We start from the raw sequence: 57,671 nt of genomic DNA, 5'->3' as shown, positions 1-57,671 counted from the left end.
TGCGGCTTATGCGAACGCGCCTGCCGCGAAGTGCAGGGCAATGATGTCATTGGCCTGGCGCACCGTGGTGCGGCCTCCAAGGTAGTGTTTGATTTCGATGATCCCATGGGCGATAGCACTTGCGTTGCCTGTGGCGAATGCGTGCAGGCCTGCCCGACGGGCGCGCTCATGCCCGCTACCCTGATTGATGCCCAGGGCCGGGGAGACTCCGCTACGGCCGACCGCACTGTGAACTCCGTTTGCCCCTATTGCGGCGTGGGCTGCCAGCTGACCTATCACGTGAAAGACGAGCCCGCTCCTGCCGAATCAGAAACAGGCGAGCAGCGAGGACGTATTCTCTTTGTGGAGGGTAAAGACGGCCCCTCAAACCAGGGCCGACTATGCGTGAAAGGCCGTTTTGGCTTCGATTACCCCTCACATCCGGCGCGGCTCACCCGGCCGCTGATTCGCCGGGAGGGCGTACCCAAGGGGCTCGACCCGGACTTTGATCCGGCCAATCCGTTAACGCACTTTCGAGAGGCAAGCTGGGAAGAGGCATTGGATCTGGCGGCAGGCGGATTAACCCAACTTAAAGCACAACACGGACCGGATGCGCTCGCCGGATTCGGCAGCGCCAAGTGCTCCAACGAAGAAGCCTGGCTGTTCCAGAAGCTGGTGCGCACGGGTTTCGGCTCCAACCATGTTGATCACTGTACGCGGCTATGTCACGCCAGCTCCGTGGCCGCATTGATGGAGTGCCTGGGCTCTGGCGCCGTGACCGCCTCCTTCATGCAGGCGCTCGAGGCAGATGTGGTGATCCTTACAGGCTGCAACCCGGCCGTAAACCACCCGGTGGCCGCCACCTACTTCAAGCAGGCGGCACGAAACGGCACCAAGCTGATCATCATCGATCCGCGGGGCCAGGCGCTGGAGGCCTATGCCTGGCGCAGCCTGCGTTTTTCGCCGGGTGGCGATGTGTCCCTCTTCAACGCCATGCTCAATGTGATCATCAGCGAAAAACTCTTTGACCAGGCCTACGTTGATGCCCACACCGAAGGCTTCGAAGCATTGGCAGCCAGTGTTGAAGGTATGACCCCGGAGGTGATGAGTCCGGTGTGTGGCGTGGCGCCTGAGGTCATTCGTGAAGTTGCCCGAGCCTACGCCGAGGCTGATAGAGCGATGATTTTCTGGGGCATGGGCATCTCCCAACACGTGCACGGCACCGACAACGCCCGATGCCTGATTTCCCTGGCGCTCGCATGTGGCCAGACCGGCCGGCCCGGAACCGGCCTGCATCCATTACGGGGGCAGAACAATGTGCAGGGCGCCTCCGATGCCGGTTTGATACCCATGGTATTGCCTGACTACCAACCGGTGGGGGATGCCCAGCTGCGGGCCGCCTTCGAAGAACTCTGGAGTACCGAACTGGACCCGGAACCGGGGCTCACCGTGGTGGAGATTATGGACGCCATCAAGGCGGGCACCATCAAGGGCATGTACATCCTCGGCGAAAACCCCGCGATGTCCGACCCGGACCTGACCCACGCACGGGCCGCGCTTGCTGCCCTGGAACACCTGGTGGTGCAGGACCTGTTCGTTACAGAGACCGCCCAGTTTGCCGACGTAATCCTGCCTGCCGCCGCCTGGTCGGAAAAGTCCGGCACCGTCACCAACACCAACCGCCAGGTGCAAATGGGCCGTGCCGCACTGGCGCCCCCTGGGGAAGCAAAGCCCGACTGGTGGGTTGTTCAGGAAATCGCCCGGCGTTTCGGGCTGGCCTGGAACTATGCCGGCCCCGAGCAAGTGTTTGAAGAAATGAAGCAGGGCATGCACTCACTGGATCATATCTCCTGGTCTCGCCTGGAGCGCGAGGGATCGGTTACCTATCCATGCCCGGCGGATGACGCCCCGGGCCAGGACGTTGTCTTCTCCGATGCCTTCCCGCGCGCAGGAGGCCGTGCGAGATTCTCACCGGCCAGCCCACTGCCACCGGACGAACCAGTGGATGAGGCCTATCCCATCGTGTTAACCACCGGGCGATTGCTTGAGCACTGGCACACCGGCGCCATGACCCGTCGCAGCCGGGTGCTGGATGAGCGGGAGCCGGAAGCTGCAGCTTACCTGGCACCAGCGGAGCTGGATCGCATGGGCGTAACATCGGGCAATGACATTCAAATTGCCACCCGGCGCGGCACCATTACCCTGACGGCGCTGGCCGATCAGACCATGCCCGAAGGCATGGTGTTCGTCCCCTTCGCCTTTGTGGAGGCGGCAGCGAACGTGCTCACCAATCCGGCCCTGGACCCGTTCGGAAAGATCCCGGAGTTCAAGTATGCAGCCTGCAGGTTGAGCCCGGCGTAGCCTTCCAAGCAAACAGACTCCTCCAGAATGACGTTCTTTGTTGTGCCGCCTCTGTAAAGTTGTCGCGGGTAGTCTAGAATAACGCCAAAATTTCCAGATCTTTCAGGTAGATAAAATGCCAAAGTTTTTGCATACGGCAGACTGGCAGATGGGCCGGGCCTTTACCCGTTTCGAGACCGAAGACGGTGCAGCCCTGGTCGAGGCCCGGTTTGAGGCCATTGAAACGCTTGCTCAACTGGCCAACGAACATCAGTGCGATGCGGTCTTGGTGGCCGGTGACGTCTTTGATGCGCAAACAGTCTCCGATCGCACCATCCGGCGGGTATTCAACGCCACAAAGGGGTTTGCCGGTCCCTGGGTCATGCTGCCAGGCAATCACGACGCCGCCCTGGCAGAGAGCGTGTGGACCCGAGCTCAGCGCCTGGGCGCGGTGCCGGAGAACGTATATCTGGCGCTTCAGCCCGGGGTGATTGATCTTGAACCCCAAGGCCTCAGCATCCTCTGCGCGCCGCTGACGCAGCGCCATACCTACGGCGATCTGACCGAGCCGTTCAGTGGCTACGAAACACCTGAAGGTTTTCCCAGAGTCGGCCTGGCCCACGGTAGCGTCCAGGGCCTGTTGCCGGACGAGATTGATTCAACCAACCCCATCGCGCCAGACCGTGCGGGAGCCAGCAGGCTCGATTACCTCGCCCTGGGCGACTGGCACGGCACCAAACAGATCGATGAACGCACCTGGTACAGCGGGACGCTCGAGCCGGAACGGTTCCGGAACAACGAAGCGGGAAATGCCCTGATCGTTGAAGTTTCCGCGCCCGGCGCAACCCCGAAAGTAACCTCACTCCCAACGGGGCGGTATCAGTGGCACCAGTGGCGGGAAACCCTGGCGGTCCAGTCCGATCTTGAGCAACTACTGGAGCGTTTGAATGCCTTGCCCGAATCCGCCGTTGTTGATCTGCGCCTTGAAGGCTCGGTGACCCTGGCCGGTGAAGAAACCCTGCTAAAGGCTTTGTCGGTTGCCGAAGCGCGATTCCGCAGCCTTCGCTCTGAGCGGAGCGGGCTTCAGCTTGCACCCACGGATGAGGACATCGCGGCCCTGAAAGCGGATGGCTACGTGGGCGAGGTGGTCGAAAGCCTGCGGGAGCGGCAAGAAGGGGCGCAGGACGATGTCGCCCGGGATGCCCTGGCTATCCTGGCGGGTCTGCTCAGGGAGCGGGAACAGGAGGTGGGGCGATGAAGCTGCAGTGTATGCGCATTGAACAGCTGCGCCAGTTCCGCAAACCCTTCGTTCTGGACAACCTGCAACCCGGGCTCAACCTGATTCACGGTCCCAATGAGTCCGGCAAAAGCACGCTGGTACGTGCCATCCGTGCCGCATTTTTCGAACGCTACCGTTCCACGGCCGTAGACGACCTGCGCCCCTGGGGCGACTCCGCTGCGGCTCCCACCATTGAGCTGGAGTTTGAGCAGGACGACCGAACCTGGCACCTCACCAAAAGCTTTCTCCAGCGCAAACGGTGCGACCTGGTTGTCGGCACCGAAACCTACAGCGAAGACGACGCCGAAGAAAAACTGGCCGAATTGCTGGGCTACCAGTACCCGAAACGTGGCGCCAGCAAAGCTGAACACTGGGGCATACCGGGACTGCTGTGGGTGGAACAGGGCACCGGGCAGGACATCGAACAGGCCATAGAGCATGCCGGTGATCATCTGAAGTCTGCCCTGAATTCCATGGTCGGAGAGGTGGCCAGTTCCGGAGGCGACGACCTGATCGAGACAGTTCGCAGCCAGCGGGACACCCTGCTGACCGGAACCGGCAAGCCCCGGGGCGATTACCTGAAGCTGGAAAAAGACCGCGCTCAATATGAACTTGAAATTGAAGAGCTGAAGGAGCGGGTGCATAAATACCAGGAGCAGGTCGACCGGCTTGGAAAACTGGCCCAGGACTATGATCAGGCCGAGGCCGAGCGCCCATGGGAAGACGCCCAGCGCCAGCTAGAGGAAGCCCGGGTGCGCTATCAGCAGGTTGAGCGCCTGGAGCAGCAGCAGAACCAAGAGAAAGCCACGCTTAGCCAGCTGCAGCAAAACCACCGCCTGTTGCAGCAGAACAAGGAACATCTGGAAGGGCTCAGTCGCCAGCTTGAAGGCCGAAAGGCAGAACTGGATCGTGCCGAGCGAGACCTCTCCGTGGCAGAAGCACAAACGCCTGCGGTCACAGGCCGTTTAACCGAAGCCAGAACCACCTATGAGCAGGCGGAAAAGCAACGGAAACTGGCGGGTTTGCTGCAAACTCGGGAGCGGCTGGAGCAGGATGTACGCCGGCTTGAACAACAAAAACAGGCGCTGACCCAGAACCTTGCCAAAGCAAAGGAATACCACCAGCAGCTAGAGCAAGCGAGGCAACAGGCCAGGGAAAACCGCATCGATGCAGAGTTGGTCAAAAAACTGCGAGCAACTGGGAACCAGCTGAACGAAGAAACCATCCGTTCACGGACCATCGCCACCCGATTAAGCTGGCAGCTGGATGCTGGCGCATCACTGACGCTGAACGATGAATCGCTTACCGGACAAGGTGAGCAGCAGCTTCTGGACGAATCGACCCTGGTTATTCCGGGCGTGGGCATCCTGGGCATCACGCCGGGCGGGGAAGAGCTGGCCAGCACACGAAGGAAGCTTAAAGCCCTTGAGGAAGGTCTGGACGAACAGCTGAAGACTCTTGGTGTGGAATCAGTGCAACTGGCGGAGGATCGTCTTTCCGCCTTTGAAAGTGCTGGAAGAGCCGTCAAGCATGCCGACGAGCTGTTTAAATCTCTGGCGCCGGCAGGCCTTGAGCGACTTGTCTCCGACCAGAGCGAGGCGGAGGGGGAGCTGGAGAAAGCCAAAAAACAACTGGAAGCCACTCCCAAACCGAATCCGCAAGAGAATGTGCCGGCCCTGGAAGAAGCGGAGGCGGCGTTCACCCGGGCTGGCAGCGCATTGGACAAGGCCGAATCCGATGAGCGCGCGCATCAGTCCCGTCTGTCTGCCCTGAAACAGGCCCGGGACAACGCCAAAACCGAATGGCAGCGGCTGGCGGATGAAGAGAAGAGCCCGGAACGGCAACAGCAACTTCGCCAGATAACCACCGACTTGACGACCATCGAGAAACAGCAAGCTGAACTGGAAGCCAGCCTTGAGCGCCGGGAACGGGAAATCCGCGATGCCCGCCCGGAGTTTCTCCGGCAGGATATCGAGCGCTACCAGAATGCGGTCAACCAACTGCGCCAAACCCAGGAAAACCGGGGCCGCGAACTCCGAGATATCAAAGTCAGGTTGGAAGCCTGGGGCGCAGAAGGGCTGGAAGAACAGCTCAACGAGAAAGAGGCGGAGTACGATCAGTACAATCGCCGCTATCAAGAACTGCATCGCCGCGCCCAGGCGCTGGACCTGCTGCTGACCCTGCTCACCGAAAAGCGCCAGGCCCTGACACGTCGACTCCAGGCGCCGCTGCAGAAACACCTGAACCACTACCTTTCAGTGCTGTTTCCGGAAGCTTCGCTGGAAGTGGACGAACAGCTACGGCCGGGCACCTTCAGCCGTGGCACCGAGCTTGGACTGATCACCGAACTGAGCTTTGGTGCCCGGGAACAGATGGGACTGATCAGCCGTCTGGCCTACGCCGATCTGCTGAGGGAAGCCGGAAGGCCGACGCTGGTCATCCTGGACGACACCCTGGTGCACAGTGACAGCGACCGCCTGGAAGATATGAAGCGCATCCTGTTCGATGCGGCCAGCCGGCATCAGATATTGCTGTTTACCTGCCATCCAGGGAACTGGAACGACCTTGGTGTACCACCTATTGACCTCCAGAGCTTGAAGGTTCAGGCAGTTCCACAGGCATGAGTAGCGACGCCAAGCAGTGCTTTGCAAGTTACGGACGGCTGACCGGCAAGCTGGATATTCGGTTGTGGCTGTCCAGTGCGTCCACAATGTGGAAGTGCTCGATCTCTCTGGTGTATTGTAAGGCTACACAAAAACCGCTTGAGGCCTCTTCAGGCCAGAAAAGATCACGTTCGTGTCCAACACCGCAGTCCGTTACCTCACCATGCTCAGGATGGTTCCGCGTTTTCCAAAGTCGATCACAACCACTGAGCTTGCCTAAAGGCTTAAGGGCATGATTTTGCGGTGACTATGCGCTCAATCCAGCGGGATCTGGAGAAGCTGAGTACTGACGTCCCGCTGTTGGTGGATGAGACGACCCGGCCATTTCACTGGTCTTTGCAGCGGGATGCCACCATGGACATTATCCCCGCTCTGGACTTGCCAGCCGCGCTGACATTTGAGCTGGCCCGAGCCTACCTCAGCCCCATGCTACCGCCGCGGGCGCTGTCCTATCTAAAGCCTCATCTCGATGAAGCTCACCGCACCGTGCTACGGGAAAAAAATTCGCTGGGACAGTAGCTAGATCGGGTCCGGGTCATCAACCGCGGGCCGGGGGGGCCAGCGACCAGGAATCGATGCGGATGTTCTGGAAACAGTGACGGAAGCACTGTTGCGGGAATGCCAGTGCAAACTGAAGTACCAGGCCCGCAACTGGCGGGAGCCAGAAGAAATTGTAGTCCAGCCATTTGGTCGAATCTCCGCTGGGCTTCGATCAGCTGACAGAGGATATTGATGACAGCACTTTCGAAACGTCCGTAACCGTCGGTGACACCCAGGACCTGCGGTGGTAGTTGGTTGCTCAGGCTGTTCATTGCGATATTCTGGAACCAGTTTGTCTGAGGAGCGAGATCGAGGAAATCCTGTCGAAAGGTCTCAAGAGAACTCGTGGCCACTGTACCGGACGGGGACGTGCTGGTGGATGCGGGGGCTGATTTTTCTATCCTGGAGAGCAGGCGAGCCTGTAATCGATAGCAATGGCTCGATGGCCAGAAAAACCTGTCGGGAGGATCGCGGCTTTCATGGAAATCCGACATGTTAGGGGTTAACGTCATTCTACCGGATTTAGTTAGATTGCGAGATATAAGGAATGCCGGTGGCCACAGCGCCGTTCTTCTGGAAGTCATCAATGTGGGACGTACACGATGCAGCAGACCGGAATTTACGAGCAGCTTATTACCCGGCTCGTAGAAAACAGATTGGACCGGAAACAATTTTACGTAGGTGAGCGCCAGCTTAGCAGTGTGGAAGCATCTGTATGGTTGTCACGATTCCTGACTAACATTCTGGAGTTCGCTATTGGGTCGGTGCCTTCGGGCGATAACCGACTTCAGGAGCAAATCGAGTTATCGAATCAGTTGCTGATGTGGCTCAAGGGGAAGGTGCAGGATGATGGGTTTCTGGATGAGAACCTCCTCGATAGCCAAGGAAAGATCCTCACCGCGCTTTATGAGCTGGAAAACCCGGTTGCTTCGAACCTGAAGCAGTATGTTGAAGACGTTTTCCCGCTCACAGGACTCACACAGAGTGAGTTATTTTCAGGCAGTAATGCTGGCTTGTCACTGGAGTCAGAGCTAAAGCGCGAGATTTTGTCAGCGGACCGGATATACTGGTTGGTCTCATTCATCAAATGGGCCGGAATTCGGATATTCCGGAAAGAACTGGAAACCTTCACCACGAGTGGACGCGAACTCAAAATCATCACCACATCCTATATGGGAGCCACGGATGCCAAAGCCGTGGAGTACCTGGCCAGTCTGCCTAACACTGAGGTGAAGCTGAGCTACAACATCGAACGTGAAAGGCTGCACGCAAAAAGCTATTTGTTTTTACGGAATACGGGCTTTCATACCGGTTACATTGGTTCGTCGAATCTGTCTCGGTCGGCGCTGACCAACGGTCTTGAGTGGAACCTGAAGATCACCTCTCAGGAAATTCCGCACATTATCAACAAGTCCCTCAGTACCTTCGAGACCTATTGGGCATCGGATGAGTTCGAATGGTTTGATGGAGAGGCTGAGAGTACAGAAAAGCTAAATCGTGCGCTTAGGCAGCAAAAAGGATTGGACGATGCTGGTATCGCCCACTATTTCGAGATCACGCCGTTCGCGCATCAGAAGGATATTCTCGAGCAACTGTCTGTTGAGAGGGACATGCACCAGCGTTTCCGCAACCTGGTGGTGGCGGCCACAGGCACGGGAAAGACTCTGATCTCGGCCTTTGATTTTCACCGATTCCTCAAGGCGAAGCCAAATGCCCGCTTTCTTTTTGTGGCGCATCGAGAAGAAATTCTAAGGCAGGCCCGCGAAGCATACCGTGGAGTACTGCGTAACAATACATTCGGTGAGCTCTGGGTCGGCGGTCATTTGCCTGAGCACTACCGCCAATTGTTCGTCTCGATCCAGGCGCTTAACAACCAGCTGGCTCAGCTCAACCTGACCGAAGACTACTACGACTACATCGTTATTGATGAGGTGCATCATATCGCCGCATCCAGTTACCGAGCAGTACTTGGCCACTTCTCGCCTGAGATACTCATGGGGTTAACAGCGACACCTGAACGGCACGATGGGGGCGATATCCTGAGCGATTTTGGAGGTGTGATTGCCGCTGAACTCCGCTTGCCAGAGGCGATTAATCGCCGCCACCTTTGCCCCTTCCAATACTTTGGGATAGACGATGATACTGACCTGCGCACCATCCCGTGGAATCGCGGCCGCTACGATGTTGTTCAGCTAACCAACCTTTACACACACAACCAGAACCGCGTGGAAAAGATCCTGCGCAGCTTGCGGGAGATCGCCACTGATATCGATAGCATGAAAGCCTTGGCTTTCTGTGTGAGCCGCGCTCACGCCAACTTTATGGTGTCCCAGTTCCTGCTGAAGGGCATCAAAGCGGATGTGCTTACCAGCGACAACGCTCATGAACGCCACCAAAAACAGCAAGCCCTTCGATCAGGGCAAATCCACGTTCTGTGCGTGGTTGATATCTTCAACGAAGGCATCGACATCCCAGAAGTGGACACCCTGTTGTTCCTGCGCCCTACCGAGAGCCTGACCATCTTCTTGCAGCAGTTGGGTCGCGGCCTACGTTTGGCGGATGGCAAAGAGTGCTGCACGGTTTTGGACTTCGTGGGTAACTCCCGTCCTGAGTATGATTTTGCCAACAAGTTCAGAGCTTTGGTGGGCAAGTCTGAACGCTCAATTACTGATGAGTTGAAACAGGGCTTTCCCCGTGCGCCGTTGGGCTGCCGGATTGAGCTTACCAAGAAAACCCAGGAAATGGTGCTGAGCAACATACGCCAGGCCACTCTTACAATGAATCGGTTGGTATCCCTGGTACGTCAATTTCCGCAGCATTCTGCTCAACCTCTCACGCTGAAAAACTTTCTAACGCATCATCCTCACATCGACCTGAACGAGCTATATAGGCGCGGTAGTTGGGAAGAACTGGTCAGCAAAGCCAAAGACGAGAATGTTGCGGATGAGTCATTGTTTAAACTAGTGAAGAAGGCCATCTACAACCGGGTACTCATCTGTGATGATCACCAGTACCTGCTGTTCCTCAAAAGGCTCTGCCAGTCAGGGTTTCGCTGGGACAATACCGATAATCGCCAGGCTCTGATGTGCCATTACGATTTCTGGCAGAAAGCAGGACCGGAGTTGGAGTTTCAGTCGCTTGCCCAGAGCCTCGCTGAGCTCCGTAAGTCCCGAGTAGACCAGGAACTCGTGGACGTACTCGAGTGGAAAATGGCAAAAACCAGGCACGAGCAGCCGGCCATGCCGGAACTGCCGGACATACCGCTGCGACTTCACGCCCGTTATTCTCGGGAGCAAATTCTGGTTGGGTTTGGTGCTACGACATTCGAGCACCAGCCGCCCTCTCGGGAAGGTGTTTACGTCATTCAGGAGCAGAATATCGAGCTGCTTTTCGTCACCTTAGACAAGAATGAGAAACAGTTTTCCCCGACCACCATGTATAACGACTACGCCATAAATGAGCAGCTGTTCCACTGGCAGTCGCAAAATAGCGCACGGCCAGACAGGGGGAAGGGGAAGGAATACATCAAGCACCGAGCCCTCAATAAGCGCCTGTTCCTGTTTGTGAGAGAGCAATCGAAAGATGTGTACGGTCGCACGATGGGATTTGTGAATTATGGCGAGGTTGAGTACATGTCACACGCCGGCTCACAGCCCATGAGTATTACTTGGAAACTCAGGACGTCGATGCCGAGTTTTATGTGGCAGCAGGCAGCGAAGCTGGCAGTGGCATGAGCTACACCCCCTACAACCAAAACGCCCAAAAGTTCTTCAGCCAGTATCAGTCCCTGACCTTCGAACAGGTTCATCACGATTGGGTATCTTTCCTTGGTGATAAGTCAGGCCTTGGTCTGGATGTCGGCGCAGGCAGCGGTCGCGATTCCAGTGCCCTTGCAGTGCGGGGTTGGGATGTTGTCGCGGTAGAGCCCGCTGCTGGCTTACGGGAGTTGGGGCAGGGCGCTACTCGCAATCAGTGCATTCACTGGATAGACGATCAATTACCCGACCTTGGTAAGATCCGGAAGCTGAGCTATCGCTTCGATCTGATTCTTGTCTCCGCCGTTTGGATGCATATTCCTCCATCCGATCGTGAGCGTGCTTTTCGAATCCTGACTGAGCTTTTGGCACCCGGTGGAATGCTGGTGATTACGCTTCGTCATGGGCCCGGTGATGGCGAACGAATTTTTTACGATGTCAGCAGGGACGAGCTGGAGGGTTTTGCCAAACGCCGAGCACTGATCCCGCTGCCGTTGCCGGTCGGGCGCAAGAAGGATGAGCTCCAGCGGAACGCAGTTTCCTGGGAGACTCTGGCTTTTCGATTGGCGGACGACGGCACAGGCGCATTGCCGACAGTCCGCCACATCATCGTTAATGATAATAAGTCTTCGACTTACAAGCTGGGTTTGCTGCGAACCCTTGTCCGGATTGCTGACGGTGCGCCTGGCTTGGCGCTTAAACGTACCGATGACTGGGTGGATATTCCGCTCGGTGCGGTCGGGCTTTTCTGGATTATGCTTTATCATCCCCTGGTTCTTCGGCATCAACTGAGGCAAGCGCCAGGAATTCGTGGCTATGGCTTCGCCACGGACGATTTCTTCAACCTGCAGAGTTTCACGCCTCTGGATTTCAGAGTAGGTATGTCGCTGTCGGCGGATGTTGCTCCGGTAGTCCTGCGCGCTATCCGGGACGCTTGCTCGACCATTCTCAAGAACCCCGCACATTTTACGACCTGGCCTGGCAGCAACCGCCCGATATTCGAGGGCGGAGCGGCCAGGATGACCATCAAGAAGGCGCCCGTGCGTTTGGACAAAGCAACGCTTTCCCGGTTCGGTACCTTCCGGGTTCCTTCATTTCTCTGGGATGCATTTAGTCGCTATGCGTGCTGGATTGAGCCTGCGATCGTTAATGAATGGATCGATTTGATGGGTAGCTGGGATCTGCGTTATTCCATGGATGTCTATCATCGTGGTTTAAAGTGGGTTGAAGGTCGGCGCGATACGTCAACTGTTCGTCAAATGATCGACCAGCAGCTCGAGAATGGTAGGGTCGAGTGCGTATGGACGGCCCAAAATCTCAAAGCGAAGCGGTTTGACGTCGACCACTGTTTTCCGTGGTCACGATGGAACAACAACGATCTCTGGAATCTGATGCCAGCGACTCATACGGCTAATGCCTCGAAATCCGAAAAACTGCCTGGGGACTTGCTGCTCAAAGAGGCACGCCCTCGAGTAGTGAGCTGGTGGGAACAAGCCATAGTGGGAACGTCTCGTGAGGAGCAGTTCTTCTCCGAAGCTGAGGCCTCGCTACCATTGCTGGGGCAGGAACGAACAGTCGAAGGCGTTTTTGAGGGGATGCTTCAGCAGCGATTGCGGCTGAAAACTAATCTTCAGCTGGCAGAGTGGTTAGGCGCGTTATAACGCTCTATTCATGCCATGGTTTCTTAAACGGAACAAAGTGTTGATTCCCATAGAACCGGTGCAATGAGACCTTAGATCGTAATTTGAAAGCGGACGATTCTAAAACCATCAGGATGATGCCATGCCCCAATCGCCCCTCGTCCAACCCCTGAAGCTCCCCTGCGGAGCAGTTCTGCCCAACCGTATTACCAAGGCTGCCATGACCAAGGGGCTCGCAGACGATCAGCTACACGCCACCCACCGCCATGAAACCCTTTATCGACGCTGATCCGCGCCTGGGTATCCTCAAGGCTGTTGGGGCACATGTGAAGGATGAACTGAGCCGGGCCCAAAGGGTAAAGAAGGCTCGGCCTACCTCAAGATGATTCTCTGGATCGAGCGGGGAATAAACCGGGTGATAAATTCGGCAGCGTAGGTCTGTGGTGTAACCAGATACCGAGGCTTGGGGCGTGTCGCCTCAGCGGCGCTGTAAATCTTTTTCACGACGTCTGATGCGCTGGCTGTAAAGGGCTTGATTCTGGCGCCTGGCGCGAGCGCCACCTCCATTGCTTTGTACTTTTCCCGGTGCACGGCGCTTGCCCGGCCAAGCAAGGGCTGCAAAGCGGCCAGGGCATGCTCTCTGAACCGGGTCACCACGGGGCCGGGGAGTACAAGCGAGACGCTTTCCAGGCTGTTGCTGGCCTGTTCATCAAACCAGAAGCTTTCATGGGCCGTGTTCATCGCGGATTTGGCGGCACAGTAAGCGCCTTTCATTTTCTGGGGGGCGATGGATAGAACAGAGCTAACCGCGATGACCCGGAAGGGTGTGCCGTGTTGTTCGCCGAGTCTCAGGCAGACGGCAGCCAGCTTGATGGGGCCGAATACGTGGGTGCTGAACTGCTTTTGCCACATGGATTCGGACAGGTCGCGAAGCGCTCCGAACTGCCCGTAACCGGAGTTGTTGACTAGGATAACTCGCTCGGCGCCCGCGATTTCGGTGTCCAGAGCGCCCGCAAGCCCTTCAATCTGCTCAAAGGACTCGAGATCCAGCGCTAGCTCCAGATCGGCTGACTCGACGCCGGTTGGCTGTCGGGATAGGGCGATTACCCTGTAGCCTTTCCGGGCAAAGACGGCGCAGGCTTCACGGCCAATTCCTGCGCTGGCACCGGTTATCAGAGCGAGTTTGGTCATCGGATTAATCTCCAATCCTGCATCCACAGCAGAAATTCACCAGCCTGCTGCCTGGAAACGAAAAGGCTGACTGAAGCAAGGTCCTCAAGATCCAATGGCTCGCCCTTAGTGTCGAACGTCACCAGGATAGGGTTGCCACGGCTGATAGTGTACGTGTCTTTCATTGACTTACCTTCACTCGCTTTGCAAAGAGTCAGGTTAACATTCTGGATTAAAAATCCCCGATACAGTAGGCGCCTGATGGCGTTACACTAATTGTCAAACCTACGTTACAAAACACTGTTCAGAGTGATTGTGGTGAGCTGTTGAACGACTACCTCGAGAAAATCCTCCGTGGCCAGCCCATTAACTATGAAGCTTTCCTGAAGAAACTGCCGGAGGCGTTTCGGCGCCGCCATAGGAAGTTGTTTGCGACGGAAAAGGTGAAAACCAACCGTTGGCTTGTCACGATCCTGAATGAAACCGCTTTCACGGAGCTGCAGGATGTGACGCAAACGCCGGTAAGCCGGGTAGACGCCGCAAAAAAGGGTAACTCTCATCGCCATGGCACCGAGGTCAGTTTTCTTCTCGTTTACCATCAGGGGTTGGCGCACAGCCGGCCGGACGTAGTCGTTATTGGAACAGAATTCGTGGATATGGGGTTTCATCAAGCCCGGTCGGTGCTGGTGGTAGAGAACGAGCGGAATTTCTACCAGTATTCGCAGATGCTCGATTTTGCCAGCGAAACACTGGGTAGGCGCCTGGAACTTGCGAAGTGTGATGTGGTGTTGGGTGGTGGCAATCGGGTTACCCGGGGCGCGATTCTTGACTGGTTGCAGGGCTATGAAGAAGTATTCTGCGCATTCGATTATGATGCGGGTGGTCTGCAAATGTTCTCGACGATCGCAGCCTCTCTTGGTAACAAAGCCACATTTGTTCAGCCGCCCGACTGGCAGCCATGGCTGGCGCGGTTCCGCAATATACCGGACACCACCGAACGGTTCACCAGGGCGATATCGTTGGCAGAGGGGCTTGGTTTTGTGCCCCTGGCAGAGGCCTTCAGGGCAACCGGCAAATTCATGGAACAGGAGATGATTCTGGATGAGTGACTCCCAGGGGAGCCCAGGCAATTTCAATTTTGGTATTCGCCGTCTGGTATTGGTGGATTCTGCTGGCTTCTGTTACGTGGAAATTCCGGTGGACAACCACGGCCTGATCCTGGGCCCGGGCAATCTGGGTAAGTCCAGCCTGCTGAATTCGCTGCGGCTGTTTCTGTTGCCGGAAAATAACTTTAAAAACAGTCGCAAGAAATTCGCTTTCCGCAATGCCAGCGCCGGCAGTTTCTATTCCAACGAGGAAAGCTAACAGCATTACTTTCCCAGCCAGTTCAGTTTCCTGATCATGGAGGCCGAGAACCCGGCGGGAGTGCATTGCCAGATCCTGTATCGGGACAGCGCTAGTCAGCTCAGCTATGGACGCGCTTTCGTGCCGGTGGGTTATGACCAGTTGCGGCCGCTGTTCTGGAATGGGAATGATGAGGACGGAATCGGCCAGGCGGTGCCAGAGCTGACTTTTAGCCGCGTGTCAGAGACACTGAAAAAACACTCCAAAGAAACCCGGCTGGTGAATGACCCGGCCAAACTCAAACAGATGCTGTACAGCAGCGAGCTGATGAACGCTGATGCCGTACGCTATTCCGTGCTGCCTTTGGGTGAGTCCGACGAGCGCCGGGTGCAGTCTCTGCGCACGCTGATTCTGCTGTTGTTTGAAATGAAGGCGGACGATCAGGCCATGTCCAATGCGGTGGCCAGCATTATCGAGGCAGAGGGTTGGCAGACAAACGTGAAAAATAGCCCAAAAACACTCCCAACCTATTGAACTACCGTTTTTTTGGTCACCCGAACCCGAGTTCATGTCATTCTGACCGATAAAAGTAACTCAGCCTTGTTGTCGGCCCCGCAGACTCTACTCGACTGGGGACTGACCTTAGCGGATGCGGATTGGCTGGAAGACGCCGTGCCGAAGACCCGGCTGATGTCGAGTGAAGATGCTACGGTGTTGTGGGGCGCTCGGCACCAGCTTTTTAAAAGCCGGTCGCCGGTCACAACAGACAGCAAGGGTGTCTGCCAGGGCGACAATACGCTGAGGGCCTCCGGTCTCTGAAGAAGCGAGGAGTTACCTGTCTCAGTGAAAGGAGAAGTTCCTTAGCTGGCCTCGGAATCCGCGTGATGTTGCCTATTGATCTGGTGCAAACCTGGCTAATGTGTAACTGACGCTTGTCTATATGATTAGCTTGCGATTTACTGTTACTGAATCGTCAATAGCAGGACAGTGACATGGCCCCGCACTCCCCTCGAGATCAGTTTCCTCTCACCAATGCCCGGGTAGCAAGGCGCTGGCGTAAGTTGTTGGATGAGCGCCTGAAAGATTTGGGGGTTACCCAAGCTCGCTGGTTCACCATGGTCTGCCTGCAGCGTGGTGGTGGAGGATTGACCCAGCGGGAGTTAGCCCGCTTGATGACCATCGAGAATCCGACATTGGTCCGCCTGCTTGACAGCCTCGAGGAGCAGGGTCTGATTGAGCGCCGGCCCAGTGAGCGTGATCGGCGCGCCAGGCTGCTTTATCTTACCAATGCCGGTGAGCACTTTATGAGCGAACTGAATGAGCGGGCGAATGTCTTGCGAGAGGAGATGCTGAAAGGCATTGAAAATACCGACCTGGAAGTCGCCCTGCGTGTTTTTGAGCGGGTTATGGAAAATTCCGCCAACCTCAAAAATTCCTGAATCCGAGACATTTTTCAGGCAGCGAGCGAGAAGATTAGAACTGGAGCGTTCTGCACATTACACCGTTGCAGGACAATTCCATCACGGCTAGCTGTCAATCATTACTTGTGTTACGTTTAGTTTATACTGAACAGATTGAACAAGTTGTGCGGACAGCCGTCTCATCATTTCTGGCCGGCGACCAAAAAGTCGCCGTACGGAAGGTATGTCAGCATCCGGGAGCAAGTTCTTTTACATCCGGTTCAACCCAGCTTTGACAGAGGAATCTTCAGTGAAATCTGGATGTTGCAGAAAGCGTTACCGGAATTGGTGCTCAGGTCTGTTGCTGGGTTCTCTTGTGACATCAGCTTCCGCTGAAGGCCTGCTGTCCCTGAAAGTGGAAAACGATGCGTTTTCCGCCGGCGGCGATGGTCAATATACCAACGGCGTAGAGGTGATCTGGGCCTTTGAGCCCGCCGATCAACACTGGACCCGTCGTCTTGCGGATATTATTCCGGGCTGGTCTGGCAGTAGTCTTGCCGGCGCAACGTACCGGCTGGGGCAACAGATGTATACGCCGGAAGATATAGAGGTTGAAGCGCTTATTAAAGATGACCGTCCCTATGCCGGCCTTTTGTTTGGCGGGGTTTCGCTACTGAGCGAAAGGGAGCACGGTGGCTTGCGTTTGGCAGACAGCCTGCATATCGACGTGGGCATCGTAGGCCCGGCCTCCGGCGCTGAGGTGGGTCAACGAAATTTCCATGAACTTATTGCGGCAGACAAGCCGAGGGGTTGGGATAACCAGCTTGATAACGAGCCAGTTATCAATTTCGGTTATGAACGTGCCTGGTTTATGAAGCAAAACTTCTCTGGGCTGACCATTGAATATGGGCCGTCTGCCGGGTTTGCGCTCGGCAACCTGTATACCTACGCTTCCGGCGGCCTGGGGTTTCGTTTGGGAGAGGGGCTTGAGCGTAGTTTCGGCATTCCGTCAGTCGCTCCTGCACAAGGCGGGCAATCCTCTTTTCGGCGGGATCAGGGCTTTAGCTGGTACGTCTTCGCTGCCGTTGAAGGGCGCTATATGGCACACAACCTGCTGCTCGACGGCAACAGTTTCGAGGACAGCCACTCCGTTGATAGTCGCGAATGGGTTGGCGACGCCCAGGTGGGTGCGGCATTGACCTGGGATCGCTGGCAGATCGCTTACACCTACCTGTGGCGAAGCGAAGAATTCAAGGAAAAGGACGGCGTCGATCAGTTTGGATCGATCGTTCTGTCTACCTGGTTATAAACGAAGGCATGGATCGAACGGTTTTTGAGTCTTTGGCCCATTCAGAGGTTAGTTATATGGAAACAGAGAAGAGTTTGATGGTGCGTCTATTTGGGGCCCGCATGCTGCCCATGTGGTTGGCGGTTCTTTTGCTGGCTGGTTGTGACAACTCCTCCGGTCAGACAAAGGCTGAACGGTCTGCGCCGCCGCCTCCAGAAGTCGGCGTTGTTGAGGTGCAGCCGCAGCGTGTGAATCTTTCAATGGAACTGCCGGGCAGAACCGCCGCTTACCGTATCTCGGAAGTGAGGCCGCAAGTCACGGGCATTTTGCAGGAGCGCTTGTTTGAACAGGGCGCCCAGGTCAAAGCAGGTGAGGTCCTCTACCAGATCGACCCCAACCGATACCGTGCTGCCCATCAGCGGGCCCAGGCAGAACTGGAGCGCGCACAGGCCGAATTGCGACAGGCGCAGCGGGAGTGGGCACGTACGTCAGACTTGTTTGAGAAGAATGCGGTCAGCAAGCGTCAACGTGATGAAGCGCTATCGGCCTTGGAGGCAGCCCGGGCGGATGTCTCCCGATCCCAGGCGATGCTCGAAACGGCGGGTATCGAGCTGGCGTATACCGAGGTCAAGGCTCCCATCGCCGGGCGCATTGGCCCGACACTGTACACGGAGGGTGCGCTGGTGACCGCCAATCAACCCCAGATCCTGGCGCGCGTTGTGCAGCTTGATCCCATGTATGTCGATATTCAGCTACCGGTCGAAAAACTGGCTCGAATTCGGTCGTCTCTGAAGGAGGGCGCGGCTTCTGAGGCCGGCCCAAATGAAGCCGAGACTGTTTTGTTGCGCGAAGACGGCACCCCCTATCCGCATAAGGGACGCGTTGACGTTACGGATGTAACCGTCAACCAAAGCACCAGTTCTGTCACGGTGAGAGCCGTCTTCCCCAATCCGGACGAAGACCTTCTGCCTGGAATGTACGTGCGCGTTCGTCTGAGTGAGGGAGTTCGGGAGAACGCCATTCTGGCGCCGCAGCAGGGCGTGAGCCGTAATCCGCAAGGAGAGGCCACCGCGTTGCTGGTCAACCCGGAGGGTGAAGTTGTCGCCCGCCAGTTAGAGGCAGAGCGGGCCATTGGTGCATTCTGGCTGGTGGAGAAGGGGTTGGAACCGGGAGATCGTCTCATCGTCTCCGGTCTGCAGAAGGTTAGGCCAGGAGCCAAGGTGAAGCCGGTTGCCGCAGATATTCCATTACATCCCACCCAAAACCAGCAAGCCAGTGGCACGAATAGTCCGAAGAAGAACGCCTCCGACGAGGAGGGCCCCGCACAATGATCAATTTCTTCATTTCCAGGCCCGTTTTTTCCTGGGTTCTGGCCATTGTCGCCATGCTGGCGGGTATCATGGCGATCTTCGTTTTGCCGGTCCAGCGGTATCCGTCGGTGGCACCGCCGGCGGTGGAAATTCAGGCCGATTATCCTGGCGCCTCGGCGGACACCGTGTCCAATACGGTGGTTCAGGTCATTGAACAAGAGATGACCGGCCTCGACAATCTGCTCTATATGGGGTCGACAGCGGATTCCTCAGGCCACGCTACGGTTACTCTCACCTTTGCGGCGGGCACCGATCCGGACATTGCCCAGGTCCAGGTGCAGAACAAGCTCAAACTGGCGGAACCGCGACTCCCGGAAGTGGTGCGCCAGCAGGGGATCAGCGTCGAGAAATCCAGCACCAGCTTTCTGATGGTAATGGCATTCGTCTCTACCGACGGTCGTCTCAGCAAGCTGGATATCGCCGATTTTATCAGCTCCGAGTTAGCCGAACCCATCGGACGGGTAACCGGTATCGGCAGCGTGCAGGTTTTCGGCTCTGAATATGCGATGCGGATTTGGCTGGACCCTTCGGCGTTGACCAATTACGGCCTGACCGTCGCCGACGTGAGCGCCGCCATCGAGGCGCAAAACGCCCAGGTCACCGCCGGTCAGCTCGGCGGGCTGCCCGCAGTCGAGGGCCAGCAGCTCAATGCCACGGTCACCGCCCAGACCTTGCTCACCTCAACCGAAGAGTTCCGCAACATCCTGCTCAAGAGTATGCCCGACGGGTCCCGGGTGCGCCTGGGGGATGTTGCCCGCGTTGAGCTGGGCGGCGGTGCAGTCCAGATTGACACTTTCTACGATGGCGAGCCGGCTGCCGGCCTTGGCATCAATCTGGCGCCGGGTGCCAACTCGCTTGCGGTCACAGAGGCTGTTAAAGCGCGGCTCCAGGAGCTCGAGCCCTATTTTCCCGAAGGGGTGGAGATTCGGTACCCCTACCAGACGGCCCCTTTCGTGGAGGCCTCCATCGACGCGGTGGTCACAACCATCATCGAGGCAATCGCCCTGGTGGTCCTGGTCATGCTCGTATTTCTCCAGAGTTGGCGGGCTACCCTGATACCAGCGATCGCAATCCCGGTGGTGCTGCTGGGCACGTTTGCGATCATGGCGGCCTTCGGCTTTTCCATCAACATGCTCACTCTCTTCGGTCTCGTATTGGCGATCGGCCTTCTGGTGGATGACGCCATCGTGGTGGTGGAGAACGTCGAGCGGGTGATGCATGAGGACGGCCTGGGCCCGATGGAGGCGACGCGTAAGTCCATGGGGCAGATTGCCAGCGCGCTGATTGGCATCGGTGTGGTGCTGTCTGCTGTTTTTATTCCGATGGCCTTCTTTCCGGGCTCCACGGGGGCCATCTATCGACAGTTTTCTTTGAGTATTGCCGGTGCCATGGTGCTTTCGGTGCTGGTGGCTCTGATTCTGAGCCCCATGCTGTGTGGTCGGATACTCAAGCCCACGCACGAAAGAACCTTGCTGCAAAAGCTGTTCGGCTGGTTTGAAGCAGGCCTGGGGCGACTGACCCGGGGCTATGTCCGGCTGGTTGGCCATACGGCGCGCCACGCCTGGCTCTACACATTGGCGTTCCTGGGCATCGTTGTCCTGGTGGCCGTTCTCTTTGTGCGGTTGCCCGGCGGGTTCCTGCCCGCGGAGGACCAGGGGTTCGTCGTGTTGCAGTATCAGTTGCCCTCCGGTGCGACCCAGCAGCGCACAATCGATACCATTGAGGTTATCGAAGATTACCTTATGGAGCAGGATGAGGTGCAGGGCCTCTTCACAATCGCGGGTTTCAGCTTCGCTGGCCGGGCGCAGAACGCGGGACTGGCGTTCGTCAATCTCAAGCCATGGAGTGAGCGCGATCCCGAGACGCAAAGCGCCGGCGCCATCATTCAGCGGGCGAACCGGGCGCTTGCCGGGCTGGTGCGTGATGGGCGGGCTTTTGCTTTCAATTTGCCACCGATACCGGAATTGGGGCAGGCCCTGGGCTTTGAATTGCGCTTACAGGATCGGGGTGCCATCGGGCATGAAGCGCTCATGGCAGCGCAAGGTCAATTGCTGCAGTTGGCGGCCGAAAGCCCCGTGCTGGCGAGTGTGCGTCCCAACGGTTTGGCGGACAATCCCCGCTACAAAGTGGACATTGATCACGAAAAGGCACAGGCCCTTGGCATAGAGTTGTCCGAGATCAGTCGACTTCTGTCGGTGACCTGGGGCTCGCAATACGTTAACGATTTTCTCCATGAGGGGCGGGTCAAGCGGGTCTATGTTCAGGGTGATGCCCCTTTCCGGATGCTGCCTGAGGATTTTGAGGCGTGGTATCTGCGAGCCGCTAACGGAGAGATGACCCCGTTGAGCGAAGTGACGAACGGACGCTGGGAGTATGGCTCACCGCGCCTTGAGCGTTTCAACGGTGTTCCGTCCCGCCAGATTCAGGGTGAGCCGGCACCGGGGTACAGTACCGGTGAGGCCATGGCGGAGGTCGAACGTTTGATCGCTCAACTCCCGGACGGTGTGGCCGGAGCCTGGAGCGGCCTGTCCTATCAGGAGCGCCAGGCCGGTGCCCAGGCATCCCTGCTTTACGCGCTGTCGGCACTGGTGGTGTTTCTGGCGCTCGCCGCGCTCTACGAAAGTTGGACCATACCCATTTCCGTGATGCTGGCGGTGCCCTTGGGCGTACTCGGGGCGGTACTTGCAGCGATGGTTCGCGGGCTTCCTAACGACGTCTTCTTCCAGGTTGGCATTCTGACCACCGTTGGTGTGACTGCGCGCAACGCTATACTTCTGGTGGAGTTCGCCCGAACACTCGAGGAGCAGGGAATGAAGCTGATTGAGGCAACCAAGGAAGCGGCGCGAGTGCGCTTGAGGCCGATTCTGATGACATCGGTTGCTTTCGGCATGGGTGTGTTGCCGCTTGCTTTCGCCAGTGGAGCCGGTGCAACCACCCGTATTGCGATAGGAACGGCGGTTCTCGGCGGCATGATTTCGGCAACGATACTGGCGACGTTCTTTATTCCACTGTTCTATGTGGTGGTCCGCCGTATCACGGATTTTCTGAGTGGCTCCAGAGACCAGGATGACTCGGCTGCGGCCGCTCCCGGACGTGCAGACGGAGGTGTGGCTGATGACCGTTAAGGTATTGCTGGCCACTGTGATGGCGTTGTCACTTGGTGGCTGCTCACTCGCGCCGACTGTTGAGAAACCCGAGCCGTCGGTGCCGGAAAACTGGTCTTCCGCACGACTTTCGGCGAACGAGAAACTCCCCCTGGATTGGTGGCGTGGCTTTGGCGATCCGGCGCTTGTCACCCTTGTTGAAGAGGCGCTTGGTGCCAACAGCGACCTGCAACTTGCTGCTGCCAGGGTCGCCGAAGCACGGGCGCGCCTTACCGGGCAGCAGGCGGAACAATATCCGCTTCTGGAGGTAGAGGGCTCTGCGGTGCGCCAGGGGCCGAGTGAGGAGGTGGTCAACAGCGCTGGTGGTGGTCAACCCTTCAACGATATCCAGGTCGGTGGGGTGCTATCGTACGAGCTGGATCTTTGGGGGCGGCTTGCGAATGCCAGCGAAGCAGCCCGGGCGCGTCTCCTGGCCAGTGCAGCGAATCGCGAGGCCGTGCGACTAGCCGTGATTGGTGAGGTAGCCAATGGTTACTTCAATTTGCGTGCGCTTGATCGTCAGATCGACATCACCGAACGCACCGTGTCATCCCGCCGCGAATCGGTCGCCCTGCAACGGGCCCGGTCCGAAGGAGGCGAGGTTAACGAGTTGGTCCTGCGGCAGGCTGAAGCCGAGCTTGCAGCCGCTGAATCCGAACTTCCGAGGCTTCGCCAGCAGCACGCCCTTCAGCGAAACGCCTTGGCAGTGCTTCTGGGGCGAGATCCACAACAGATTGTACGGAGTGATATTTCCGTGGCGGATACCATTGGTGAGATGAATGTTCCGGGCAGCGTCCCTGCCGGCCGGCCGGCGGATCTGATGGTCCGCCGACCTGACATTGTGGCAGCCGAACAGGAGTTGATAGCGGCCAACGCCGAAATCGGTGTTGCCCGGGCGGCGTTCCTGCCCAGGATTTCGTTTGAGGGCCTGCTGGGCCTGCGAAGTGCCTCCGGTGGCGACTTGTTCCAGGGCTCCGCATCCACTTGGCAGTTGGGCGGCTCGTTAGTCGGCCCGTTGCTGGACTTTGGGCGTTCCGAGGCATTGGTCAATCAGGCGGAGGCGCGTCAACGCCAGGCTCTGATTGCCTATCGTCAGGCCATTCAGGTAGCGTTTCGGGAGGTGCTCGACGCCATGGCCGGGGTGCGTGGTGCCGAAGAGCGCCTGGAAGCGCAGGCCCGGCAGGTAGCAGCACTACGGAGCACCACTAAACTTGCGCGGTTGCGCTTTGAGGGTGGCGCCTCCAGTTATCTGGAGGTACTGGATGCTGAGCGGAGCCTGTTTACAACCGAACTTGATCTCGTGGAAACGCGGCGCGATCAATTGCAGTCGACGGTTAATTTGTATCGCGCGTTGGGAGGGGGTTGGCAGAGTTCATCGCAATCTTCAGATTATGAAAACACTGACTGAATCAGACAGACGGTTTATTGAACGCCTCGGTCTTCAGGCTCAATCCGAAGGCTTTTCCCGGATTGCCGGCCAAATTTGGGCGACACTTATCGTGTCAGATGAGCCGGTCAGCTCATCGCAGCTTGTAGATACGTTGCGTGTCAGTAAGGCGAGCGTCAGTACGAATACGTGCTTTCTCGAAAGACTGGGTATTGTTGAACGCCGAAGCATTCCGGGTGAGCGCCAGGATTTTTTCGCCATTCGTCCGCATCCTTACGCTGCTTTGGTCGAAGGGCAGATAAAACGGCTCGAGGCCCGAAAGGAGGTGATCGCGGAAGCCAAGGCAACCATTACCAATGAACAGACGCTTGCCAAGCTGGCTGATCTGGACCAGTTCTACACCCTGTATTACGAGAGCTCCAAAGACCTTCTGAAGCAGCTGAAATCTCAAGTCCGAGGTCATAAAACAAAATAAAACCAAAGGAGTAGGCTCGAGCTTCATCCGGGCCTGAATGAAACGCTGGCTATGTCAGAGCAACCCCCGTCGGTGTTACTGAAAGGAGGGCCTGGACCGTTCTCACCGTTTGGAATGCCTTGTCAACGGTTCTAAACAAAGCAGGCTCGTCAATTTGTCTCTTGCAAACCTACCTACTGATAGGTAAATTACGTGTCGTATGCTTAATGACCAACAGAGGTAATCAATGAAAATTTACGACACTGAAGGCTTTCCCAACCCGCTACGGGTTCGCATCGCCCTGGCAGAAAAAGGCGCAACGAATAAGGTGGAATTCGTCCCGGTCGATGTCATGGGTGGGGAGCACCGTTCCGATGCGTTCAAGACGAAAAACCCGGATGCCACCGTGCCCATGCTGGAACTTGACGACGGCACCTGCATCGCCCAGTGCAATGCCATCACTGAATATATCGACGGTGTCTTTGATGGTCCGTCCCTTATGGGTACAACCCCAGCGGAGCGTGCCCGTATCGCAATGATGAATCTGCGGGCAGAAAACGGTCTGATGAATGCCGTGGGTGCCTATTTCCATCACGCGACCCCGGGGCTTGGTCCGGATCTGGAAACCTGGCAGTGTGCTGAATGGGGTAATAAACAGAAAGAAATTGCCAGCGCAACCATGGCCTACCTTGACAGCGTTCTGGCGGACAATGAGTTTCTCGCAGGCGACAGCTTCTCGGTCGCAGACATCACCGCCTTTGCCGGCCTGGGGTTTGCGGATTTCGCGAAGGTTGACATTCCCGAGTCCCTGACCAATCTCCAGGCCTGGCGCGCAAAAGTCGCAGCCCGTCCTTCAATTGCCGGGTGATCCGATACCCTCGGGTTTCATGCAAGCGCGGAAAACATGAAGGCCAAAAAGGGAGGAATATCATGGAGATTAATGCAGATTTCTCCAAACCGGTGGTTATGCATTCCGACCAGATTGAATGGCAGCCCTCGCCCATGAAAGGCGTGGAGCGGCGCATGCTGGACCGGATCGGGGAGGAAGTTGCCCGCGCCACGACCATCGTTCGTTATGCGCCGGGGAGTCATTTCTCGGCACATACCCACACCGGTGGAGAAGAATTCATCGTACTCGATGGCGTGTTCCAGGACGAGCACGGTGACTTCCCAGCGGGCAGCTATGTGCGCAACCCCCCAACCACGTCACATATTCCGGGCTCTGAAACGGGCTGCACGATATTTGTGAAACTGTGGCAGTTCGACCTGGCCGACCGGACCCAGTTGAGCAAGAATATGGAGGCCGGGCTGGGGGTCCCGGTGGGCGGCGTTGCCACCACAAAGCTGCATGAGGACGATCGTGAGATCGTGACCTACAGCCAGCTCGATGCGGGGGCGACACTGACCTCTGAGGCGCCCGGCGGAATCGAGCTGCTGGTGATCGAAGGTTCGGTCACCAGGGATGGCGAGATGCTGGCCAGGCATGACTGGCTGCGCCTCCCTGAAGGACACAGGTTGTCCGTGGCGGCCGGGGACGGCGGCGCCAAGATCTGGATGAAAACGGGGCACCTGCGATTTGCCGGGGCGCCGAGGGTATAAGCCCGGCAATAGCGGGATTGCAAAGGCAGACAGGTGGATAACCATGAACCGTGATACCAGAACAGCCCTGATGGACCTTGCCGAGCACACCGTGCGGTCACGGGGCTTTGACGGGTTCAGCTATGCGGATCTGGCTGAGGCCATCGGCATTCGAAAGGCCTCGATCCATTACCATTTCCCCACCAAGGCGAAGCTCTCCGAAGCCTTGATCGAGCGCTATCAGACCAGTCTGCAGCAGGGTCTTGCCGAGATCGAGGCAGCCCATGCCAGCGCCGGCGAGCGCCTCAAGGCACTCATTGCCCTGTATCGCGGAGCGTTGCATGATGGACAAACCGTGTGTCTGTGTGTTGCCTTTTCGACCTGCCGCGAAAGCCTGTCCGACATCGTCATTGCCAGAGTCGGCGCCGTTCGCGCAATGGTTCTGCAGTGGATTGCAGAAACCTTTGAGCTGGGGCAAAGGGATGGATCCGTCTCGGCCATCGGTGATCCGAGTGATGAAGCACCGGCGACCCTGGCGATGCTGGAAGGGGCCCACCTTGCCGCGCGCACCGAAGAAGACCCCGCCGTGTTTGATGCTGCAACGCGACTGCTGCGCGCCCGCTGCCAGTAACGACGGGACAGGAATCGCGTTTAGAGCCAGCGATTACATTCGTATCCGCGCGCCCGGAGACCTCTCCCGGGAGCTTTGGTTGATGCCTATCCGTACATAACCACTACGCAAACCGGCTCATAACGAGCGAAAAGGAGCAAACAGATGATGAGCACCCTGAAAACAGCACTGGCAGCAGCCACGCTGTCACTCACTGTTGCAAGTACGCAGGTACTGGCAGAAACGCAAACCAGAACCATCGAGTATCAAGTCGGCGACGAGACCTTCACCGGCTACATGGCCTGGGATGATGAATTCGGGCAGAAGCGTCCGGGGGTTCTGGTGGTTCATGAATGGTGGGGGCACAATGAATTCGCGCGAAATCAGGCAGAACGGCTTGCTTCCGCCGGCTATACAGCGTTTGCACTGGATATGTATGGCTCTGGCAAACAAGCCGACCACCCTGATACTGCCCAGAAATTCATGCAGGAAGCCACCAGTGACATGGACCAGGTTAAGGCACGCTTCATGAAGGCAATGGACATCCTGAAGAACCACGAAAGTGTTGATGCGTCCCGAATTGCAGCGCAGGGTTACTGCTTTGGCGGTGCCGTTGTTCTCAACATGGCGCGCATGGGTGTTGATCTGGACGGCGTTGTCAGCTTCCACGGTGCGCTCGGCAGCCCTCTCCAGGCTGAACCCGGATCCGTGAAAGCCAGGATCCAGGTTTACACAGGCGGTGCCGACAAACTGGTCCCCTCGGATCAGGTGGCGAGCCTGGTCAAAGAGATGCAGGATGCCGAAGTCGATCTGACACTGGTGAGCTTCCCCGGAGTGCTGCACTCATTTACCAACCCGGGTGCTGACAAGATCGCCGAGGAGTTCGGCATGCCGGTGGGTTATGACGAAGCGGCTGCCGCCCGCTCCTGGGATGGCGCTATGCGTTTCTATAAGGCCATCTTCGCCGAGTAACACAAGCGAATGCAAAAAAACCGAAACCGGCAGTATTTACAGTGAATTCTGGAACACCAACCGAAAAGCATGAGGAGGTGCAACATGGCAACTGAGAGTTTACCGCGGTTCAATGATGACAATCGTCCAGGCTACAAGTCGCTGGGCAACTCGGGTCTGTTCGTCTCCGAGCTGTGCCTGGGCACCATGACCTTCGGCGGTGATGAGGACATCTGGGGGCTGATCGGCCAGTTGCAGCAGGAACAGGCCGACGAACTGGTGAAGATCGCCCTGGAAGCGGGGATTAACTTTATCGATACCGCCAACATCTATGGTTTCGGCGCCAGTGAGCGCATTGTTGGCCAGTCCCTGAAGAACCTCGGCGTTCGCAGGGAAGATGTGGTGCTGGCCACCAAGGTGCTCGGCCCGATGAGCGATGGCCCCAATGCCCGTGGAGCTTCCCGTGGCCACATTATGAGCGAATGCAAGGCAAGCCTGGCGCGCCTGCAAACGGATTATATCGACCTGTATCAGATCCACGGTTTTGACCCAGCCACCCCGATCGAGGAAACTCTGGAGGCGCTGAACACCCTGGTGCAACAAGGCCATGTGCGTTATGTGGGCCTGTCCAACTGGGCCGCCTGGCAGGTAATGAAAGCCATCGGCATCACCCGGGCCCGCAACCTGTGCCCGATTATCTCCCTGCAAGCGTACTACACCCTGGTGGGGCGCGATCTGGAGCGGGATATTATTCCGATGCTGGCGTCCGAGAAGGTCGGTCTGATGGTGTGGAGCCCACTGGCCGGTGGGTATCTGTCCGGTAAATACGAGGGCCCGGACGTCTCTGAGGAAAACCGGCGTGCCAAGTTTGACTTTCCGCCCGTCAATCGTGAGCGAGGCAGCGACGTCATCAAGGTCATGCGGGAGATTGCTGACGGCAAGCAGATCGATGGCGAGCCGGTCACGGTGGCACAGATTGCCCTGGCGTGGCTGCTACACCAGAAGCCTGTATCCAGCATTATCGTTGGCGCCAAGCGGCCGGAGCAGCTGAAAGCCAATATCCAGGCAGCGCAGATCCGGTTGTCTGGCGAAGAACTTAATGCTCTCGACGAGGTGAGCCGTATACCGGAGGAGTATCCGGGCTGGATGATGAAAATGATGGCCGGGTACCGGGACTCTACCGAGTCCTGATTCCGAAACCAATCCAATCTCCACAGCGTGCTGCGCCCCGGCGGCGCAGCCGCTCAACTTGAGAAGTGGCCTATGCTGTCAACACGTAAACGTCCGTGGCTACTTCAATCTTCTATCTGTAAGCGAAACCAGAGTGCATAAAGCGCCGGCACAAACAATAGCGTGATCAGGGTGCCGACCGCTACACCGCCGATAAGGACATAAGCCAGTGGCCCCCAGAACAGGTCAAAGGTCAGAGGTACAAACGCCAGAACGGCCGCCAGGGCAGTGAGTACCACGGGGCGAGCGCGTTGGACGGCTGCCTCGACCACGGCTTCCCGAGCAGCCATCCCAGTTGTGAAGTTGTCCTGCACCTGCTGCGTCAGAATCATGGTGTTTCGCATCAGGATACCGCCCAGGCCAATGAGCCCCAACAACGCGGTAAAGCCAAAAGGTTGATTAAACAACAGCAAAGCCAGCACAGCGCCAATGAGTCCCAATGGCGCGGTGGCCAGAACGGTCAAGGTGCCGATAAATGAACGCATCTGAAGCATGATGAAAATCAGCATCAACGCCAACATCACCGGTTGTAAAGTCTGAATGGAGGCGTTGGCTTTGGCGGATTGCTCCACCGTACCGCCAATTTCAATACGATAACCGTCCGGTAACCGTTCACGCAGGCCTGCCATCGTACTCCAGATCTCTTTGGTGACATCCGGTGGCTGGGCGCCTTCCACATCCGCCTGAACGGCCAGGAAGGGGGCGCGGTTGTAACGCTTTATAACCGGTTCCTCATAACGAACCTGCCACTGCCCCAGTTGTTTTACGGAGAGTTTGCGGCCGTCGCGGGTTTTGATTTCAAGATCTTCGGGCATCATGATTTCACCGCGGGCATTACGCGCCACCAGTTGAACGCTCCTTATGCCCTGGCGTAACTCGGTAACGGCCACGCCGCGAAGCTGGAACTGGAGTTGCCGTGCAACCTCTGCCGGGGTCAGGCCCATCCAGCCCAGGTTTTCCGGGTCCAACTCAAGATAGAGCGTGGGCACACGCTCATCCCATTCGAGGTGCGGCATGACGATGTTCGGATGCCCGGTCATGAGAGTCCGAATCTGGTGCGCGATCTCTCTGAGTTGATCGGGTTCCGGACCCAACACTCGAAAACTGACCGGCCAGGCCACCGGCGGGCCGTACAGCAAACGCGTTACACGCACTCTCGCCTCAGGAAACTCACCCGCCGCGATTTTGGCCTCCAGCGTCGAGATGATGTGATCGCGCCCTTCAACGTCCTGCCCGATGGCAATCAACTTGGCAAACGCCGGGTCCGGCTGCTCGGGGTTTGCCGATACGAAGAATCTGGGTGCACCGGCACCGATGTAAGCGGACAGGCTTTTAACCTCCGGCATGTCCATCAATATCGCTTCGAGGCGTCTGACGCTTTGATCCGTGGTGGCAATAGCGCTCCCCTGCGGAGCATAGACACTGATCAGAACCTCGGGGCGATCAGAACTGGGAAAAAACTGCTTCTGTACCTGGGCTGCCATACCGAAAGCACTGAGAGCCAGTAAACCCACTGTGAGAAAAACGACGGTTTTCCGGTACCTTACACACGCTGCAATCACCCCACGCAACCGCTGATAAAAAGCGCTTTGATAAAGGTCCTGGCCAGTATGCCCGATGTAATCGGGCAATAGCTTGACGCCCAGATAAGGCGTAAAGGTGACCGCCACCCCCCAGGAAATCAGCAACGCAAAAGCCAGCACCCAGAAGATGTTACCGGTGTATTCCCCGACACCCGACTGAGCAAAGCCGATGGGGACAAAACCGGCCACTGTTACTAGCGTTCCAGACAGCATGGGCGCGGCTGTGACGCTCCAGGCATGACTGGCTGCCCGTACCCGGTCCCAGCCACTCTCCATCTTCACAATCATCATTTCAATGGCGATGATCGCATCGTCCACTAACAGGCCCAGTGCGATAATCAACGCGCCCAGGGTGATGCGGTCCAGGTTAATGCCCGCTATTTTCATCAATAAAAAGGTCAGCCCGAGAGTAACGGGAATCGCAATGCCCACCACTAAACCCGCACGCAGGCCGATCGCCAGAATACTGACGCCCATTACGACGACCAATGCCACCAGAAACTTGACCTGAAAAAGATCAACGGCCTGAGTGATGGCCTCAGCCTGGTTGGTCAGGGTCTGTATTGACATCCCCAGGGGCAGCCTGGCCTGTTCAGTGCTGACAAACTTACTGAGCCGTTCACCAAACTCCAGGCCATTTTCGCCCGCCTCCATGACGACGCCCAGGAGGATCGCATCCTCACCGCTGGAACGGACGATGTAGTTCAACGGATCTTCATAGCCCAAACGCACCTCGGCCAGATCAGACACGGTGATAACTTGGTCTCCGATACGCAGAGGTACTGAGGCGAGGCGCTCAAGGTCAGACAGGTCAATGTTGCTGCGGACATAAACCCGCGGGCCGGCAAGATCAACAAAGCCCAGAGGCTCAAGGCGATTGTTGGCCTCTATCGCCTGCAACACTTCTTCTGCCGACAAGCCGAGATTGTTGAGCCGGTCCTGATCAAACTCGAGATACACCCGCTCAGGACGCTCGGCCAGGATCTGTGCCTTTTGCAAGCCGGGTAGCCGTTGCAGGCGATCTCGTATCGCTTCTGCCTCGCGGGTCAGTTCACGCATTGGCATTCCCGGTGCTGTGAGGGCCATCAGGGAGAAATACACGTCTGAGAAATCATCGTTAACGATGGGGCCGATGACACCACGGGGGAGATTGGGGCTTTCATCGGACATGCGCTTGCGAACTTGATAGAAGAGATCGGGCATTTTTTCACTAGGCGTATAATCCTGGAACCGGATAAGCATGGTGGCCTGTCCGGGCCGAATGGTGGTTTCAACAGTGTCGAAATACGCCACTTCCTGTATTCGTTTTTCCAGGCGGTCCACCACCTGATTCCGTAGCACCTCAGGGGTTGCTCCTGGCCAAACCACAGAAACCACCATTGCCCGGACAGTGAACGCAGGGTCTTCCGCCCGACCAAGGGATGAGAACGCGTAGAAGCCCGCAACAACGGACATCAAAAGAAAAAAGAGGGTGACCGAACGCTCGCGCACTGCCAGTGCGGAAAGATTAGGCAGGCTCATTGAGCCAGCTCCCGCACCGCCATGCCAGGCGTGAGCAGGTGTGTCCCTAATGCGACGATCGGCGTAGTCGCGTTGATGTTGGCCCGGATCTGCGCATACTCCTCACCCAAATCGATAACCTCGACCGCAAGGGGGGTCACCATGCCGTCGGAGACCAACCAGACCTGCGGCGTTTCTCCTCTCTCATCAAGGGCACCCAGCGGTACACGATGGCTGGCCGTGGTTTGTTTCTGCATCAGCCGGACACTCACCACTGAACCAAGCGTTAAAGACGAAGGGTAGGGCCCCTCCAGGCTGTATCGGGCACGCCAGCTCCGGCTTCTGGCGTCGGCAGCCCCGGCAATCTCTCTCAGATTCACCGCAAGCTGTTCGCCATTGGGTAAAGGAACATAACCTTGCCGGGGCGGGTTGCTGCCCTGAGGTAAAAAGACCTCGACTTCCAGGGATTGATCTTCAGCCAGAACGGCAAGGGTTTGACCGACACCCACAACCTGGCCGGGCTCAACGATGACCTCGGTGATCACGCCTGCATTGGCGGCTTTTAGTTCCGCATATCCCAGAGCATTCTGAGCCTGCTGATTTCGTGCAGAAGCCGTTTCCACCTGGCTGCGTGCTTCACGCTCCGCCAGTTCAAGGCGTTGCAGGGTTTGTTCGCTGACAAACTGACGTCCTACCAGTTCCTGCTGTCGCTGGAGCTCATTAGTGGCAATGGCCAGGGCCGCTTCTGCACGCCTCAGATCTGCGGCGGCCCCCTCCGCGGTTGCGATAAGGTCTCGTGAATCGAGTTTGAACAGTAAGTCGCCTTTTTCCACGCGCTGACCGGGATCGATGAAACGTTGTTGAATCCGGCCGGCGATCTGAAAGGCCTGGGGAACTTCGTGGCGGCCTCGCAGGGTTCCTGAAAACCTCTGAGATGTTGGACCTGCCTCCTTCAATTCCACTGTTTTTACCCAGGGAACAGGGGGGCGGGCCTCTGGAGGCGTTTCCGCGGACTGCTGACAACCTGACAGAATGAGCAGCGAGATAAACAGGGTCAGCAGAAAGCGCATGGCAGATGTCTCGATCGGCAAGATTAAGGTGTGGATATCAGTTCTCGCGGCATCCAGATAAAGCTAGTTGCAGGATAGCATCGCGAACGATGTCCTTCTGCTCCATAGGCAGAAAATGGGTCGTGCCCTCAAGAACCCTGACGTCAGCCGAAGGCAGCAGGGCCTTCAGGCGTTTTTGTGCCTTTGGTGAGAAGGTTGACCCGCGTTCCGCGGCCAGTGCTATAACCGGGCACCGCAACTGACGAATACCGGGCCAGGGGTTGTGTTCGGTATGGGCAAAGGTGGTGCTCTCCCATTCGGGCGCACACGCCAATTGAACTTGGTCACCCTGCGGCACGAAGGCGTGTTGGACGTAGGCGTTCAGCCATGCTTCGGGCCAGGTCTTGAAGCCACCGCGGCCACGATAGTTGTCCAGCGCAGCAGCGTGCGAATCAAATACCCTGCGCCGACGTGCCGCTCCGGCGGCCAGCGACAACCGATGTGACTGACGCAGCAGCTTGGCCAGCCCCAACTTCAGGCCCTGCACCGGATCCATGATCACCGGTTCCGCCAGAATCAGACCCAGCACTTTGTCAGGCCGCCGGGCAGCGGCCATGATGCTGGTGGTGGCACCGATGGAATGGCCGGCAAGCCAGACCGGTTCGTCCAGGCATTCCAGCAGAGCGATCAGGTCGCGATAATAGGTTTCCCAGCCCCGGAATGTCGACAGGTTGGCTGCACCAACGCTGGCCCCGTGTCCTCGCATGTCCCAGGCCAGGACATTGACGTCCGTGGCGAGCTCGTCAAGCAGTGGATGGTACAGGCGGCCATGGAAACCCGTGGCATGGGCCCAGTGCAGTGTGGGTCGCGCTTTGGATTGCGGCCAGCGCCACAGTGCGATATCGGCGCCATCCGTCGCCCGGAATTCGTCGCGTTCAGGTGTGTTGTGCTTAATGTCCATGACGGTCTTCTTGTTGGGCGGCCATTGTCGGGAGCAATAACTGAACCTGACCAGTGGCGATCGGTTTTTTATCATCGCCTTGCCAGCAGGTCACCTGGACCAGGCTGGTGCGCCTGCCTTGCCGAATAATGTCGGCCCTGGCGAACGTCGATCGGGCCTTCGCGGAGCGGAGGTAATTGATGTGGCTGTCGAGAATGCGCGGGCAACGTGTCTCTGCATCCTGGCTTTGCGCAGCCACCCGCGCGGTGAGTTCGATCAGGGCTCCAAGCACGCCGCCATGGAGGGCTGGTAGCATGAAGTTGCCAATCAGCGCTTCACGACACGGCAAATGAACCAATACGCCTACATCACCGCGCTGAACCTCAAGCCCGAGGTGCTGTGCATAGGGAATGCGCTCCAGAAGAGCCTGCCAGTCAGCACATTCTTTCGCACTTTCCGCAGTGCCTGAGATTTGTGGGGCCGAATCGCCAGTCGTGCTCATGCGCTCTCCTTTCCTGGTCCACCTGCATGCAATTGCTGTCCCTGGGTGTTACGCATGAAGGTGGCGTTTGCCGTCGCTAGTAACTCGCGATTTCCCTCGCTAAGGATGTCACAATGAATAAACGCGACATCGTCCGATAAATGACGACAGGTGGCCACCGCTGACAGGGCCCGGTCGCCGATGGCAGGCCGCAAATAATCCATGCGCAGATCCAGAGTGGCAATGGGCATCAACTCCAGGGCACCCGCGAATACCGCCAAGCCTCCGGCGGAGTCTGCCAGCGAGTAAAGTACGCTGGTGCAGATTTCTTTTGTATCCTTATGGGCGAACATCCATGACTGCGGGGTTAGCCGCATACAGACCTGGCCCTGGTCTACCGAGACAACTTGCATGCCCAGATCCCTGCCGTGAGGAACCTGTTCGGTGAACTGCCACGCCGTCGTCACAGCGTCACTGTGCTGAAGTTTGTTCAGATCGTTCATCAGATCCGCCCAGTCTGACATGCATTTCGCGCAGGGGCGGAAGTGTAGAGGACCAGTGGATTGTCATAGGTCATTGCCATGGCGTTCTCTTGTGAGTAGCATTGTTTCCAAAGTTTGGTTGGTCAACCAACCAAAAGTCAACACTTTGTTAATCCAAATGGCACGGCACCGGTGTAATGGCGTGCGATCAGTGAAACGAATCGAATGATGGCTGCTCTGATGATTAATAAACGGGATTGCTCAGGAGATGGTTAAGCCATGGTTGACAGACAGATTACCCCTGCAAGCAAATTAGGCGATCAGGGTAACGTTTTGTCTAACGCCGCCCGGCTCTTTCGAGAGAAAGGTTTTGAAAGGACGTCTCTAAAGGAGATTGCCGAAGCCTGCAATATGCTGCCCGGAAGTCTGTATTATCGTTACAGCAGCAAGGAAGCGCTGCTCGTTGAGCTGATGCGTCGGGGAGTAGACCTGGTTACAACAGAGGTTGAAACCGCGTACGCCAGCTCGGACGATCCCGTGGAACGATTGCGTCTTTGTATCAACGCACATTTGCACGCCCTGCTGGTTGATTCGGATACGGTTTACGTACTTTTGTTTGAGTGGCGTTCACTGAGCGCGGAGGCCCGCGGGGACATCATCGCTTTGCGTGACCAGTATGAATCCCTTTGGGCCGAGATCATCGAAACGATGATTGAGCAAGGCGTGATTCGGAAGGATGTCAATGCTCGCCTGCTTCGCCTAATCGGCCTCGGGGCGCTCAACTGGGTCGCAACCTGGTTTGATCCGAAAGGTGTCTATACACTCGACGGCATTGGTGATTTTGTCTGGAACGTCATCATGGATGGTGTAATCAGGAAAAGTGTACGAACATAGGCACTGGCTCCCCAAGCGTAATTAGCGCCGGTTTATGTTTGTTAATCACGTGTATAGATGGTGTGTGATCTGACGTTTAGCCTGAATTGCTCAGGTGGCTGGCCAAACCAGCGTTTGAAGGCGCGTCTGAAATTGGCACTGTCGTGATAATTCATCAACGCGGCAATGGCCTCGATTGACAGTTCGCTGTCACGCAGGTATAGCGCTGCCTGCTGAGACAGAATCTCGTCACGGATTTTTCGAAAACTGCTGCCTTCATGGTTGAGTTTACGCGCCAGGGTGCGTTTGCTGATGAACAGAGAAGCAGCCGCTTCCTCTTCACTGAGCGTTCCCGGCGGCCGGGACAACATCATCTTCTTCAGCCGGGTCTGGTAGCTTGGCTTATCGGACTGAAGTTGCGCAAGCATGGCTTCACACTGTCGCATGGCCAGATGATAGTTTTCATGATTGGCAGAGGCGTTTGGTTCCCGACACAAGGCCATCGGCAAGCTGAGTTTTAATTGGCTGCAATCAAAGTGAATCTGCCCGGACAAAAAGTCCGAATACGTTGCGTGATACTCGGGTTTCGGATGGGCAAAGCATACTTCAGCCTCGCGCAAAGGGCGGCCAACCATGAACTCGCCGAATTCGAAAAGTGCCTTGACCATCGCATCCGACAGGCAACGCTGTATGTCATCGTCTAATGGCCCCAGGTACTGCAGAATACATTCCAAACGCTCACCGACTTGCTGCAAGTGCAACTGGATGAAGCTCGCGCGCGTGGGCAGGAATGTCCGAATCGCGTGTAGAGCAGTGAGGAGGTCGGGGCTGCTGTAAGCCACGAACCCCATTGCTCCGTGGGTTGCCGGAGTCATTCGTTTACCCAGCCTTAACCCAAATTCTGGCTGGCCGGACAGATCCATTGCATTACGCAGGATCTGTATCTGCTGAGCCACAGTAAGCAGTCCGTCCTCGCTCAAAAATTGCGTCACCCCAAGTCCAGTGCCCCGCAGCAGACGCGGAAGTTGTCTGGCTGTCAGATTCAGCTCACGTGCAACTAGCCGTGAGTAATTCGATGGAATATCCGGACCGGGACTTTGCAACTCCTCCATTTTCTTCCGCGCCGCCATCATTGATACCCCCCTTCCTAAAGTTTCGCCATTTTGTCTTCAAATGACCCCTGCTTGTCAAGAAATGACCTGAAAAATATGCTGGCAGACAGGCAATATCTGTCAATCATCAATGCTGGTAGGAGAACAACATTGGGCAAAGTTACGTTTATCGAACATGATCAAACTGAACATGTCGCAGAATTCAAAGCTGGTTCCTCGGTAATGCAAATCGCTGTTGATAGCGCCATTCCCGGTATCGACGGGGATTGTGGGGGGGAGTGCGCCTGCGGTACCTGCCACGTTATCGTCACGAACGAATGGTTCAGCAAGACAGGCACGCCTGGCAATGAGGAAGAACAAATGCTGTCAATGACACCGGAGCGGGCGAGCACTTCGCGCCTGGGCTGCCAGGTGGTACTGACTGATGAAATGGACGGCATGACCGTGCATTTACCCGAGTTCCAGATGTGAACACAGGAGGACGCATGCCAACACTGCCCAGAACATTTGACGACATTCAGTCCCGACTGATTAACGCCACCTCCAGGGTGGTGCCGATGCAGAGGCAAATTCAGGGACTGAAATTCTTAATGAGCGCCAAGAGGAAGACCTTCGGCCCACGCCGACCGATGCCCGAATTCGTTGAAACACCCATCCCGGACGTTAACACGCTGGCCCTTGAGGACATCGATGTCAGCAATCCGTTTTTATACCGGCAGGGTCAGTGGCGCGCCTATTTCAAACGGTTGCGTGATGAGGCGCCGGTCCATTACCAGAAGAACAGCCCTTTCGGCCCCTTCTGGTCGGTAACTCGGTTTGAAGACATCCTGTTCGTGGATAAGAGTCACGACCTGTTTTCCGCCGAGCCGCAAATCATTCTCGGTGACCCTCCGGAGGGGCTGTCGGTGGAAATGTTCATAGCGATGGATCCGCCGAAACACGATGTGCAGCGCAGCTCGGTGCAGGGAGTAGTGGCACCGAAAAACCTGAAGGAGATGGAGGGGCTGATCCGATCACGCACCGGCGATGTGCTTGACAGCCTGCCTACAGACAAACCCTTTAACTGGGTACCTGCTGTTTCCAAGGAACTCACAGGCCGCATGCTGGCGACGCTTCTGGATTTTCCTTACGAGGAACGCCACAAGCTGGTTGAGTGGTCGGACAGAATGGCAGGTGCAGCATCGGCCACCGGCGGGGAGTTTGCCGATGAAAATGCCATGTTTGACGACGCGGCAGACATGGCCCGGTCTTTCTCCAGGCTTTGGCGGGACAAGGAGGCGCGCCGCGCAGCAGGCGAGGAGCCCGGTTTCGATTTGATCAGCCTGTTGCAGAGCAACAAAGAAACGAAAGACCTGATCAATCGGCCGATGGAGTTTATCGGTAATTTGACGCTGCTCATAGTCGGCGGCAACGATACGACGCGCAACTCGATGAGTGGTGGCCTGGTGGCCATGAACGAATTCCCCAGGGAATTTGAAAAATTGAAGGCAAAACCGGAGTTGATTCCGAACATGGTGTCGGAAATCATCCGCTGGCAAACGCCGCTGGCCTATATGCGCCGAATCGCCAAGCAGGATGTCGAACTGGGCGGCCAGACCATCAAGAAGGGTGATCGAGTTGTCATGTGGTACGCGTCGGGTAACCGGGACGAGCGCAAATTTGACAACCCCGATCAGTTCATCATTGATCGCAAGGACGCACGAAACCACATGTCGTTCGGCTATGGGGTTCACCGTTGCATGGGCAACCGTCTGGCTGAACTGCAACTGCGCATCCTCTGGGAAGAAATACTCAAGCGTTTTGACAACATCGAAGTCGTCGAAGAGCCCGAGCGGGTGCAGTCCAACTTCGTGCGGGGCTATTCCAGGTTGATGGTCAAACTGACACCGAACAGTTAATTAACCGATTGACCAGGATGGCATCCGAACGTGTGGAGAGTCCAATCCCAGGGCACAGCGAAAGAGATAGCCTATGGTAAGCAAACGTAAAGAGAGGACGGTCATTGTTGGCGGTGGGCACGCAGCAGGTGCCCTCCTGACAGCCTTACTCCAAAAAAAATATCAACATGAGGTCGTTCTGGTGGGGAATGAACCTCATCCGCCCTACCATCGACCGCCGCTGTCCAAGAATTACCTGACAGGAGACGTTGATCAGGAGTCGCTGTACCTGAAACCGCGCTCGGTATACGAGAACGCAGGCCATCAGTTGCGGCTCGGTGTGCGCGTCGAACAAATTGATCGGGACAGTAGCACCATCAGCTTGTCGGATCAGAGCAGGCTGCAATACGATCGACTGGTCCTGGCCACCGGGTCACACCTTCGACACCTGAACGCGCCCGGGGCTGACTTAAATGGCATTCATTACCTGCACGACATAGCTGATTCAGAGGTACTGCGTGAACAGTTAGTTGCTGGAAAGCGCCTGGTCGTCGTGGGTGGTGGTTACATCGGCCTTGAGGTGGCGGCCAGTGCCAACAAAAAAGGTGTTAATGTCACGGTGCTAGAAGCCGCCGAACGTCTTATGCAGCGCGTTACGGGCCCGGAAATATCAGCGTTCCTTTACGACAAACACCGTGGCGCCGGCGTGGACGTACGTCTGAACACAGCGGTAACCGGCTTCGAAGCGGGCGATCAGGGGCATGTGGCTGGCGTGACGTTGGCGGACGGAAGCACCGTACCGGCCGACATCGTCCTTGTGTCGATCGGCATTATCCCGGAAACCGCTCTGGCTAAGGACGCCGGCCTGCCCTGTGATAACGGTATTATTGTTGACGAATTTACCCGTACCGAGGACCCCGCCATCTTGGCGATCGGTGACTGCACCCGGCACCGGAATCTTTTCTTCGAGAAGATGCAACGACTCGAGTCTGTCGCCAATGCTGTCGATCAGGCTCGTACAGCCGCGGCAACCCTGATGGGTGAGGAGAAACCCTATGATAGCGTTCCATGGTTCTGGTCAAACCAGTACGATGTTCGTCTGCAGATGGTAGGATTGTCGCAAAATCATGATCAGCGAGTGGTTCGAGGCACCCCCGAGGATAAAGGATTTGCCGTGTTCTATCTCCGCGAAGGCTGTGTTATTGCTGTTGACGCGGTCAACCTGCCCCTTGCTTTTTTGGTAGGCAAGACACTCGTTCAACAACGCAGAACGATCAACCCGGAACTAATAGAGGATCCGGATACTGAACTGAAATCTTTGGTGAACGGAAGGCTCCAGAGTTGAAGGCAATATGTTGCGTGGCAACCGAAGCAGCCAGTCACCGGAGTGAGCCAATAAATATGAACTTGATCCTCTTAACAATAAAAGATTGTGACTTTGCGCGACCGCTATGGGTTGAGGTGTATATCACTGAATCTTGGTTAAATCACACCAAGCACTTAATGTTTTCGGCCTCTTCTGTTGGAAGTGTCACTGTTGAAGCCGTTGGAAAGTGGCATCCAAGAACGGGCTACTCAGGGTTCAAACTGCAGGCAGTCTGTAAGTCAAACAGAGTGAGATTCAGGCTTTTTGGAGATGTAAATGGGAGGCGGGTTCTGACATCCGATATTGATATCAGGACACTTGACCAATTGAATCAAAGGTATGGCGCTAATGAAACAGTTTTTTATAGCAAGGACGTACCAGTGCTGATGGCAATCTATTACTCAACTAAACGGTTAGAGGTTTTTAAATAACGTTTGCTGGCTGCATTCAGCAACCTTTTGATCGGTGAAAAATATCTGCTGGCGTAGGCCTCAAGTTTGGGAATTCTCGAACATATGATGAAAGAAATGATTTGGGTCACTTAGGGAGACTCTGAATAAGTCCCCAAAATCAGCGATAATACGGCCGTCGTCAACCGCATAGGATCGTTGCCACCATGGATCAGATCACCTTCTCCGAAGCCGAGTACCAGACCAAAAAGCGCAAAACCCGCCGCGAGATCTTTCTGGAACGGATGGACAAGCTGATTCCGTGGAAGCAGCTGGAAAAGAAGGTAGCCCGTTATTACCCCAAGGGCCAGAACGGACGGCCTCCCTATCCTTTGTCTGCCATGCTGCGCGTTCACTGCATGCAGTTGTTCTATAACCTCAGCGATCCGGCCATGGAAGATGCATTGTACGAGATCGAATCCATGCGCCAGTTCGCTGGCCTGAAGCTCGATCGTCTGCCAGACGAAACAACGATCCTTAAGTTCCGTCATTTTCTGGAGCAGCATGGTCTCGGCAAGGTGCTGTTCAAAGAGGTGAACAAGCACCTGGAGAAAAACGGCCTGATGCTGCGTGAAGGCAGCATTGTTGATGCCACCATCATCTCTGCGTCCAGCTCCACAAAGAACAGTTCTGGCAAGCGCGATCCGGAGATGCACCAAACCCGAAAGGGCAACGAATGGCAGTTCGGCATGAAGATGCACATTGGCGTCGACGACACACTGGGCCTTATCCATAGCATCGACACCACTGCTGCCAATGTCCATGACATTGTGCCTTCCGGCAAACTGCTGCACGGTGAAGAGCGCCGAGTCTTTGGTGATGCCGGCTACCTCGGCATACAAAAGCGAGGCGAGCACAAGCACCGTAAAAATGTGTCTTGGTTCATCGCCAAGCGCCCGGGTTCACGGAAGGCCCTGAATGCTGACAAGCTGAAAGCCGAGAAAATCAAAGCCAGCATCCCCTCAAAAGTGGAACATCCGTTCCGGTACATCAAGCAGGTGTTCGGCTACAACAAGGTTCGCTATCGCGGCCTGTCGAAAAACACCAACCGGCTGCACTTGTTGGCCGCGTTCAGTAATCTGTTAATCGGTGAAAAATACCTGCTGGCATAGGGGCAGTGTGCCTATTTTCCGCCAAAATGGCGGGAAACGGGCAGAAAACATACAAATAAATGGAGAGTTGCGTCTGAATTTTCCGTTTTCTGCTGGCTCAAACGGATGCTGGTGAAAATCGACGGTTATTCAGACCTTCCTTAGCTTTCTGTAATTGGCGAGTACAATGTATGCGCCGCGAACATGATCAGTCTTTGTTCGTCATGGCATCGAACACGTTTTTGTGGCTAACTGAGACCAACGTTTTATTAACGTACTGGAAGACCGATTTGCCGATGGAGATTCTTGATAACCTGCTTCATCGATACCCCCTTCGATTTCGCAGTGTGGCAAGCCCCAATATCCTAGACACCTGACAGCTTTGTGAAGTACTGCTTTTCTAAGGAGGCTCTGAATAAGTCTCCAAAATCAGCGATAATACGGCCATCGTCAATCGCATAGGATCGTTGCCAGCATGGATCAGATCACCTTCTCCGAAGCCGAATACCAGACCAAGAAGCGCAAGACCCGTCGCGAGATCTTTCTGGAACGGATGGACAAGCTGATTCCGTGGAAGCAGTTGGAGAAGAAGGTAGCCCGTTATTACCCGAAGGGCCGGAACGGACGGCCCCCTTATCCGCTGCCTGCCATGCTGCGGGTTCACTGCATGCAGTTGTTCTATAACTTGAGCGATCCGGCCATGGAAGACGCGCTGTACGAGATCGAATCCATGCGGCACTTCGCGGGTCTGAAGCTGGACCGTTTGCCAGATGAGACGACGATTCTCAACTTCCGGCATTTCCTGGAGCAGCACGGTCTTGGCAAGGCGCTGTTTAAAGAGGTGAACAAACACCTGGAGAAAAACGGCTTGATGTTGCGTGAAGGAAGCATCGTAGATGCCACCATCATCTCTGCTCCCAGCTCCACCAAGAACCAAACTGGCAAGCGTGATCCGGAGATGCACCAGACCAGAAAGGGCAACGAATGGCACTTCGGCATGAAAATGCACATTGGTGTCGACGACACGTTCGGTCTGATTCATAGCATTGATACCACCGCTGCCAATGTTCACGACATCGTGCCCACCGACAAGCTGCTGCATGGTGAAGAGCAACGAGTCTTCGGCGACGCCGGTTACCTTGGCATTCAGAAGCGGGATGAGCATAAGCACCGCAAAAACGTCTCCTGGTTCATTGCCAAACGGCCTGGCACCCGGAAGACGCTGGATGCCGACAAACTGAAAGCAGAGAAGATCAAAGCCAGTGTTCGTGCCAAGGTCGAGCATCCCTTCCGGTACATCAAGCGGGTCTTTGGTTATGGCAAGGTCCGCTATCGCGGCCTTGCCAAGAACAGCAACCGGTTGCATTTGCTGGCCGCGTTTAGCAACCTGCTGATCGGTGAAAAATACATGCTGGCGTAGGGCCAGTGCGCCTGTTTTCCGCCAAAATGGCGGGAAACGGGCAAAAAACACACAAATAAAGGGAAAATAGTGTCTGAATCTTCGATTTTTTGCCGTTTAAACCCAAGATGGGCAAATATCAGCAGTTATTCAGACCTTCCCTAGCTTGCCGGTTTATTGACTAACACTTCCCCATATTCAGAGCGCAACTTGTTTTTTAATACTTTCCCAGTGGCATTGCGTGGCAATGCTTCCACAAAAATCACGCGATCCGGGGTCTGCCACTTGGCGACTTTTCCCTGATAATGAGCAAGAAGTTCCTCCTCCGTAATATTTGCGTCGGGTATTTTTACTGCCAACAGGATCGGTCGTTCATCCCATTTATCATGGGAGGCCGCCACCACAGCAGCTTCATTGATGGCAGAATGGCCCATTGCGATTCCCTCCAATTCGACTGTCGATATCCATTCCCCACCAGATTTAATAATATCTTTTGAGCGGTCACGTATTGTCATAAACCCATCATCATTGATCGAAGCAACATCACCTGTCTCGAACCAACCGTCTTCCTCAAGAGTCTGATTTGGCTCAAAACCAAAGTAGTCGGCTACCACCCAATGACCACGGATACGGAGATTTCCCTGAGCAACGCCATCTTCGGGCAGTTGATGGCCGTCTTCTCCCACAATTTTGAGCTGCACCCCGTAGGGAGGCCGTCCTTGGCTTTCACGGATTTTATTTCTTTCTCCTTCTAAAAGGGTATCGTGTTTCGCCAGCAGTGCATTGACGGTTCCGATCGGTGATGTTTCAGTCATTCCCCATGCATGGACAACATCTACGCCGTACTTACCACGAAACTCTGACATCATTGAGGGAGGGCAAGCGCTACCACCTATCACCGTCCGTTTGAGCGTCTTTGCCGAGGAGCCAAGCTCGTCCAAAGCCGAAAGAAGTCCCTGCCAAATCGTGGGCACACCCAGCGCAATCGTTACGCTTTCTGAATCGATAAGCTTGACCAAACTTTGTCCATCCAGGCCGGGACCAGGCAACACCAGTTTGGCTCCAACCATCGCCGTAATGTAGGGTACCCCCCACGCATTTACGTGAAACATAGGAACAACCGGCATCACCACGTCCCGTGCCGATAAATTCAGTGCGTCAGGTTGAGCAGCTACCAGCGCGTGCAGAACGGTGGAGCGGTGTGAATAGAGCACCCCTTTGGGATTTCCAGTGGTGCCCGATGTATAGCAGAGGCTTGAAGCCTGGTTTTCGGCGATTTCAGGCCAATTCGCGTTAGGCGTTCCTCGCTGGAGAAACTCTTCATAAAACAACAATCCTGGAAATTGCGCTGCAATTTCTTCGTCCGGTTCGGACATCAATACAAATTCCTCAACCGTCTCCAGTCGGTCACGGATATTTGAAACAATCGAAAGGAACGTTTTGTCAAAGAATATGGCTTTGTCTTGAGCATTGTTGATAACGTAAACGAGTTGTTCTGGAAACAGTCGCGGGTTAATGGTGTGACACACCATCCCGCCACCAGAGATGCCAAGATAACATTCCAGGTGCCCCACGTTATTCCAACAAATGGTCGCGCACCGATCCCCCTGGACATAGCCTGCCGTTCGAAGCGCCGACGCAAGTTGTCGCGACCGCCTCGAAACAGTTGCCCAGTCAGATCGACTGGGATTTCCATCCGTTCCTATCGACACAATCTCAGCGTCTCCATGGTAGCGAGCAGCATGGTCGATCAAAGAATTCACGGTGAGTTCTACGTTCATCATTTTGCCAAGCACGTTTATCTCCTCTCCATTTCTACTGCTCGTGGGACGGAATAGTTGGCGTCAGTAGTGTCCGCGGTGGGCGTGGGCGTCATAACCCGAGCCTGAACCGTGACATTTCCCAGGAGGATGTCGGCTGCATTTTCGGCAATCATCATGGTGGGTGCGTTGGTGTTACCGGCAACCAAACTGGGCATTATCGAAGCATCGACGACTCTAAGCCCTTCAATGCCTCTGACTTTCAACTCTGGATCAACGACTGACTCCGGATCCACGCCCATACGGCAGGTGCCAACGGGGTGGTAGATAGTCTCTGCATTTTCCCGGATGAAGTCCGCAATCTGATCGTCCGAGGACACAGAGTTTCCGGGCATGACTTCTCGCTTACTATGCAAAGCCATTGTCGGTGCCGCGAGTACTCGTCGCCCGAATTTAACGGCGGAAATCATTGTCTTGATGTCTTCGGGGTCACTCAGATAATTGGGCTGAATCAACGGATCGGCTAATGGATCAGGGCTTTTCAGTCCAATAAAACCCCGGCTTTTGGGCAGCAGATCGCAAATGTGTAAGGTGTAGCCATACCCGGTCATCACTTTTCGCCCATGATCCTTCAAAAAAGTTGGCAAAAAATGGAATTGCACATTCGGTCGTTCACACGAAGGGCTGGATTTAACAAAGCCTCCTGCCTCGGCTACATTACTGGTGAGAAACCCGCGTCGCGCAAAAATATAGGAAAAAAGTGCGCTCACTCCCCGAAGCAGGAAGCTGGGGGCAACACCAATAGGCAAACGTGAGTTCGCCGCGTGCATCAGCGTAATATCCAAATGATCGACCAGATTCTTGCCCACCTCAGGAAGGTGATGGACCAGAGGGATTCCGTGTTTCCGAAGCTCTTCGCGATCACCGATTCCGGAAAGCAAAAGTAGCTGTGGTGAATTAACCGCCCCGCCGGACAAAATGACTTCACCGCCATTATTGAGTCTGAGCTGGCGATATTCGCCCCCTTGGTTCAGTGTCACCCCAACCGCCCGCTGGCCATCCATTACCACCCGGGTTACCCGAGCGTCCGTTAGCACATCGAGGTTAGGCCGTTTCTCTGCGCCACGCAGAAACGCCTGCGCCGAACTCCAGCGCCGACCATTTTTTTGTGTCACCTGGTAGGGGCCCAGTCCCTCTTGCGTTTCGCCATTGAAATCCGTGTTCACCGGGACATCCACATGGGAAGCGGCGCGAACAAAATCCCGACTTAACGGATTGACCGATCTCAGATCGCTTACGCTGAGTTCACCGCCCTTGCCGTGGTAAGCATCCGGTCCGAAACGTTCGTTATCTTCCAGTCGGCGAAACAATGTTAATGCGCGGTCCCATCCCCAAAGGTCGGTTCCGGCAGCCTGACCCCAGTGTTCATAATCGGCTTTGTGGCCCCGGATGTAGACCATGGCGTTGATGGAGGAGGAGCCGCCAAGAGTTTTACCCCGGGGCCAGAACAGACGGCGCCCCTTGAGATGTTCCTGAGGCTCGGTTTCGAAGGCCCAGTTCACCTGCTTGCTATTGGCAAGAAGTGCAATACCCACAGGCATATGTATGAGCGGGCTCTTATCCTTTGGCCCTGCTTCAAGTAACGCTACTCGCTTCGAGGGATCGGCAGTCAGTCGGTTAGCCAATACACAGCCAGCCGACCCGGCGCCAACAATAATGTAATCGTACATAGTGACTCTCTTGTTATTGGATTATGCTCAGCCCAGAATACGAACAGCAGCATCTATGAGCCGCCGGACCCAGCGTGTATAGGGAGGAAAAAGCAGGTGGATGAGAGAATGCTTATCCTCCATCAGCGCCTTTTCATGGGAAAAAGCGCGGAAACCGTATTCACCGTGGGATGCCCCTATTCCAGAATTATTCACTCCGCCAAAAGGCAGGTCCGGATGCAGGAAGTGCACGACTGTAAGGTTAATCCCTGCAGCGCCGGAACTCGTTCGTTCGATAATATTTCTGGCAAAAGACTTGTTCTGGTCGAATACGTAAAGCGCCAGTGGCTTGGGGTTATCGTTGATTTTGTTGATAACTGAATCAATATCATCGAACTCAATAACCGGTAATATCGGGCCGAATAACTCCTCACGTGAGATATCCATGTCGCTGGACATATTTGCAATCAACGTCGGCGCAATGAAATTTTCTTCAGCATCTGTAATACCGCCTTCAAAGACGTTTGCGCCTTTGCTTTTGGCATCTTCTATCAGGCTTGACACGCGCTGGAAATGACGGGCATTTACAATCCGGCAATAGTCAGGCGTCGATTGCCGGGCTTCCGGCGTTTTCCCGTAGATGCGCCCGATTTGCTGTTTAAGTGCTTCATTGAATGGGGCTGCAATGCTTCTGTGTACAAAAACATGGTCCGGAGCGATGCAGGTCTGGCCATTATTGGCAAACTTCCCCCAGACAATGTATCGGGCAGCCTTCTTGATGTTGGCATCCGGGCCTACAATGGTCGGGGATTTTCCCCCCAGTTCCAGTGTCACCGAGGAAAGGTTCCTGGCCGCAGCCTCCATGACCAGCTTGCCGACCGCAGGGCTGCCAGTGAAGAATATGTGGTCGAAGGGCAGGGCCAACAGTTTCTGGGCTACAGCGGCATCGCCTTCAATCACCGAAACAAGATCGGGGGGGAAGGTTTCGGCGACAATGTTGGCAATCACCTTTGAGGTGTGGGGTGTCATTTCCGAGGGTTTGATGATAGCTCCGTTCCCCGCAGCCAACGCTGAGACGAGAGGTCCGAGCGCAAGATTGAGAGGATAATTCCATGGCGCGATAATTAAACACACACCCTTTGGCTCTGGCCGAACATAAGACCTCGTACCCCAAACACCAATGGATGCAGCCACTCGCTTCGGACGCATCCATTTACGCAAGTGTTTTTTAGTGTGTCGAATTTCCTGAAGCACCGGCAGGAGTTCAGTTAATTTGACTTCTGGAGCGGGTTTTCGAAAGTCCGCCGCGCAAGCCGCAATGATGTTTGATTCGTAGCGTTTAATTGAATCCCGCAGCTGGTCGAGCTGCGCTATTCGAGCCTCTAAGGTAAAACTTCCGCGACGCGCAAGTTGTGCCCGCTTTAGGGCCGCGAACGTTGAATCAATCGTATCGCTGGTTGACACATTGGGCAGCCCAACCTCCGCCAGACTAGCAATCTGCATTATAAAATCACCTCTTTCCGAACGAGACTGTTGTTATTTTAAATCGGATTATTAGTCTTCATAGAGGACATAGTCCTCTTTTGTGGCACCACAGTCCGGACAGCACCAATCGTCTGGAATATCTTCAAAACGAGTGCCGGCAGGGAAGCCTTCGGCTTCATCTCCGAGAGCTTCATCGTAGATATGGCCGCAAGTGATGCAGACCCACTTCCGATAGGTATCTTTTTGAGTCGAGTCTTTGGGCGATTTTGAAGAGGTAGGCTTCGGTTTCGCTTTGGGCTTTGTTTTATTTTTAGCTGAAGGAGTAGATGCGTCCGTTGCTTTCTGCGATGCTCCCTCGGTCTTAGCTTGGCTGGCAGTACGGACCGCTATATTGGTTGCGGACACCGAAAGTTCCGAGTTCGCTTCTTGAAGCGCAACGAAGTCAACCTTATCCCTGACGGCACAGTCTGGACAGGACCAGTCTTCAGGAATTTTTTCCCAGGTCGTTCCTGCAGGAAAGCCTTCGTGCGGATCACCAACCACTTCGTCGTATACATAACCACAATCCGGGCATTGATGTTTAGCCATTTAAAGCACCTTTCAAACGATATTATTGTCTTTGTTTTGGTAGCGCCCGACGCGCACCCTCTTTCAGGTGCACGTCAGAGGCTCTTTTTCTGCAACGTAAATAAAGTAAACGACGTATATAAGTTCTAATTAGCCGATCATTTAGACGCTGCGGTATCGACTGATTCAGAATCAGTCCCACCAAATTTACGCACATAGAATTCACGCTTGCCGGGTTGAATCTGAATCTTATCGAGATCTCCTTTAGCCCAATCCAGCACCCGGTGGTCCATTATCGACCGAAACCATGAGGGAAACATTGCGGCCAGGAACATTCCGGGATATCCCGATGGTAAGGAAGGCAGGTCTTTGAAGTCGCGAAGCGATTGATAGGACCTTGTAGGATGGGCGTGATGGTCGGAATGTCGTTGCAAATGAAACAGAATCAGGTTCGACATAATATGGTTTGAGTTCCATGAGTGGTGCGGTTGTTGACGCTCATAACGTCCATCCGACATCTTCTCGCGCAGCAATCCGTAATGCTCAATGTAGTTGGCGCTGGTCAGCTGCCACCAGCCAAAGGCCATTTGAATGGGCAAAAAGATCAGCATTAACGGGCCAAAAAACGCCAGCAATCCCGCATAAAGCACAGCGGTCAAAATCATAGGCTGAAGAACTTCGTTCTCCAGGCTCCAGACACTTTTTCCACAACGACTGAGGCGCTGTTCCTCTAAATCCCATGCCCGCTTGAAAGCACCGGGAATTTCACGCAGTGAGAATGAGTAAATGGACTCGCCCATGCGGGATGTCGCCGGGTCCATCGGCGTAGCCACATCACGGTGATGCCCCTTATTGTGCTCAATGAAGAAATGACCATATCCGACCACGGCGAGGACAAGCTTCGCCATCCAACGGTCAAACGTTTCTTTTTTATGGCCAAGTTCGTGGCCTGTGTTCAGAGCCAGGCCATTCACGATTCCCAGGGAAAGGGCCAATGCCAGAAACTCGAAAACACTCATTGGTTGCGTGGATACCCACCAGGCACTGACAATCAAGGCGGCATAGTGAATAGGAACCGTCAAGTAGGTCAGTACCCGATAGTAACGATCCTGTTCAAGCCGAGGCACAGCCGACTCGGGGGGGTTGGAAAAATCCTCTCCAAACATGGCATCAATCAAGGGAACTGCGCCATACCAAAGGATCAACACCAATCCGTACCAGATGCTCCATCCGGTCTGGGCGACCAGATAAAGGCCTATAAGAGGTGTTGCTGGCCACAGCACAGAAAGGATCCACAGGTGGCGCTTTCTGTCCACATAGTTTTCGGCACCAGGGTCCCTTTGAAGGGACTCTGTTAGTACATTTTCTGACATTGACATGAGGATCACCTTATTGTTATTAGATTCATCATCTTTTTACATATTGTATTGTTTTGCATCGCGCACAACGGGCCACTCAGATGAGCGGGCCGGTTGTACGCAGTTACAGGATTGGCTATAAGTTGGGGTCAAACAACTACCCGAACGGGTAGGTTTGGCGCCGGATAACGGTCGATATACGTCATGCCCTGGCGCGCTCGCGTTCCGGGCTGGCAAAGCGGGAGACTTGACTGTCATGACACACCATAGCCTGGAAGACTGGTGTCGAAGGATGTCCGGCCGGATGTGGGGTCGTCAGCGCTTCATCACTCAAGGCTGTACAGACCGCCAGCGCCTGGGTGCTTCTGCGACGCCTGAGGCAAAAGTCGTTCTGTACCGGGCTCCGCCGGGCTACGGAAAATCTGTACAGGTCGCCCTGGCAGCAAACCGTCGTGATCCGGAACACGAGAGCGCCGTCTATATCAATGGACGATCCTACCCGGACCCGCGCGAAGTCACTGACAGCCTGTTTGCGGCGTTGGTTTTATACCAGATTGAAGGACCTGAATCCCGGGAAGCGCTGAAAAGTGACACTGACACCATCGAAGCGCTTCGGGACGCCTTGTTCAATGCAAGAAAGACCATAAGAATTTGCCTTGACGGGCCCGGTGAAGGGGCGGATAACGGGGATCTGATTGAGGATCTGATCTGTGAAACACCGGACAATGTAAAATTTTTTATTGCGCCCGGCAGCGCCGGGGCATTGCCGCGTTTGTCGCTGATGACGGGTGTTGTGACCTATGGTGCTGATGAGCTTGCCTTTACAGAAGAGGACCTAAAGGAGCCGGAGAAGCTTGGTGAGGTAACGGGTATAGGTGGCTCCGAAGCAGGCAACATTATACAAGCCACGGGCGGATGGCCCGCACTCGTCAGACTGATGCGCCAAACCCCGAACCCGGACCTGCCTCCCGAATCCTGGCCGGAAACCCGCTCGTATTTCAGGGACAATCTCTTGTCCGTGCTACCCAGACATGCGCGAAGGTTTGTTTGCAACGCCGCGATGCTCGAGGAGGTCAGCGCGGAGTGCTATGACTATGTCTATAAAACGCAGCAGGCTGATCAGGAAATTTCGTTTGTTAACGAAAAATTTGCACTTTTAGCCCCCACCGTTTCCTCCGGCGAGCGCCTGGCCATGCACCCTGTGCTGAGAGGGTATTTGCGTAGTGTGTTTAATGCCACTCAACGGGAGCGTCGTTCGTATGTACTGAAACGCGTTGCGTTCTGGCATTGGCGCAGGGGAGAGTACCTCCATTCAATCAACGTCGCCCTGGAGGCTAGTGACCATCGGTGGGCGCGCGTGGTCAGTGACAGCATCATACTGGACGTGGCGCTCCGGCAAGGTGAAATTGAAGTGCTTCGCACGTGGTTTGAAAAGGTGCCGGTCCGCACGATAAAAAAAATCGCTTCCTTAGGCATAGGATATGCCTGGACCCTGTATTTCAGCCAGCAGGCGCGGCAGGCAGAGGAAATGCTGGCCAGTTCGGACCATCCGATTTCCAGGGGGCTGGGCAACCTTGATGAGGAAGGCTGGCGGGAACTGGTTAAGGCAATAGGTAAAGCCACACAGGATGAATTGTCGGAGAGCCAGACGCTCTGTGAAAAGTGGATTGATGCCTTTGGCGATCGCAATATGGTCGGTAAAGGCGCGGCCCTTACATGCCAGGCATTCATTGCCTCCAGCGATCGCCGCTTTGAAGAGTTAGAAGAACTATTGCACAGAGCGGCGGTGGCCAACCAGTCATCCAATCAACTCTACGCGTTTATCTGGCTTAAAACGGCGGAAATCCAGACAGAATTGTTCAAAGGCGACATGGTCCGGGCAATGTACCTGTTGCGTCAGGCGAATAAAACCGCAGAAAAGATTGGCGTACCAAAAAGCTTTTTAAACAAGATGCTTGGTGTTCTTGAGTTACAAATTCTGCTCGAACAGGATCATCACCAGGTTTCCCCGGAATCTGCACAGATATCCTTTGATTTCGCCTTGAATTATGGCGTTACCGACATTCTGTGTGGATGCACACAGGCATGCAGCCGTTTGCTGTACCACCAGGGGTTGCGGGACAGGGCCATGGCCCTGTTGGAGCAGGCTCGCCTGGCCGCCAGCGAGCGTGAGCTCCCGCGCCTCAATATCCTGACAAAAGTTCAGTTGGCTGAGTTCACCCTCCTGAACAACGAGGAATTGGAGCCACCCATACTCCCCGATGAATCCGAGCTGTCATTTCTGCCTAATCAAAACCGGGCCATTCAGGCGCGCATTGCTTTAGTGAAATCAATGTACAGGCTAAGGCTTGGGAAGCAGTTTGGTGTGGCCGGGAACTATGCCAGAGAGGCGCTTCAGGCTGCCAGCGCCATCTCCGATGCCAGAACCAGGGTCGCCGCCCAGTATTGCCAGGCCCTGGCAGCGTTTGCCCTGGGTTCCTCAAAACCGGCGAAGCGCCTGATTCTTGATGCCAACCTGCATGCGGAGCATCTGAATTGCCACTTTACACCGCTATGGATAAAAGAAGCGCTGCTTTCTCTGAGTCCCCTTGCCCGGAATCTCTTTGATGATCCGCCAGACACCGCTGAAGCGGCCACTACAAGGGACCCGGAAGTCCGGGCAGAAGACCTCAGCGCTCCACCAGTACCGGGACATACCGACTCCGTTATCACGGTCAGGCAGATTTCCATACTGAAGTGTATAAGCAGCGGAATGACCAACAAAGCGATCGCTGAGAGGCTTCTTGTGACTGAGGATGCTGTCAAATGGCATCTGAAAAGGATTTTCAGCGAACTTGAAGTAACCAGCCGGGTTCAGGCAGTCACTGAAGCGCGACTGCGCGGGCTTTTATAGTGAGTGAAAAGTAACCGGTGCTCTGCTGGTTGCAGAACCGGACTATTGGCAGGGGGCATCTTCCCGGGGTGATCTGTTTTCGGTTTCGACGGAAAAAGGGCCAGTCCGGAGACTGGCCCTGTGTCAGGTTTCATCACTTTTGCGTGTAGGGAGACACATACCTGAGCTGAAGTTCATTCGGTGCAACTTGTATTGTGAGCTCAGTATCTACGTCGATCACTGAGTTTACTACTCCATTAACAACCCCGCCCAATAGGCGGCAAAGAAGACCTGTTCCGATACTACAAATTGCAGACTCCTCTTCAAGCAAGCCCACAGTTGCTCGCCCCAAAAGCCTCGTTGACAGCACAATCGGCTCAACATTTCGTTGTTCTATGACGATCCTGCCATCATCAAGGAAGGTTATCGGTCCAGAGAGCTTCAATCCATTAATTGGATAGCTGCGCAGATTATCCTCAAGGCGGGTGTTCGCCAGTCCGCTCAGCCTAACGTTCAGATACGGTGCATCAAGGTAAACATCCAGCTCGGTCTCGAAGGTCAGCTGACCGTCTTTTTGTAGAATCACACCATCAATCAGGCCGTCGCGGTTTTCGCCCTGGTAACGCATACGCAAGGCGAGGGGTCCGGTGTCAAACTCTTGAGAGGTCTGTAAATCACTGGTCGCAAGTACTGCGAGCAACTGACTGCTCAGATTGACCCAGATGTCGCTAGGCGTGGTAAGGAGTACCGACGGATGCAACTTCACAGGCACTCGCGTGCTGCCATCTTCGGCAACGGTTGGTTCACCCACTATCTCAACATCAAGGTTTGCTGTCAGAAAAATGAATTTTTTGAACTCATCGCAAGCTTCGGTGCCTACTTCACAGCCTATCTGCCCGTTATCCTCAAGCACCCCGCTACTGATCTCCGTGATGGCAAGCTTCATGGAATTTTCAGGAATTCCGCTGATGGCATCAGGCTCTTCCGGGTCCAGCTTCAGATTAGCATTCACATCCCTGCTCGGGAGATTTTTCAGCGGCAGAAGCACGGAGGTTTTGGTTATATCTCTGGCAACAAACCGGTTTTCAAGCGGTTGTCCGCCTGACGAAAGGTCCCCGAGGCTCCTTCCCGGGTCGGCGTACTGGCTCAGGAGCCTGCTGTACAGGGGGATACCCTGTTGATTGGTAATACCATCGGTCAGCACGTAACGGTAGTTTGTTCCTTGCTCCCACTTGTCGAGTGGTACGGCTCTCAGTTCACGACCATTGAGGAGGCTAAGACTATAACCTTCAACTGACTGCCAGCTGCCGTTCTCGTCCTGCTTTTCCACAACAACAGTTTCGCCGGCCACAATGGAGTCCGGATCGATATCCTGTGAGAAGCGCACGATAATAGGCTCGCTGGCCGGATGCTCGGTTATGGGCAGCAAATCATCCAGCGGGCGCTGTCCAAAATTCGCGGAAGCAGGGGTCTGGCTCGTGATGCCACCAAGACACCGCCCCTGTTTTCCGGGCTGGGCATCCAGGTCCGTCTTGGCGCATGGGTAACCAGGAAGGGTTGTAAGGGCAATCGGACCAACGTCAGCTGGCGGAACCTCCGCCGTTGGGTCGAGCCTGAAATTACGGCTTGTGCTGGCCATCGGATTACCCGACAGGTCAACAAGGCCGTCCATCGTAAGGGTATAATCGATGCCATGCGTTAACGGCTCGGTTGGCCGGATAACGAGAGCCGGACCGTCAAGCCGGGATTTAAAGGCAACCTCTGCCGATGTGGTGCCGTCATTGGCGATGAGGGTGATATTGTCCGGATTGATGGATGACGGAAGGAGAGGTTCCGAGAAATAGACAATCAAAGGGTCAGAAGGCCTCTGTATGTTGGAGTGTTCCCCGGGGACCCAGCTCTTGATGAAGGGCGCTGCGGTGTCCGCAAAGTCGGCCTGTAGCGGGGCATCTTCGACGTTGCGGAAGCCGTTCAGCTTGAAGGAAATCAGGCCTGAGGCTGTGTCAATGCCCATCACGTCCGGCTCAATAACACCAACGGCTTCGATGCTCAGCTTTCCGTCTTCGACGAGGGCAGTGCCCACCAGTTGCACGTGCATGAGCTGTTGGCCAAGGGCGCCGTTGGTAACGGTGTTCCCGGTATTCAGGGCCATATCGATGTAGAGTTCGAGCACCCGGGGTGCATCCACTGCATCGGTATAGGGGTTGGGTATCAGGAAACCATTGGCATCCGAGAGAAAGCGAACCCCGACGGCTTCGGACTCGAACCCGGCCGGCACAGCCCCCGCGATGCTGACTTCTACAGAGCTTCCGGTGAGCAAGGTGCCCCGTTCGATCCTCAACGGAATGCTCTGAGCGGCCGCCTCAAACTTGGGAATAAAACCCAGTTCCGCGAACACAGTGCCGGCGACACTGGTCGGGTTCTCTTCGCCCAGAAGAAGGGAGCTCAGGTTTACCGAATTGTAATCGGCACCCGTCAGTGGCAGTTGGCCTGGCATGTTTTCAGCTACCTGAGCCATGATCTGGCGCTTGCCAGTCGGAGAGCGGGAGTCGGTCGGGTTGAAGGTCAGTGTGCGATCTTCGGACAGGGTGTCACCCAGCAGAGCGCTTTTTATGCCGCTGGTCACGGTCAGGTTATAGGTTCGGGCCGGATCCAGGTAGCCTTCCGGATCCACCGTAACCCGGTGGTCCTTGACGTATACTTCGGCATTGACCGGTTCGCCGGCCTGGTCCGCCAGGCGGATGGTCTGGCCGTAAACCACCGATTGCGGGTCGACGGGCTCGGTAAACTGAAGCCGGAATGTCGTAAAGTCCGTGACGGGGTAGTCGTTCCCTCCGTCCGGAATGGTTCGCGCCAGTTCAAATCCGGTACCTTCGGTCTGGCTCAGAAGCGGGCCGGATGTTGCCGGTGCTGTCTTGAATTTGATTCCGTCCGCGGTCAGGGACACTGGTGCGCCGCCAACCTGAAGTCCCTCTGCGGTCAGGGTGTAGCTGGTTCCCGGTGCAAGCGCCTTGTCCGGCTTTGCCGCAAGCCCCATCTTGTCTTCATCAGTGAACATCACGTCTGTGAGGGTAACCTCGTTCCCGGTGGCATCCCTCAGGATCAGAGAGTCAGGAATGTCGGTCAGCGGTGTGTCGATGGACTTGTTGAAACGCAGGAAGACAGGTGTTGTTGTGGGAACGGTGGACGTGACACCGGGCTGATCGCCGCCCGGGGGCGTACTGTCAGCCGGATAGGTAAATGTCAGCGATCCGGGTGTCGGAGCCCGGGTAACGGTCTGCTGGTCGCCGCTATCCCCGCAGCCTGCGAGTGCTGTGGTGACAATCAATGCAATAGTGGTTTTTTTCATGCCGTACCTCTTCAAAATCTCAGCGTAATTGAGCCGCTGAACACGTGAATATCGCCGTCTGCAGTAACGTCTTCTTCATTGCCATTGAAGTCGACAATGGTGAAGTCACGCTCTTGCAGCATCTGGTACTGGTAACCGAGGTCCACGCGAACGGGGTAGGCCAGAAGACGGGTCCGGTTGTAGGTGGCACTTAAGCCAAGCCCGACAGAAATCTTGTCTGTGTCCAGGTAGTTGATTTCCGGGTTTCGGGTGGTTTTCAGAGGGGATTCTTCATAGGCGACGCCGGCACGGAAGGTAAAATTGTCGTTCAGCATGTACTCGCCACCGAGGCGGGGAGTCAGGGTGTCCTCAAACTGCATACGGGCAGCGGGGGAAAGGCTGTTCTGATCCTTGATGGTGTCGCTGGTAAATTTATCTTCCAGGCCTGACCAGTTCTGTTGTTCTACACTGCCGCCAATACGCCAGCCGTCACCTTTATACTGGGTGCCGACGACCCAGATTTCCGGCTGAAAGGAGTCTATCGTGGTAACCGCAAGCGCAAGCCCCGGATCGGGAATCGTCTGGTCGACAATGACGTTTGCGTCGATACTGGTGGAAGCCGATGATTCTGCCCGGTAAGCAAGGGCCGTTTCCCAGCCGCTCAACCAACAGCCGCTTTCAGGGCAGAAAGTTTTGCCCCAGTCGATGGAGGTACTGAGAATCGACTTTACAGAGGGTTCGGCATTGACTGACAGGCGCTCACGTCGTGTCTCACCGGCCAGGTTCGATAACGTATCCAGCTTGGCTGTGGCTTCGAGGGTGACTCTTGCCGAGATTCCGGCGTCAATACCTCGCCAGATGTTGGTGGCACCACCGATATTGAGGAACAGGGGTTCCCTGCCATACTCCATGAACTGGCCGCTTTCTGATGTGTTTGAACTGAAGGCCAGCAGTTCCTTGCCATACTTCTCTACTCCCGCGATGAAGCCAAAGTAAATGGGGTGCTTAAAACGGGTCAAGGAAGAAAGATTTGTTTTCATGCCGATGAGCACATGCTGACTCGGTGAGTCGGCGAGTACGTCGCCATCCCGCAGGGGGCCATCCGCTCTCAGTTCCTGTTCTGCATGAAGCAGGCCTAGGGTCAGCTCTCCCCGGGGATCTTTTGTCAGATAAGCCGGGTTATAGTAAGTGGCAGACACCTGATCGTTGAACATAGACAGGGATTGCGCTGTAGCCACGTCGGCTGCCATTACCCCGTAGGTGGTGCCGATGTTGCCCATGCTGGCCTGAGTGGGAAAAGAACCCCCAGCGGACAGAATTGCGATTGCAAGGCAAGAGGTAGGGCCCTTAGTAAAAAGGGGAGTCTTAGGCATTAATATGCTCCGTTTTCTCGTTATTGTTGTCAGTACATCTATACAGCGCTTGTTGAGGCGGTCAGATGCTGTTCAGCAAAAAAGCTTACTTAAACTGTTTTTTCGGAACATTGGCCCTCTTGACGCCACAGATCGTCTTTAACTCAGCCAGGCTTTTTCGTGAGAAAGGTTTTGAAAGGACGTCGCTCAAGTAGATTGCCGAAGCGCTGCTTGTCGAGCTGATGCGCCGGGGAGTCGACCTGGTTACCGCAGAGGTCGAGTCGGCTTACGCCAGCTCGGACGACCCGGTTGAGCGTTTGCGTCTTTGTATCAACGCACATCTGCGAGCCCTGTTGTTAGGTTCGGATGCGGTTTACGTGCTGTTGTTTGAATGGCGGGCGCTGGGCCCGGAGGCTAGTAAGGAAATCATCGAACTGCGTGACCAGTACGAGTCCCTGTGGGCCGGTATCCTCGAAACAATGATTGCGCAGGGCGTGGTCCGGCAGAATGTTGACGGCCGTTTGCTTCGCCTGATCGGCCTTGGGGCGCTCAACTGGGTTGCAACCTGGTTCGACCGGAACGGAGTCCATTCACTCGACGCCATTGGTGATTTTATCTGGCAGATCGCTATGGACGGTGTCATCAATAAAGGTGTCCAGGCATGATCTGGATTCGCCGGCATGGACGTACCAGTCAAAGCAACAGCGCTACCGCCAGCAGTCGCTCTGGCAGTGTCCCAGCGATCAGATCGGCAGTCAGTCGGATCAGTTATCGCTGCTGTCCGACAGGTAGGCGCCGTCCTCGTCATGGACTTCCTGGCCGGTCACCGGCGGGTTGAAGGCGCAGATCAGGCGCATGTCCTCGGTGCCACCGTACAGGGTGTGCTTGTCGTGGTTGTCCAGGGCGTAGAGGGTACC

Annotated in this window: 45 protein-coding genes (1 of these 45 running past the window's edge); 29 read left to right on the top strand and 16 right to left on the bottom strand. The window is 55.7% G+C overall.

The window, feature by feature from the left end:
• The 7 genes from fdhF to B2590_RS05680 all read left to right on the top strand — a co-directional run.
• A protein-coding gene (gene fdhF, locus B2590_RS05710; protein WP_286810229.1) for a formate dehydrogenase subunit alpha crosses the window boundary here: on the top strand, window positions 1–2,340 show its 3' portion. Its footprint begins 552 nt before the window's first position; only the last 2,340 of its 2,892 coding nucleotides appear in the window; its start codon lies beyond the left edge, outside the window; it ends in the stop codon at window positions 2,338–2,340.
• Window positions 2,341–2,455: 115 nt separating this feature from the next.
• Complete coding sequence (locus tag B2590_RS05705; protein ID WP_286810228.1) at window positions 2,456–3,577, top strand: metallophosphoesterase family protein; 1,122 nt, start codon at window positions 2,456–2,458, stop codon at window positions 3,575–3,577.
• Complete coding sequence (locus B2590_RS05700) at window positions 3,574–6,222, top strand: AAA family ATPase (protein ID WP_286810227.1); 2,649 nt, start codon at window positions 3,574–3,576, stop codon at window positions 6,220–6,222. Before B2590_RS05705 ends, B2590_RS05700 begins: the two co-directional genes overlap by 4 nt.
• A gap of 282 nt (window positions 6,223–6,504) precedes the next feature.
• Window positions 6,505–6,780 carry a hypothetical protein gene (locus tag B2590_RS05695; RefSeq protein WP_286810226.1) on the top strand — a complete coding sequence of 92 codons (276 nt, stop codon included), beginning with the start codon at window positions 6,505–6,507 and terminating at the stop codon, window positions 6,778–6,780.
• Window positions 6,781–7,403: 623 nt separating this feature from the next.
• On the top strand, window positions 7,404–10,535 hold the full coding sequence (locus tag B2590_RS05690) for a DUF3427 domain-containing protein (protein WP_286810225.1): 3,132 nt from the start codon (window positions 7,404–7,406) through the stop codon (window positions 10,533–10,535).
• Window positions 10,469–12,217 carry a class I SAM-dependent methyltransferase gene (locus tag B2590_RS05685; protein WP_286847902.1) on the top strand — a complete coding sequence of 583 codons (1,749 nt, stop codon included), beginning with the start codon at window positions 10,469–10,471 and terminating at the stop codon, window positions 12,215–12,217. The genes B2590_RS05690 and B2590_RS05685 overlap by 67 nt, the downstream gene beginning before the upstream one ends.
• 121 nt (window positions 12,218–12,338) lie before the next feature.
• Window positions 12,339–12,485, top strand: coding sequence for a hypothetical protein (locus B2590_RS05680; RefSeq protein WP_286810224.1), 147 nt, complete (start codon window positions 12,339–12,341; stop codon window positions 12,483–12,485).
• Between the two features lie 83 nt (window positions 12,486–12,568).
• On the opposite strand, the gene B2590_RS05675 is transcribed toward B2590_RS05680, so the two are convergent.
• Window positions 12,569–13,387, bottom strand: a complete 819-nt coding sequence (locus B2590_RS05675; protein ID WP_286810223.1) for an SDR family NAD(P)-dependent oxidoreductase — start codon at window positions 13,385–13,387, stop codon at window positions 12,569–12,571.
• Window positions 13,384–13,551 carry a hypothetical protein gene (locus B2590_RS05670; protein ID WP_286810222.1) on the bottom strand — a complete coding sequence of 56 codons (168 nt, stop codon included), beginning with the start codon at window positions 13,549–13,551 and terminating at the stop codon, window positions 13,384–13,386. Before B2590_RS05670 ends, B2590_RS05675 begins: the two co-directional genes overlap by 4 nt.
• A 141-nt stretch (window positions 13,552–13,692) precedes the next feature.
• Between B2590_RS05670 and B2590_RS05665 the strand changes: the two genes are divergently transcribed.
• The 14 genes from B2590_RS05665 to B2590_RS05600 all read left to right on the top strand — a co-directional run bounded on the left by B2590_RS05665 (window position 13,693) and on the right by B2590_RS05600 (window position 28,082).
• On the top strand, window positions 13,693–14,475 hold the full coding sequence (locus B2590_RS05665) for a hypothetical protein (protein WP_286810221.1): 783 nt from the start codon (window positions 13,693–13,695) through the stop codon (window positions 14,473–14,475).
• Entirely contained in the window at window positions 14,468–14,731 is a 264-nt protein-coding gene (locus B2590_RS05660) for a hypothetical protein (RefSeq protein ID WP_286810220.1), read from the top strand. The genes B2590_RS05665 and B2590_RS05660 overlap by 8 nt, the downstream gene beginning before the upstream one ends.
• A 36-nt stretch (window positions 14,732–14,767) precedes the next feature.
• A complete protein-coding gene (locus B2590_RS05655) occupies window positions 14,768–15,244 on the top strand; it encodes a hypothetical protein (RefSeq protein ID WP_286810219.1) in 477 nt (158 codons plus the stop codon).
• A gap of 458 nt (window positions 15,245–15,702) precedes the next feature.
• Window positions 15,703–16,149: a MarR family transcriptional regulator gene (locus B2590_RS05650; RefSeq protein ID WP_041333405.1), complete on the top strand. Its 447-nt coding sequence runs from the start codon at window positions 15,703–15,705 to the stop codon at window positions 16,147–16,149.
• Between the two features lie 205 nt (window positions 16,150–16,354).
• Window positions 16,355–17,419 carry a lipid A deacylase LpxR family protein gene (locus B2590_RS05645; RefSeq protein WP_082040520.1) on the top strand — a complete coding sequence of 355 codons (1,065 nt, stop codon included), beginning with the start codon at window positions 16,355–16,357 and terminating at the stop codon, window positions 17,417–17,419.
• 56 nt (window positions 17,420–17,475) lie between these two features.
• Entirely contained in the window at window positions 17,476–18,729 is a 1,254-nt protein-coding gene (locus tag B2590_RS05640; RefSeq protein WP_052479435.1) for an efflux RND transporter periplasmic adaptor subunit, read from the top strand.
• The gene (locus tag B2590_RS05635) at window positions 18,726–21,893 is read left to right on the top strand and encodes an efflux RND transporter permease subunit (RefSeq protein WP_126812694.1); all 3,168 of its coding nucleotides are present in this window, start codon (window positions 18,726–18,728) and stop codon (window positions 21,891–21,893) included. Before B2590_RS05640 ends, B2590_RS05635 begins: the two co-directional genes overlap by 4 nt.
• Entirely contained in the window at window positions 21,883–23,319 is a 1,437-nt protein-coding gene (locus tag B2590_RS05630) for an efflux transporter outer membrane subunit (protein WP_126812692.1), read from the top strand. Before B2590_RS05635 ends, B2590_RS05630 begins: the two co-directional genes overlap by 11 nt.
• Entirely contained in the window at window positions 23,303–23,773 is a 471-nt protein-coding gene (locus B2590_RS05625) for a GbsR/MarR family transcriptional regulator (protein WP_126812691.1), read from the top strand. The genes B2590_RS05630 and B2590_RS05625 overlap by 17 nt, the downstream gene beginning before the upstream one ends.
• A 226-nt stretch (window positions 23,774–23,999) precedes the next feature.
• Entirely contained in the window at window positions 24,000–24,620 is a 621-nt protein-coding gene (locus B2590_RS05620; RefSeq protein WP_104417610.1) for a glutathione S-transferase family protein, read from the top strand.
• A gap of 62 nt (window positions 24,621–24,682) precedes the next feature.
• Window positions 24,683–25,351, top strand: a complete 669-nt coding sequence (locus tag B2590_RS05615; protein WP_104417609.1) for a cupin domain-containing protein — start codon at window positions 24,683–24,685, stop codon at window positions 25,349–25,351.
• Between the two features lie 43 nt (window positions 25,352–25,394).
• Window positions 25,395–25,961, top strand: coding sequence for a TetR/AcrR family transcriptional regulator (locus B2590_RS05610; protein ID WP_092032748.1), 567 nt, complete (start codon window positions 25,395–25,397; stop codon window positions 25,959–25,961).
• A 144-nt stretch (window positions 25,962–26,105) separates the two neighbouring features.
• Window positions 26,106–26,912 carry a dienelactone hydrolase family protein gene (locus B2590_RS05605; protein WP_092032751.1) on the top strand — a complete coding sequence of 269 codons (807 nt, stop codon included), beginning with the start codon at window positions 26,106–26,108 and terminating at the stop codon, window positions 26,910–26,912.
• Between the two features lie 84 nt (window positions 26,913–26,996).
• Window positions 26,997–28,082: an aldo/keto reductase gene (locus B2590_RS05600; protein ID WP_092032754.1), complete on the top strand. Its 1,086-nt coding sequence runs from the start codon at window positions 26,997–26,999 to the stop codon at window positions 28,080–28,082.
• Window positions 28,083–28,186: 104 nt separating this feature from the next.
• Here B2590_RS05600 and B2590_RS05595 read toward each other — a convergent pair whose 3' ends face one another.
• From B2590_RS05595 to B2590_RS05575, 5 genes are read right to left on the bottom strand one after another with little or no spacing between them, the layout of a single operon-like run.
• Window positions 28,187–31,225 (bottom strand): efflux RND transporter permease subunit, encoded by a 3,039-nt coding sequence (locus B2590_RS05595; protein ID WP_092032756.1) that lies wholly within the window; start codon window positions 31,223–31,225, stop codon window positions 28,187–28,189.
• Window positions 31,222–32,274, bottom strand: coding sequence for an efflux RND transporter periplasmic adaptor subunit (locus B2590_RS05590; RefSeq protein WP_011784135.1), 1,053 nt, complete (start codon window positions 32,272–32,274; stop codon window positions 31,222–31,224). The genes B2590_RS05595 and B2590_RS05590 overlap by 4 nt, the downstream gene beginning before the upstream one ends.
• A gap of 37 nt (window positions 32,275–32,311) precedes the next feature.
• Window positions 32,312–33,214, bottom strand: a complete 903-nt coding sequence (locus B2590_RS05585) for an alpha/beta fold hydrolase (protein WP_011784136.1) — start codon at window positions 33,212–33,214, stop codon at window positions 32,312–32,314.
• Window positions 33,204–33,695 (bottom strand): PaaI family thioesterase, encoded by a 492-nt coding sequence (locus B2590_RS05580; protein WP_011784137.1) that lies wholly within the window; start codon window positions 33,693–33,695, stop codon window positions 33,204–33,206. The genes B2590_RS05585 and B2590_RS05580 overlap by 11 nt, the downstream gene beginning before the upstream one ends.
• Entirely contained in the window at window positions 33,692–34,177 is a 486-nt protein-coding gene (locus tag B2590_RS05575; RefSeq protein WP_031209883.1) for a PaaI family thioesterase, read from the bottom strand. The genes B2590_RS05580 and B2590_RS05575 overlap by 4 nt, the downstream gene beginning before the upstream one ends.
• Window positions 34,178–34,435: 258 nt before the next feature.
• Here B2590_RS05575 and B2590_RS05570 point away from each other — a divergent pair, with 258 nt between their 5' ends.
• A complete protein-coding gene (locus B2590_RS05570; protein WP_011784139.1) occupies window positions 34,436–35,050 on the top strand; it encodes a TetR/AcrR family transcriptional regulator in 615 nt (204 codons plus the stop codon).
• Between the two features lie 41 nt (window positions 35,051–35,091).
• Here B2590_RS05570 and B2590_RS05565 read toward each other — a convergent pair whose 3' ends face one another.
• The gene (locus tag B2590_RS05565) at window positions 35,092–36,162 is read right to left on the bottom strand and encodes an AraC family transcriptional regulator (RefSeq protein WP_011784140.1); all 1,071 of its coding nucleotides are present in this window, start codon (window positions 36,160–36,162) and stop codon (window positions 35,092–35,094) included.
• Window positions 36,163–36,291: 129 nt separating this feature from the next.
• Here B2590_RS05565 and B2590_RS05560 point away from each other — a divergent pair, with 129 nt between their 5' ends.
• From B2590_RS05560 to B2590_RS05540, 5 genes are all read left to right on the top strand, one after another.
• Complete coding sequence (locus tag B2590_RS05560) at window positions 36,292–36,612, top strand: 2Fe-2S iron-sulfur cluster-binding protein (RefSeq protein ID WP_031209878.1); 321 nt, start codon at window positions 36,292–36,294, stop codon at window positions 36,610–36,612.
• 14 nt (window positions 36,613–36,626) lie between these two features.
• Window positions 36,627–38,039, top strand: a complete 1,413-nt coding sequence (locus B2590_RS05555; RefSeq protein WP_011784142.1) for a cytochrome P450 — start codon at window positions 36,627–36,629, stop codon at window positions 38,037–38,039.
• Between the two features lie 73 nt (window positions 38,040–38,112).
• Entirely contained in the window at window positions 38,113–39,363 is a 1,251-nt protein-coding gene (locus B2590_RS05550) for an NAD(P)/FAD-dependent oxidoreductase (protein ID WP_011784143.1), read from the top strand.
• Between the two features lie 637 nt (window positions 39,364–40,000).
• Complete coding sequence (locus tag B2590_RS05545; RefSeq protein WP_011784144.1) at window positions 40,001–40,945, top strand: IS5 family transposase; 945 nt, start codon at window positions 40,001–40,003, stop codon at window positions 40,943–40,945.
• A gap of 454 nt (window positions 40,946–41,399) precedes the next feature.
• A complete protein-coding gene (locus B2590_RS05540) occupies window positions 41,400–42,344 on the top strand; it encodes an IS5 family transposase (protein WP_011784145.1) in 945 nt (314 codons plus the stop codon).
• Between the two features lie 140 nt (window positions 42,345–42,484).
• On the opposite strand, the gene B2590_RS05535 is transcribed toward B2590_RS05540, so the two are convergent.
• The 5 genes from B2590_RS05535 to B2590_RS05510 all read right to left on the bottom strand — a co-directional run bounded on the left by B2590_RS05535 (window position 42,485) and on the right by B2590_RS05510 (window position 49,223).
• Window positions 42,485–44,119: a long-chain-fatty-acid--CoA ligase gene (locus B2590_RS05535; RefSeq protein ID WP_036219380.1), complete on the bottom strand. Its 1,635-nt coding sequence runs from the start codon at window positions 44,117–44,119 to the stop codon at window positions 42,485–42,487.
• A 2-nt stretch (window positions 44,120–44,121) separates the two neighbouring features.
• A complete protein-coding gene (locus tag B2590_RS05530; RefSeq protein WP_011784147.1) occupies window positions 44,122–45,813 on the bottom strand; it encodes a GMC family oxidoreductase in 1,692 nt (563 codons plus the stop codon).
• Window positions 45,814–45,840: 27 nt separating this feature from the next.
• The gene (locus tag B2590_RS05525; RefSeq protein WP_011784148.1) at window positions 45,841–47,295 is read right to left on the bottom strand and encodes an aldehyde dehydrogenase family protein; all 1,455 of its coding nucleotides are present in this window, start codon (window positions 47,293–47,295) and stop codon (window positions 45,841–45,843) included.
• A gap of 51 nt (window positions 47,296–47,346) precedes the next feature.
• Window positions 47,347–47,865, bottom strand: coding sequence for a rubredoxin (locus tag B2590_RS19240; protein ID WP_011784149.1), 519 nt, complete (start codon window positions 47,863–47,865; stop codon window positions 47,347–47,349).
• A gap of 137 nt (window positions 47,866–48,002) precedes the next feature.
• On the bottom strand, window positions 48,003–49,223 hold the full coding sequence (locus B2590_RS05510; protein ID WP_011784150.1) for an alkane 1-monooxygenase: 1,221 nt from the start codon (window positions 49,221–49,223) through the stop codon (window positions 48,003–48,005).
• 235 nt (window positions 49,224–49,458) lie between these two features.
• Between B2590_RS05510 and B2590_RS05505 the strand changes: the two genes are divergently transcribed.
• A complete protein-coding gene (locus B2590_RS05505; protein WP_011784151.1) occupies window positions 49,459–52,095 on the top strand; it encodes a response regulator transcription factor in 2,637 nt (878 codons plus the stop codon).
• Window positions 52,096–52,228: 133 nt separating this feature from the next.
• On the opposite strand, the gene B2590_RS05500 is transcribed toward B2590_RS05505, so the two are convergent.
• Window positions 52,229–55,423 (bottom strand): Ig-like domain-containing protein, encoded by a 3,195-nt coding sequence (locus tag B2590_RS05500; protein WP_011784152.1) that lies wholly within the window; start codon window positions 55,421–55,423, stop codon window positions 52,229–52,231.
• 11 nt (window positions 55,424–55,434) lie between these two features.
• Window positions 55,435–56,775, bottom strand: coding sequence for an alkane uptake protein AupA (aupA, locus tag B2590_RS05495; RefSeq protein ID WP_036219378.1), 1,341 nt, complete (start codon window positions 56,773–56,775; stop codon window positions 55,435–55,437).
• Window positions 56,776–56,996: 221 nt separating this feature from the next.
• On the opposite strand from aupA, the gene B2590_RS05490 reads away from it, so the two are divergent.
• Entirely contained in the window at window positions 56,997–57,419 is a 423-nt protein-coding gene (locus tag B2590_RS05490) for a TetR/AcrR family transcriptional regulator C-terminal domain-containing protein (RefSeq protein ID WP_011784155.1), read from the top strand.
• A 99-nt stretch (window positions 57,420–57,518) separates the two neighbouring features.
• Here B2590_RS05490 and B2590_RS05485 read toward each other — a convergent pair.
• Window positions 57,519–57,671 (bottom strand): ectoine synthase (locus B2590_RS05485; RefSeq protein ID WP_286847905.1); only part of this gene is annotated, 153 nt, incomplete at its 5' end.

It is taken from the genome of Marinobacter sp. UBA3604, from assembly GCF_002375325.1.
Taxonomy (GTDB): Bacteria; Pseudomonadota; Gammaproteobacteria; order Pseudomonadales; family Oleiphilaceae; genus Marinobacter; species Marinobacter salarius.
This window is presented reverse-complemented; position numbering and strand designations above follow the sequence as displayed.

Bases quoted from the DNA above. Each gene is read 5' to 3' on its own strand.
- B2590_RS05705 (WP_286810228.1), top strand. From the start codon at position 2,456: ATGCCAAAGTTTTTGCATACGGCAGACTGGCAGATGGGCCGGGCCTTT.
- B2590_RS05700 (WP_286810227.1), top strand. From the start codon at position 3,574: ATGAAGCTGCAGTGTATGCGCATTGAACAGCTGCGCCAGTTCCGCAAA.
- B2590_RS05690 (WP_286810225.1), top strand. From the start codon at position 7,404: ATGCAGCAGACCGGAATTTACGAGCAGCTTATTACCCGGCTCGTAGAA.
- B2590_RS05680 (WP_286810224.1), top strand. From the start codon at position 12,339: ATGCCCCAATCGCCCCTCGTCCAACCCCTGAAGCTCCCCTGCGGAGCA.
- B2590_RS05675 (WP_286810223.1), bottom strand. From the start codon at position 13,387: ATGACCAAACTCGCTCTGATAACCGGTGCCAGCGCAGGAATTGGCCGT.
- B2590_RS05670 (WP_286810222.1), bottom strand. From the start codon at position 13,551: ATGAAAGACACGTACACTATCAGCCGTGGCAACCCTATCCTGGTGACG.
- B2590_RS05660 (WP_286810220.1), top strand. From the start codon at position 14,468: ATGAGTGACTCCCAGGGGAGCCCAGGCAATTTCAATTTTGGTATTCGC.
- B2590_RS05655 (WP_286810219.1), top strand. From the start codon at position 14,768: ATGGAGGCCGAGAACCCGGCGGGAGTGCATTGCCAGATCCTGTATCGG.
- B2590_RS05650 (WP_041333405.1), top strand. From the start codon at position 15,703: ATGGCCCCGCACTCCCCTCGAGATCAGTTTCCTCTCACCAATGCCCGG.
- B2590_RS05645 (WP_082040520.1), top strand. From the start codon at position 16,355: ATGTCAGCATCCGGGAGCAAGTTCTTTTACATCCGGTTCAACCCAGCT.
- B2590_RS05640 (WP_052479435.1), top strand. From the start codon at position 17,476: ATGGAAACAGAGAAGAGTTTGATGGTGCGTCTATTTGGGGCCCGCATG.
- B2590_RS05635 (WP_126812694.1), top strand. From the start codon at position 18,726: ATGATCAATTTCTTCATTTCCAGGCCCGTTTTTTCCTGGGTTCTGGCC.
- B2590_RS05630 (WP_126812692.1), top strand. From the start codon at position 21,883: ATGACCGTTAAGGTATTGCTGGCCACTGTGATGGCGTTGTCACTTGGT.
- B2590_RS05625 (WP_126812691.1), top strand. From the start codon at position 23,303: ATGAAAACACTGACTGAATCAGACAGACGGTTTATTGAACGCCTCGGT.
- B2590_RS05620 (WP_104417610.1), top strand. From the start codon at position 24,000: ATGAAAATTTACGACACTGAAGGCTTTCCCAACCCGCTACGGGTTCGC.
- B2590_RS05615 (WP_104417609.1), top strand. From the start codon at position 24,683: ATGGAGATTAATGCAGATTTCTCCAAACCGGTGGTTATGCATTCCGAC.
- B2590_RS05610 (WP_092032748.1), top strand. From the start codon at position 25,395: ATGAACCGTGATACCAGAACAGCCCTGATGGACCTTGCCGAGCACACC.
- B2590_RS05605 (WP_092032751.1), top strand. From the start codon at position 26,106: ATGATGAGCACCCTGAAAACAGCACTGGCAGCAGCCACGCTGTCACTC.
- B2590_RS05600 (WP_092032754.1), top strand. From the start codon at position 26,997: ATGGCAACTGAGAGTTTACCGCGGTTCAATGATGACAATCGTCCAGGC.
- B2590_RS05595 (WP_092032756.1), bottom strand. From the start codon at position 31,225: ATGAGCCTGCCTAATCTTTCCGCACTGGCAGTGCGCGAGCGTTCGGTC.
- B2590_RS05590 (WP_011784135.1), bottom strand. From the start codon at position 32,274: ATGCGCTTTCTGCTGACCCTGTTTATCTCGCTGCTCATTCTGTCAGGT.
- B2590_RS05585 (WP_011784136.1), bottom strand. From the start codon at position 33,214: ATGGACATTAAGCACAACACACCTGAACGCGACGAATTCCGGGCGACG.
- B2590_RS05580 (WP_011784137.1), bottom strand. From the start codon at position 33,695: ATGAGCACGACTGGCGATTCGGCCCCACAAATCTCAGGCACTGCGGAA.
- B2590_RS05575 (WP_031209883.1), bottom strand. From the start codon at position 34,177: ATGAACGATCTGAACAAACTTCAGCACAGTGACGCTGTGACGACGGCG.
- B2590_RS05570 (WP_011784139.1), top strand. From the start codon at position 34,436: ATGGTTGACAGACAGATTACCCCTGCAAGCAAATTAGGCGATCAGGGT.
- B2590_RS05565 (WP_011784140.1), bottom strand. From the start codon at position 36,162: ATGATGGCGGCGCGGAAGAAAATGGAGGAGTTGCAAAGTCCCGGTCCG.
- B2590_RS05555 (WP_011784142.1), top strand. From the start codon at position 36,627: ATGCCAACACTGCCCAGAACATTTGACGACATTCAGTCCCGACTGATT.
- B2590_RS05550 (WP_011784143.1), top strand. From the start codon at position 38,113: ATGGTAAGCAAACGTAAAGAGAGGACGGTCATTGTTGGCGGTGGGCAC.
- B2590_RS05545 (WP_011784144.1), top strand. From the start codon at position 40,001: ATGGATCAGATCACCTTCTCCGAAGCCGAGTACCAGACCAAAAAGCGC.
- B2590_RS05540 (WP_011784145.1), top strand. From the start codon at position 41,400: ATGGATCAGATCACCTTCTCCGAAGCCGAATACCAGACCAAGAAGCGC.
- B2590_RS05530 (WP_011784147.1), bottom strand. From the start codon at position 45,813: ATGTACGATTACATTATTGTTGGCGCCGGGTCGGCTGGCTGTGTATTG.
- B2590_RS05525 (WP_011784148.1), bottom strand. From the start codon at position 47,295: ATGCAGATTGCTAGTCTGGCGGAGGTTGGGCTGCCCAATGTGTCAACC.
- B2590_RS19240 (WP_011784149.1), bottom strand. From the start codon at position 47,865: ATGGCTAAACATCAATGCCCGGATTGTGGTTATGTATACGACGAAGTG.
- B2590_RS05510 (WP_011784150.1), bottom strand. From the start codon at position 49,223: ATGTCAATGTCAGAAAATGTACTAACAGAGTCCCTTCAAAGGGACCCT.
- B2590_RS05505 (WP_011784151.1), top strand. From the start codon at position 49,459: ATGACACACCATAGCCTGGAAGACTGGTGTCGAAGGATGTCCGGCCGG.
- B2590_RS05500 (WP_011784152.1), bottom strand. From the start codon at position 55,423: ATGAAAAAAACCACTATTGCATTGATTGTCACCACAGCACTCGCAGGC.
- aupA (WP_036219378.1), bottom strand. From the start codon at position 56,775: ATGCCTAAGACTCCCCTTTTTACTAAGGGCCCTACCTCTTGCCTTGCA.
- B2590_RS05490 (WP_011784155.1), top strand. From the start codon at position 56,997: ATGCGCCGGGGAGTCGACCTGGTTACCGCAGAGGTCGAGTCGGCTTAC.